This is a genomic window from Nocardiopsis sp. KDC1DS13DA1, assembly GCF_055632325.1.
Genome location: NZ_JBVMUY010000004.1, coordinates 115344 through 169329, shown reverse-complemented (window position 1 = coordinate 169329; position 53986 = coordinate 115344). Strand labels below are relative to the sequence as shown.

Here is a 53986-nt window from a genome sequence, read left to right as displayed (position 1 = left end):
GTGGGACACCGACACCGGCAGCGTGCGGGTCATCGACTTCATGCCGCCGCGCGGCGGAGCACCGCACATCGTGCGCATCGTCGAGGGGATCAGCGGATCGGTCCGGATGGAGACCACCATGCGGATCCGGTTCGACTACGGCCACGTGGTGCCGTGGATGCACCGCACCGGAACCGAACTGGTCGCCATCGCCGGACCCGACGCCATCTGGCTGAGCGCCCCCGTCACCCTCCAGGGGCACAACTTCACGCACGACGCCTCCTTCACCGTCACCGCGGGCCAGCGCGTGCCGTTCGTGATGACCTGGCACCCCTCGCAGGTGGAGGAGTCCGACCACCTGGACGCGGAGAAGGCGCTGTCGCGGACCGAGCGGTTCTGGGAGAAGTGGGTCGACCAGTGCACCTACGACGGCCCCTACCGCGAGGCGGTCGTGCGCTCCCTCATCGTGCTCAAGGCCCTCACCTACCGCCCCACGGGCGGGATCGTGGCCGCCCCCACCACCTCGCTGCCCGAGGAGATCGGCGGGGTGCGCAACTGGGACTACCGGTACTGCTGGCTGCGGGACGCGACCATCACCCTGGAGGCGCTGATCCGCTCCGGGTACAAGGAGGAGGCCTTCGCCTGGCGCGAGTGGCTGGTCCGGGCGGTGGCCGGTGAGCCCCAGCTCATGCAGATCATGTACGGCATCCGCGGGGAGCGGCGGCTGACCGAGTGGGAGGCCGACTGGCTGCCCGGGTACGAGGCCTCGCGTCCGGTGCGGATCGGCAACGCGGCGGTGGGGCAGTACCAGCTCGACGTGTACGGCGAGGTCATGGACGTGCTGCACCTGGCCCGCCGGTCCAACATCCGCGGCGGCGACTACCTGTGGGGGCTCCAGCGCTCCCTGGTGAACTACCTGGAGTGGTGCTGGGACGAGCCCGACGAGGGCCTGTGGGAGGTGCGGGGCCCGCGCCAGCACTTCGTCCACTCCAAGGTGATGGCGTGGGTGGCGGCCGACCGCGCGGTGCGCAGCATCGAGGAGTTCGGCAAGGAGGGCCCCATCGAGCGGTGGCGGGCCCTGCGCGACACCATCCACGCCGAGGTGTGCGAGTACGGCTACGACCCGCACCGCAACACCTTCACCCAGTTCTACGGCAGCAAGGAGCTGGACGCGGCGCTCCTGCTCATCCCCGAGGTGGGTTTCCTGCCCTACGACGACCCGCGCGTGGTCGGCACCATCGAGGCGATCCGCAAGGACCTCATGGTCGACGGTTTCGTGCTGCGCTACCGCACCGACCTGGAGACCTCGGCCGACAAGCTGCCCGGTGACGAGGGCGCCTTCCTGGCCTGCAGCTTCTGGATGGCCAACGCCCTGCTGTCCATCGGCCGCCAGGAGGAGGCCAAGGAGCTGTTCGAGCGGCTGCTGTCGCTGCGCAACGACCTGGGCCTGCTCGCCGAGGAGTGGGACCCCAACGCCGGGCGCCAGGTCGGCAACTTCCCGCAGGCGTTCAGCCACGTGCCGCTGGTGACCACCGCGCTCAACCTCGCCGACCGCCAGGGCGGCTGGCGCGCCGAGTAGGGCGGACCGACCGCCGCGCGCGGCCCCCGGGCGGGCGTCCGGGGGCCGCGCACCGGCGCCGGGCGAGAACCTTGGACAGGATCCGGCATTCTCCTGCGTTGGACCGATCCGACTACCTGGGCTCAGGCCCATGCGGCATCGCACGGTTCTCGACGGGACAGAGGACTACGTCTTCCTTATCGGACGTGAGGCCATCGCGGAAAACGGTGTCCTCTCTGTCCGCGATCCCGCACTGCGAGTCCTGCCCGTCGGGCATCTGCCCGTCGGTGTGGAGCTGGGCGCGGTCTTCGCGCACCTGGGGCCCGCAGGCGACAGCTCCTCCGGGCGGCAGGTGCACCTGGAGGTCGTCAGACCCTCCGGAACCCCGGTTCTCACCATGAGCGGAATCATCGGCGAGGGCACCCCCGACCAGTCACCCGTCTGGGCGCACACCCTGCATGTGGTGGTGGACGAACCCGGAAGCTGGATCATCTCCGTCGAGTCGGGGGGCAAACGAGCAGCACGTGTCCTCGACATCGTGTTGGAAGCGGAGAGGTAGATGCCGCCACGCTTCACCAGGCACCTGTCGGAGAGGATGCGGCGCCGACGCATAACGGAGGATGACGTCCTCGCGGCGTTGGCACGTCCCCTCAAGGAGGAACACGACCCCGAGAACTACTCCTACAAGCTGTACGGGCGGACGGGCGACGGACGGAAGATCTACGTGGCGGTCAAGGACACGAGCTGGGGCACCCCGGACCCTGTTCTGAAAACGGTGGTGGAAGTATCGTGATCTCCATGTCGGCACCCAGGAACGTGACGATCGACCAGGAAGCGGACGCGGGGTACCTCACGCTCTCAGACACCCCCGTGGCCAGGAGTTCCGACCACGGTTCGTTCGTCGTGGACTACTCGGCTGAGGGAGGACCCGTCGGTGTGGAGGTACTCACCCTGAACCGCCCTCTGGACACCGAGGCCGTCATGGAGGTCCTGGAGGAGAGCGGGCACGAAACCGAAAGCGACACCCGCGCATGGGTGGACGCCTTCGCGGCGCAGATACGTGACCTGGACGATCAGGTCCCTCCGCTGTCACCGACGCGCACGCTCCGCCCGCCGCGCGAGGAGGTGCGTTTCCTGACCGTCGCGGAAGTCGCCACGATCATGCGGGTGTCGAAGATGACGGTCTACCGGATGGTCCATTCCGGGATTCTTCCCGCGATGCGCGTGGGACGCTCCTACCGTGTCCCCGAACGAGCGGTCCACGACTACCTGGACAGGACCGCCGCCGAGCTGAGGTCCTTCGCTTAGGTTGTGTTTTCTGGGTCCTCCGCTTGGCTTCGGACCGTGTCCGGGCGCCCGAAGACAGGGATTCCTCCTCCTCGGCCGCGCCTGGCGCTCGTTCCCCGCTCCGGGGCCCGCCTCGTCGTGCAGAACCCTGCCGGCGCCCGAACGGCAACCCCCTCCGGTGACCGTTCCAAAAAACAGGCCGTTCCCCGCGCCCGGCGGTGACCGCCCGGCCCCGGGACCCCGCCGTCCGGCGGTCCGTCCACGACCGCGGGGGCGGGGGCCGCGCACCGGCGCCCGTTCCGGCGCCGGTGGCCTCAGCGCCGCCGCGTCACCACAGGACCGGCAGCCGTTCGGGCAGCCGTTTGATGAACCCGGGCCGCCACGCCAGCTGTTCGGCGGGCACCGCCAACCGCAGGTCCGGCAGTCGGGCGACCAGTGCCGCCAGTGCGGCCTCGGCGTGGGCGCGGCCCAGCGCGGACGCCGGGCAGTAGTGCCGTCCGCCGCCGAAGGCCAGGTGCGGGTTGATCTCCCGGTCGATGTCGATCACCTCCGGGCGGTCGAAGACGGCCGGGTCGTGGTTGGCTCCCTCCACCAGGACGAGCACGAGCTCGCCCGCGCGGACCAGGGTGTCGTCCAGCCACACGTCCTCGGTGGCGATCCGGGGCAGGGCGTCGCCGATGGACAGGTTGTAACGCATGAGTTCGTCCACGGCCCGCGGCACGTCCCCGGGGTTCTCGTGCAGGCGCCGGACCAGTCCGGGGCGCTCGGCGAGGGCGAGGATCGCGTGCAGGAGGAAGGCCGAGGTGCTCACCGCGCCCGCGCCGAACAGCGAGACGGCGACCGTGGCCAACAGCTCGTCGTCGGCGTCCCCGGCGGCACGCAGCTCGGCGAACCTGCCGAGCAGTCCGGACCGGGGGCCCGAGCGCAGCCGGTCGAGCATGTAGTCGTGGTCCTTGTCCCAGTTGGCCCCGGCGCCCTCGAACGGGGACGGGCTGGTCAGGAAGGCGACGTCGATGCCGGACATCAGCCGCCGCCAGTCGGCGACGGGCACGCCGACGATCTTGCAGTGCAGGGCCGCGGAGAAGGGTTCGGTGAAACCGTCGCGCAGGTCCGCGGGCGGCCCCTGGCCGACGAGGGCGTTGATGAGCGCGTGCGCCTCGGCGAGCATCCACCCGGCCAGCGTCGCCGTGGGGCGCAGGGACCGCATCACCGCGTTTCGGAGTCCGGCGCTGTCGATGTTGCCCATGTTGTTGACCACCTCGGGCGGGATGGTCAGCGCGTACTGCCGCGGCACCCCGGGCCGCGAGGTCTCGCTGAGACTGAACCGCTTGTCCTCCAGCACGGCGGTGGCCAGCGCGTGGGTGCTCACGAGCCACGCGGGGTCCCCGGTCATCGTCCGGACCCGGGCGACGGGCCGGTGCTCGCGCAGCCACGAGCACTCCACGGGCACGGTTCTGCCGTCCCGGGACAGGGGGAGGGTGAGGTCGATGGTCATCAGCGGACTTCCTTGTCGGGCAGCGGTCGGACGGTGGCGTGGGCCTGGGACGCGGCGGCGCGCAGGCCGCCCTCCCGGGTGAGGAGGAGCCCGGTCAGCGGCATCTCGGCGTGGTAGCAGGCCACGGAGGAACCGACGCCGAGGATGGCGGGGGTGTCGAGGAGGAACGGGAGTTCACGGGCCAGGTAGCGCACTCCCGCGCCCATCTGCGCGGTGGTGGGTTCCGCGCCCCCGCGCCGGGGAAGGACGAACCGGCGGACCGTGCGTTCGCAGGCCCCCCTGAACTCCGGATCGGTCCGCAGCGCCCGTTCCACGTCGGCGCGCAGGGACCGGTAGGCGGAATCGCCCTCGAACTCCGAGAGCGCCGTGCAGCGCGCCTCGGAACCGGAGAGCTCGATTCCCTGGAGGATGCGTCTGCGGAGGGCCCGGACGTCCTTGGCAGCGCGTCGGCGCGCCCGGACGGGGTCGTACCCGAGGGCGACGAGCATCGTGTCGACCTCCCGGTCGGCGTAGACGACGTCGACCGAGTCGAACCGGCGCCGGGCCCACGTGAGGAGCGCGGCGACGCGGTCGCGGGTGAAGTACCCGTTTCCCGGGCTCGCACCGACGAGGAGGTGTTCTCCCCCGTCGCAGATGACGGAGCAGTTGACGGTGGCGGGAATGGCCTCGAACTCGGCCATGGCGATCGTGGGGACGGAGGATCCCATGGTGGCGTCTCCTGCTTTCGCGCGCTTTGGGCCGGTGGTCGCAGTGGCGGGGGCACGACGCCGCGAACGCGGACGTGGGCGCGGGGCGACGTGCTCGGGCGCGACGGCCGGCCCGTGATGGCGGGCGGGCCGTGCTGGGACGCCGCGCACACGGACACGGGGTTCCCGTGACCGCGCGCCGTCGCACGGGGGTGGTGGCCGGAATGCCTCGACGGCGCGGGGAGGGGATGCGCGGCGGATTCGGAAGGAGGGGCACCGGAGACGGCGTCACGGACGGCGACGGGGGTCCGGTGTCGGACTCCTAGAGGGAGGGGGGCACTCCGCGCTGGGAGGGCGGGTGCGGCCGGAACGGCCGTGGATCCGCGGGTTCGGGGACGTGCAGCCCCAGGCGGCGGACGCGCACGTGTGATTCACCTCGTGGTGTCGCTAGTCCCTGTGGAGCCCCGTGCTCCCGGTGTGGCGACAGCGACCCCAAGTTATCGCCAGTGTCGCTGTGTGAGCACCCCGTGGCCGGATGTGGTCAACCGGACCGGGCCCCTTGACCGCCCGGCGGGAACCGGCCCCGGGGCGGGCTCCGATCGCCCGAAGCGGCCGTGGTTGTCGCTGTCTGCCGCTAGTGTTCTGGCCATGTCGAGTAGGGATCTGAACGAAATCATGGACAGCGGTTGGGCGAAGGCCCTGGAGCCGGTCGCTCCGCAGATCGCCGCGATGGGCGACTTCCTGCGCCAGGAGGTCGCGGAGGGCCGCACCTACCTCCCCGCCGGGGAGCACGTCCTGCGCGCCTTCCAGCAGCCGTTCGACGACGTGCGCGTGCTCATCGTCGGCCAGGACCCCTACCCCACACCGGGCAACCCGGTGGGGTTGAGCTTCTCCGTGGCCCCGGACGTGCGTCTGCCCGCGAGCCTGCGCAACATCTACAAGGAGATGCAGGAGGACGTCGGGACGCCCATGCCCTCCAACGGCGACCTCACGCCGTGGACCGAGCAGGGCGTGCTGCTGCTCAACAGGGTGCTCACGGTCGCGCCGGGCAAGGCCGGGTCGCACCGCGGCAAGGGCTGGGAGGCCGTGACCGAACAGGCCATCCGGGCGCTGGCCGAGCGCGGAAAGCCGCTGGTGGCCATCCTGTGGGGCCGGGACGCGCGCAACCTGCGGCCGATGATGCCGGGCGTGCCGTGCGTGGAGTCGGCGCACCCGAGCCCGCTGTCGGCCCGCAACGGCTTCTTCGGCTCCAAGCCCTTCAGCCGGACCAACGAGATGCTCCGGGAACAGGGCGCCGAGCCGGTGGACTGGCAGCTGCCCTAGGGCGTCACACGATCCCGGGCGCGAACACACCCCGACCCCCGACCTACACTGACCCGCGGACCCGGTGACCGGCACGGCACCGGGTCCGGTCGTGTGCTCACGCAGTGAGAGAGGCGGTACCCCCCTTGGCAAGACAGCTCACCTACTCCGACGCCCTGAAGGTGCTCGGTGAGAACGACTCCCAGGTCCTGGACCTGGCGGAGAAACTGGCCGACGGCGGACTGGGGCTGGTGGGGGTACCCGACCTGTTCGGTCTGCGGGGCGAACTGGTGAGCCGGGGCCGCCAGGCGATCGAGGGCATCGGCGACAAACTCCGGGGGCGGAGCCGGATGTCGCGTACCGAGCGGATCGAGGCGGCGCACCAGATCCTGGTGACCGTGGCGTTCTTCGAGGCCCTGGAGGAGTCCCTGGAGGAACTGGACGCCCCCTTCACGCTGGCCGACCTCAAACTCACCAGCGCCGAGCAGGCCGAACTGATGGACCGCGTCCTCGCGCACACCGGTTCCGCCCCGGCGCTGTCCCTGGGGTCGGGCTGGGCTCCCCGGTTCTTCCAGGACTTCCTGCTCAGGGACTTCACCGCCGCGCTGACCGCGCTCCCCGCCGCCGAGGAGCACGGCGTCACCTCCGAGGCCCACCCCCTGGTCGGACAGCTGCGCGAACGCGTTCCCGGGCGCGCCGCCCGGCGGTACGCGGAGTCCTACCGCCGCCTGGGCGCCGAGGTCCCCGAGTTCGGGATGTGGGCGCACCTGCACGAGCACGACCGCACCCGCGGCATCCTCGGGGCGGGGCTGGGCGATCTGCGACGGCGGCTGGAGGAGATCAGCTCCGACCGGGACGTGGACGTACGGCGCGCGGAGCTCGCCGCCGGGTACCGGGCGGTGCTGCGCCAGCCGGTGCTGCGCTCCGACGACGCCCCTGCCGGCCTCGTCCTGCCCTCCCTGGAGGAGGCCTACATCTCCCCGCGCGGACGCGCGGCCCAGGCGGTGCACAGCGGCACCCCCTCCAGTGAGGAGTGGTGGGAGCGGTTCCCCGTGCTCGACGACCTCCAACCGGTCATCGCCGCCCACCTCGTCCACCCGCTCGCCACCGAGGTCCCCACGGTCATCCTGGGGCACCCCGGCGCGGGCAAGTCCAAGTTCACCGAGATGCTCGCGGCCCGTCTGCCCGTCGCCGACTTCCTCCCCGTCCGGGTGGAGCTGCGCTCCGTCCAGCCCAACGCGCCCATCCACGTACAGATCGAGGAGGGCCTGGCCGCCGCGCTGCACACCCGGGTCTCCTGGCGGGAGCTGGCCGACTCCGCAGACGGCGCCCTGCCGGTCGTGATCCTGGACGGCTTCGACGAACTCCTCCAGGCGACCGGTGTGGACCGCTCCGACTACCTGGAGCGGGTCCAGGAGTTCCAGCAGCGGCAGGAGGCGATGGGCCGCCCCGTCGCGGTGATCGTCACCAGCCGCACCGTGGTGGCCGACCGCGCCCGCTTCCCCGACGGCACCATGGTGGTGCGCCTGGAGCCGTTCGACGACGCGCGGATCGCCCGGATGCTGGACGTGTGGAACCGGGCCAACGCCCGTTCCCTCGCCGGGTCGGGGCTGGACCCGCTCACGGTCGACGTGCTGGCCGGGTACCGCGAGCTGGCCGAACAGCCGCTGCTGCTGTTGATGCTGCTCATCTACGACGCCGAGGGCAACACGCTCCGGCACGCCTCGGAGTCGCTGTCCAACGCGGAGCTGTACGACCGCCTGCTGCGGATGTTCGCCCGGCGCGAGGTGGACAAGCACCGCCCCGGGCTGCGCCCGGACGCCTTCGAGGCGGCCGTGGACGACGAACTGCGGCGGCTGGAGGTCGCCGCCCTGGCGATGTTCACCCGCCGCAGGCAGAGCGTGGGCGCCGACGAGCTGGACCGGGACCTGGCCGTGCTCATGCCGGACGCGGCGGTGCGCCCGTCCGGCGCGGACCTGCACGGCGCGATCGACCCCGCCGCCCAGGTGCTGGGGCGGTTCTTCTTCGTCCACGAGTCACAGGCCCGGTCCGCGGACGGACCGGCGAGCGTGTTCGAGTTCCTGCACTCCACGTTCGGCGAGTACCTCGTCGCCCGGGCGGTGGCCACCGCGCTGGACGACCTGGAGGCGTCGCGCGCCCACGCGTCCCGGCGCCGGGGCAGGGTCCCCCGGCCGGACGACGGCGAACTGTACGCCCTGTCGTCCTTCGCCGGCTACGGGGGACGCGACCGGGTCGTGGGCTTCCTCGACGAGCTGCTCCGGCGTCGGATCGCCGAGGAGCCGGGGCTGCGCGAGGACTACGCGGAGCTCCTCGTCGAACTGTTCCGGGAGGCCCCGTTCCCGGCCCCCAACCGCTCCTACACCGAGTACGAGCCCGTGCGCCTCCCGCTGACCCGGCGCGAGGCCAACTACACCAGCAACCTGGTCATCCTGCTGTGCCTCGTGCGTGAGGACCCGGTGGACGCCGGTGAACTGTTCCCCCAGGCCGCCGAACCCGACCAGGCCCTCCAGCACAGCACCACCCTCTGGCGGACCCTGCCCGGCGCGGAGTGGTTCAGCATCCTGTCGACGCTGCGCGTGCGCCACCTCCGGGGGCGACACGACCAGGGCGAGACCACCGTGATCGGCCTCGAGGACGGGGCCCCCGTCGACGTGGGCGAGTGCGTCGGCTTCGAGCTCCGGGCACGGGCGAACCCCGATTTCACGCCTGACATGACCGACCCCTACGGCATCACCGTGCCCTACGCGTCGGTCACGTCACGCCTGTTGCGGTCGGCGGCGATGCGGGTCAACGGGACCGCCGCGCGGTTCACACTGGGGCTGCTGCCCTATCTGCGCCATGTCTCGACCGACATGGGCTACTGGTTCGACGACGGGGCCGAGGACGGCGGAAGGTCCTGGAGCCGGCTGCACGAGCTGCTGCGCCTGCGTCTGGAGCCGCCCGCGGCGGACCCCGAAGGACGTCTGCGCTCCTACCGGCGGCTGCTGGACCGGCAGGAGCTCGACCGCGCCCGGCTCCTGGTCCTGCGCCAGGCCGCGGAGGACCTGTCCCTCCTCCCCTCCGGCCCCGACCGGGACCTGGTCCGGATCGTCGGAGAGTACCTCGCGCGGGTGGGGGTGGCCGTCACCCGGAACGCACCCCTCCCCGGGGAGATCGAGCCCGTCCTGACCGCCCTGAGCCGGCACATCGACCGGGTGCCGGTTCGGCGCATCCTGGACCTGGCCGCGGAGGCCCGGTGCACGGTGCCGGACACCGACCCGGCGGGGGGAGGGCACCGCTCAGGGCCGGGAACGGCCGAGAACCGTTTCCCGCGCCCGCTTCTCGGCAGCGGCGGGAGCGCGGGCCCGGGGGAGGTCCGGCGGTGGCACCACGACGACTCGGGCGACCTCAGCTCCGTGCCGCCTCCGCCACCCGGCGCACGAGAGCGGGAATGACCGTGCCGATGGGGTCGCGCAGGACGGCGCCGGCGAAGTCGTCGTAGGGGGTCGGCTCGGCGTTGACGACGACCAGGCTCGCCCTGGCCATCATCGCCACGTCGCACAGCCCGGCCACCGGGTGCACGGTCAGGGAGGTGCCCACCGCCAGGAACACGTCGCACTCGCGGGCTGCCCGCGCGGCCGCCTCGATGACCTGCGGGTCCAACCGCTGACCGAAGGAGATCGTGTCCGACTTCTGGATGCCGCCGCACTCCGGGCACCGGGGGTCGGACTCCTCGTCCAGCCGCTCCAGGACCTCCGGGCTCGGGGTGCGCAGACCGCAGCTCATACACACGACCCACAGCATGGTCCCGTGCACCTCGATGACCCGGTCGGCGGGCATCCCGCCGCTCTGGTGCAGGCCGTCGATGTTCTGCGTGACGAGCGCCCGGAGCCTGCCGGTGGCCTCCAGGTCGGCGAAGGCCCGGTGCGCGGCGTTGGGCTCGGCCTCCCAGACCCGGTGCGCCCGGCGCCGCAGCCACACCTGTCGGCGCACGTCGATGTCGCCCATGTAGCTGTCGAGGTCGGCCATGGCCTCCGCGGCCGGGTCCTTGGTCCACAGGCCGTTGGGGCCCCGGTAGTCGGGGATGCCCGAGTCCGTGGAGACCCCCGCCCCCGTGAGCACGGTGATGCGCGGGGCGGCGGCCAGCAGGTCCGCGGCCCGCTCGAACCCCTCGGGGTCGGCCGGCGGCGTGGTGTCGGTGGTGGAGGCCATACTCCATTGTTGCAGCGACGTTGGGGCTTCTTGCCTCCGGCGTTGCCCTCCGGGCTCCACGATGGGCACCAGGATCCCGTAGCGTCGGGGAACGTGTGGGACGCGGAGGCAAAATACCCTGCCGATGCACATGATGCGGGCGAAGGGTGCCAAAATCGACACAGTCATGAAGCAGCCGTCCTACATCCTCGTGGTCAACCGGACCACGGTGCGGCGCCCCGTGTTCGTGCTGGGCGCGCCCCACTCCGGTGTCCCCGAGATCGCCCGTGCCCTCTCCCGCGCCCCGGGGTTCCACATCGGAGCCGGCTCCTCCGGGGTGCTCAACGCCGTCCACGCCGTCGCCCGCCGACCCTCCCTCGCCCAGGAGAAGGTGTCGGGAACGGCGAGCCTGCTGCGCGAGGCCTACGCCGAGGCGTGGCAGCTCACCCCCCTGACCTGCCCCCGGTGCCCGGGCCCGTACGCGCGCGTCCCCGCCAACGCCTCGGCCGAACCCTGTGAGCACAGCGGCGACGCCCAGCGGTACGGCGACGCCAGCCCCGACCTGCTGTTCTGCGCCAACGCCCTGCACACGGCCTTCCCCGACGCCCTGTTCGTCCAGGTGATCAGGGACGGCCGGGACGTCGTCGCGGGCATGCTCGACGACGAGCGCGCCCTCGCCTGGCTCAAGCCCGCCCTGATGTCGGCCGACCACGAGTTCCCCAACGACTTCTTCGGTCTGGAGGACGAGTCGGACCTGGAGGCGTTCCGGGACGGTTCCGACGCGGCCAAGTGCGCGATGCGGTGGCGCGGCTCCGTGCGGATGCACGCGCGGCTGCGCCAGGCGATCGGCGAGGAGCAGCTCATGACCGTGCGCTACGAGGACGTCCGGGGCGGGGAGATGGCGACCGCCCGGCGGCTGCGCGCGTTCACCGGCGCGCGCGTGTCGGCCACGGAGCTGATGGACGCGCGCGCCTGGAACGCGGGCCGGTGGCGCGACCGGCTCTCCCGAGACGAGTACGGGGACGTCAACGAGGTCGCCGCCGTCGAGCTGTCCCGCCTGGGCTACCTCTGAACGCTCTGCCCCGAAGCGTCTCCGGTGATCCCCTGCGCGCTCATGAGGGTCTGCGCCGCGGCGCGCGCCGTCAGGGCCGCGCGGGTCTCGCCGAGGACGCTGCGCGCCACGACCGCCCCCTCGTGCAGCATGGCCAGGGACTCGGCGAGCGCGACCGGGTCGGCCACCCCCGCCTCCGCGACGAACCCGGTGAGCAGATCGCGTAGCCAGCGCTTCTGGCCCTCGGCCACCGCCCTGCCGGGGTGCTCGGGGTCGGACAGCTCGGTGTAGGCGTTGACCATCGCGCAACCGCGCGGGTTCTCCCTGCCCATCCACTCGTGCAGGGCGTCGAACGTGGCGATGACGCGGGCGTGCGGCGTGTGGGCCCCGGACAGGTGGTCGGTGACGTAGGCGCGCCAGCGCTCGTCGCGGGCGCGCAGGTAGGCGACGACGAGCTCCCGTTTGGAGCCGAAGCGGTCGTAGATGGTCTTCTTGGTCACGCTGGCCCGTTCCGCGACCAGTTCCATGCCGACCGTGTTGATCCCGCGCGCGTAGAACAGCTCGCTGGCGACGGCGAGGATCCTGCGGGCGGCGGGGGTGAGCGGTCTGGTCGCGGTGGCGGTCATGGGGGCGCTCCTTGGGCTCCGTGGCTCGGGTCACTCTGCACCGTGAGTATACCTACCGGTGTGGTTACCTCGGCGCGGCACCCCGGCCACACCACTGGAGGAGACCGCCGTGCCGCGTTCACCGACACCGCTCCTGCTCGCCACCGGGGCCACCTGGCGGGCGTACGTGCCGCCGCTCGGCGCGATGCCGTCGCTGGTCGCCGCCACGCTGGTGGAAGGGCGTACCCGTCCGGGCGGGTTCGCGCGGGCTGACCCCCGGAGTACGCCCCGGTGAGCCCGCTAGGCGCGGTCGGGCACGACGAAGGGGTTGGCCGCCAGGCTGTCCTCGACCGCCTCGACCAGTTCCCGCGTCTCGGCCGCCTCCCACAGGTCGGGGTCCTCGTCCCGGGGGATCACCGCGGTGCACACCAACTCCACGAGTGCGTCGGCGTCCAGCAGTTCGGTCACCCCCACCACGGCCATCGGCGGGTAGTAGCGGCCCATGTGGCGGCGGTAGACCGATCCCAGGGTGGAGAGGTTGACCCGGTAGGAGGACACGGTCGTGGTGTAGACACACATGTTGACCACGTGGACGGGTTCGGCCCCGGCCGAGCGCAGTGCCTCGACCATGTTGGCCAGTGCCTGGTCGAACTGCTGCACCACCGTGTCACCGACCACTCCCCCGTCCGGTCGGCGCGCGGCCTGCCCGCCCACGTGGACGGTACGGCCGGGGGCGACCAGGAGGGCGTGGGAGAATCCCTTCGGTTCGGCCAGAGACAGCGGATTGACGATCTGGTGCGGTGTCCGGTCCATCGGCGTCCCCTCAACGTTCACGTCCCACCCACCGCGACCGCTCCGACACGGCCGCGGGCACCCCTCCCGGAAACGCCGTCGGACGTGCGGCTACGATGAGCCCATGTCGATCACTTTCCTGCTGTCCGCCGCCGCCCTCGTGGCCGTGCTGGCACTGTTCGCCGCGATCTTCGTCGGGGGTGCGGTCTACGTCGACCGGATCCGGCGCAGGGGCACCGACTCCGTCCTGGCCGGTGCGCGCAAGCATCGCGAGCTGCGCGGGGCGTAACGGGCCCGGACGGCCGGCCCGGGACCGGACGCCTACTCCCCGTCGAACTCGTCGGGGTCGGGCCCGAACCGGCTGCCCGCGTCGAGCCCGCTGATGCGGTCCATGTCCGCCTCGGAGAGCTCGAAGTCGAAGATCGCGAAGTTGGACCGGATCCGCTCGGGGGTCACCGACTTGGGGATGACGACGTTGCCCAGCTGGATGTGCCAGCGCAGCAGCACCTGAGCCGGGGAGCGGTCCCGCTCATCGGCGATCGCGGTCACCGTCGGGTGGTCGATCAGCTTGCCCTGGCCCAGGGGGCTCCACGCCTCGGTGACGATGTTGTGCTTGGCGTCGAACTCGCGCATCGACCGCTGCACGAGCAGCGGGTGCAGCTCGATCTGGTTGACCATGGGCGTGATGCCGCCCTCCTTCATGACCCGCTCCAGGTGTTCCACCTGGAAGTTGCACACGCCGATGGCGCGGACCCGCCCGTCGGCGTACAGCCGTTCCAGGGCCTTCCAGGTGGACACGTACAGGTCCCGTCTGGGCAGCGGCCAGTGGATGAGGTACAGGTCGAGGATCTCCAGGCGCATCCGTTCCAGGCTGGCGTCGAAGGCCCGCAGGGTCTGGTCGTAGCCCTGCTCCGGATTGGCCAGCTTGGAGGTGACGAACACGTCCTCGCGGTCGAGCTCCGACCGGCTCAGCGCCTCGCCGACCCCCCGCTCGTTGCCGTAGGCCGCGGCCGTGTCGATGCTGCGGTACCCCGCCTCCAGGGCGGTCGTCACGACGTCCACCACCGCGTCGTCTGGCACCTGCCACACACCGAAGCCCAGCTGCGGCATGCGCACACCGTTACTCAGAGTAACGTCAGGAACCGTCATCTCTCCCCTTCCCCCGTCAGGCCTGCCCTGACCGCATACTGCCACGTCGCCAGGGGTCTTTCGCGGGCGGCGCCCCGCTGGACCACGGGCTTTTTACCGTCGGACCGGTACCGGGCCGCTAGCCTGGTCGGTCCCCGAGCGGAGGTGGACCGATGGGCCGCGAGCAGCGCGCCGACGTCAGCGCCGAACTTGCCCGGGACCGGGCGTCACTGGTCGACCGGATCGTCGACGCGGTGTACTCGGAGGTGCCCGCCTACCGGGGACTGCACGGGTCCCAGCTCGCCGAGGTCCGCGCCATCGCCGCGTGGCTGGTGACCCGTTCACTGGAGCTGTGGGCGGACGGCGCCGTCCGGCTCCCGGACGAGGACCTGGAGCGGTTGCGGGCCGTCGGTCGGGCGAGGGCCGCCGACGGCCGCCCGATCGGGGCGGTGGTCCGGGCGCACCGGGTGGGTTCGGCCGCCGCGGTGCGCCTGCTCTCGGAACTGGCCGGGGACCGGGTCACCGCCGCCGACGTGTTCGCTCTGAGCGAACTGTGGCTGACCTCGATCGACCAGATCTCCGAGCACCTGGTGGCCGGCCACAGCGCGGCGGCCCGCCAACTGGACGCCGACGTCGAACGGGCCCGCCGGGTGTTCCTCGACGACCTCCTCATCGGCCGCCAGGCCTCCCTCGGCGCGATCCGCGACCGGGCCCGCACCCTGGGCATCGCACCTCCCGACCCGGGGGTCCTCGTGGTGGCCGAACCCGCCCCGGAGGAGGACCACCCGCCCCGGGGCGGCCCGGCCTCGGCGGGGATGGACCTGCTCGACGAGGTCGGGCGTGCCGACGCGCTGGCGACCACCAGGTCGGGACGGGTGGTGCTGCTGGTCTCCCCCGGAGCCGTCGACCGCGTGGCCCGGGTCCTGCGCAACCGCCCCTGGCGGGCCTGTGTCCTGGCGCCGCGCGCCCTCACCGACATGTCGGCCGCCTACCGCCTGGCCGACGACGCGGTGGAGACCGCTCCGCCGCACGCCTTCGGCGGGAACGGGCCGCTGGGCGAGGCCGACGCGTGCGTCCTGGCACTGCTCAACGGGGGACCGGTCACCCCGGAGGCCATCCGCCGCTCGGTCCTGGGGCCGCTGCTGTCGGACCGGCACGGCCACCTGCTCGACACGTTGCGCGCCTACTTCCGCGAGGGCGCGGCCACCACGGCCGCCGACGCCCTGCACGTCCACCCCCAGACCCTCCGCTACCGGCTGCGCCGGGTGCGTGAGCTGACCGGGCACGACCCCCACCGCCCCTGGCCACGCTTCGTCCTGGAGACCGCCTGCGCGATCGCTCGGTGAGCGGTACCGCTCCCCGGGCTCCCCGGTTCGGCACCGGCGGAGTCGGGGTAGGCATCGGGGATCCCGTCCTGACACGAAAGGTGCGGCATGTCCGTCTCCCCGCCCCCTCCCCTGCACGGCCCGGCCTTCGACGCCGACCCCCACCCCGCCTACCGCTGGCTGCGCGAGCACTCCCCCGTGCACCGGCTGGAGCTGCCCGGAGGGGCGTGGGCGTGGCTGGTCACCCGCCACGGGGACGCCCGCGCCGTCCTGGCCGACCCCGACATGCTCAAGGACCCCGCCCGGGGCAACGAGGTGTGGCGCAGGGCCGGGATGGGTCTGCCCTTCGACCACCGGCCCAGCCTCGTGCGCAGCATGGTCAACGTGGACGGCGACGACCACACGCGCCTGCGGAAGGTGGCCGGGGGCGCCTTCACCCCGCGCCGGGTCCGGACCCTGGTGGAGAGTGCCGAGCGGGTGACCGCCGGCCTCCTCGACCGGATCACGGCCGCACCCGACCCGGATCTGGTGCGTGACCTGGCCTACCCGCTGCCGATCGCGATCATCTGCGACATCCTCGGCGTCCCGCCCGGGGACCGGGCCGAGTTCCACCGCCGCGCCGCCGTGATCGACGCCTCCGCGCCCGAGGAGGTCGCGGCGGTCGGGGAGACCACGGACTGGTTCGACGACTACCTGGGCCGCCTGGTCGACGCCCGGCTGGCCGAACCCGCCGACGACCTGCTCGGCGATCTGGTGGAGGCGCACCGGGCGGGCGACCTCACCCGGGACGAGGTCACCTCCACGGCGTTCCTGCTGCTGGTGGCGGGACACGAGACGACCGTCGCGCTGATCGGCAACCTGTTCCTGTCCCTGCTGCGGAACCCGGAGCACCTGGACCGGCTGCGCCGGGACCGCGGCCTGGTGGGCCCGGCGATCGAGGAGACGCTGCGGTTGGAGAGCCCCCTCCAGAACGCCACCTGGCGCTTCCCCCGGACCGCCACCACCGTCGGCGGCGTCGCCCTGGAGGCGGGTGAACCCGTGCTGGTGTCGCTGCTGGCCGCGGGCCGGGACCCGGAACGCTACGCCCGCCCGGACGCCTTCGACCCCGGGCGCGGGGAGTCGCACCTGGGTTTCGGACACGGCGCGCACTACTGCGTGGGCGCCCAGCTCGCCCGGATGGAGGCGCGGGTGGCGGTCGACGCGGTCCTGGACCGACTGCCCGGGCTGCGGCTCGCCGTGCCCGAGGAGGACCTGCGGTGGTGGCCGAGCATGATCATGCACGGCCTGTTCGCCCTGCCGGTGCGCTTCGACACCCCCTGACCGGCCCGCGGGCGTTCTGGCGCCGTCCGCGGCGCGTACTGCGGCGGAGGGGCCGGTGAGGACCGCGGCGGCGGGGGCTCCGTCCCCCTCCGGCGAGCACCGGGGATGACGACAAAATCAACGAGCCTTGCCCGGGGATGGTGTGTGCTTTCTCCTCCGGCGACGATCGGTGACCGAGACTGGCACCCGGGGCGCGTCCGTACGCGCTCCGAACGATCCGACCCGGAGGGGGAACCAGCCGTGACCACCCAGGAGCGCACGAGCGCGACGCCCAAACCCCGGACCAGCCAGCCGTGGCTGCACCAGAAGGGGAACGAGATCCAGGAGTACGGCAGCGTCCGCCAGCTCCCGGTGGGCATGTCCTACAACACGCGCATGTACTCGTGCCAGCGGCTCAACCAGGTGCTCGCGGACACGCAGATCCTGCACGCGCTGTACAAGAAGCACCACTGGCTCATGCGGGGGCAGACCTTCTACCAGCTGCACCTGTTGATGGACAAGCACGCCGACGAGCAGGCCGAGCTGATCGACACCGTGGCCGAGCGCATCCAGACCCTGGGCGGCGTGGCCATCGGGGATCCGCGGCACGTCGCCGAGATCACCAACATCCCGCGGCCGCCCAACGGCGTCGAGGAGGTCCCGGCGATGCTGTCGCGCCTGTTGGAGGCGCACGAGACCATCCTGGAGGACGCCCACGACGCGGCGGCGCGGTGCCAGGAGAACGGGGACGACGGCACCAACGACGTGCTGGTCTCCGACGTCATCCGCACCAACGAGCTCGAAGCCTGGTTCCTCGCCGAACACCTGGTGGACACGCCGCTCGTGCACACCTGACCGCGGACGCGGCCCGACGGAGCGCCGCCGCCCCGCACGCCCGCCCCTGCGGCGGTCCGTGCGGGGCGTTCGTGTGTGCGCCCCTCCTCCCGACGTCAGGTCAGGGTGAGGACCACCTTGCCCGTGGTGCGTCCGGCCTGGCCCTGCTCGTGCGCCTTGGCGACGTCCTCCAGGGGGAAGGTCCCGCTCACGACGGGTCGCAGCTTCCCGGCCTCCACCAGAGCGGCGATCCCCTCCAGTCCCGTGTGGTCGGCCTCGACGATGAGTGTGGTGCCGCGCACGCCCGCGGCGGCAGCCGCCTCCCCGATCCGGTCCTGGTCGAAGGGGTTGGTCAGTCCGACGTAGATCCCGCCCGGCCGCAGTGTGCGCAGCGAGCGCTCCGTGTAGTCACCGCCGACGCCGTCGAGGACCACGTCGACGTCGCGGACGGTCTCGGCGAAGTCGGCGAAGGTGTGGTCCACGAGTTCGTCGGCGCCCATGTCCCGCAGCACCCCGTGCTTGGCCGCGCTGGCCGTGCCGATGACGTGGGCGCCGCGGGCCTTGGCGATCTGGACCGCCAGGTGCCCGACTCCGCCCGCGGCGGCGTGCACGAGGACACGCTGCCCCCGCTCCACCTTCGCGGTGTCGACGAGCGCCTGCCACGCGGTGAGCCCCGCGAGCGGCAGGGCGGCGGCCTGGACGTGGTCGAGGCCGACGGGCTTGCGGGCGAGGTGCCGGGGGAACGCGGTCACGTAGTCGGCGTGGGCTCCGGCCGGGTCCGGGAAGTTCGGCATTCCGTAGACCTCGTCGCCGACCGAGAACCGGTTCACGCCCGGGTAGACGGCGGTGACCACGCCGGAGACGTCCCATCCCTGGGCGAACGGGGGCGTCAGCCAGTACCCGTCCTGTCGGATCTTCCAGTCGGCGGGGTTGAGGCCCGCGGCGTGGACCCGCACCTGGATCCGGCCGGGGCCGGGTTCGGGGACGGGCACCCGCTCGATCTCCAGGACCTCCGGGCCGCCGAGTTCGCGCTGGCGAACGACGCGCATCTGCTCTGTCATGCCCCCAGGATTCCGATTAAGGTATCCAATGTATAGAAGGCACTTGAAAGTGGGCTAGGTTCCTCGTGTATACCATCCCTGACATGGGAGAATTTGGCGGCGCGGACGCCTACCTCCGCAACTGCGCCTCTCGCAACGTCCTTGACCTGCTGTCCAACAAGTGGGTGTGCCTCGTCGTGTGCGCGCTCTCCGGCGACCCGATGCGCTTCGGGGCGCTGCGCCGCCGCCTGGAGGGCATCACCCAGAAGATGCTCACCCGGACCCTGCGCGACCTGGAGCGCGCCGGGCTGGTGGACCGCCGGGTGTTCCCCACGACCCCGCCCCGGGTGGAGTACTCCCTGACACCGCTCGGCAGGAACCTGGGCACGCTCATGGGCGCCGTCCGGGAGTGGTCCGAAGAGCACATGGCCGAGATCGCCGAGGCGCGCGGGCGCTACGACGCCCGCGCCGCCGAGCCCGTACGGGCGATCCGACGTTGACGTCCTCCCCGGGGGCGAGCCCCGGGACGGTCGGGAGAGACTGAGCCCCGCTCGCCGAACCCGTGCGCGCCGACCGCACCGCGACCGTGGTGCCGGTGGGGCTGCCGTGGCTGCTGTTGCACTCCTGACCAGTCGTGATGGAGCTTTCCACGAAGAGGGACCGCCTCCCGACGGGGGAATCAGGCGTATCCCCACATTCACTACTGATTTAGCATGCATTAGCCTCGTGTGGTGACCGTCACAACCCCTCGCGGCGCGCGCCACGGGGGTCCACCCCCGGGTGGTGCGGAGGTCACCGACCTCCGTGGGCGGTTCGACGCCGACGTCTCCCCCTCGGGAGACCCGAACGAAGGGAACGCGCCTGGTGTCCATCACTCTGGAGCAGGCTCAGGGTCTGGTCGACGGAGCCGTGAAGTACGCGGCCGCCAACGACCTCCAGCCACTGACCGTCGCCGTCCTCGATCCGGGCGGCGTCCTCGTCGCCCTGGCCCGCCAGGACGGCTCGGGTCTGCTCCGCCCGGACCTCGCCGTGGCCAAGGCCTGGGGCGTGCTCGGGCTCGGGATGACCAACCGGGCGATCGCCGCCCGGGCGGAGTCCTCACCCGAGTTCTTCACCTCGGTCGCGGCCCTGGCCCAGGGTCGGGTGCTCAGTGTCCCCGGAGGTGTCTTCGTCCGTGACGGAGAGGGCACCCTGCTGGGCGCCTGCGGAGCCACCGGTGACACGTCCGTCAACGACGAGCTCGCCCTCCTGGCGGGCATCGAGTCCGTGGGGCTGAGGGCCGAGACCGGAGCCGAGGTCGAGGCCTGACGCAACCGCGACGGGAGCCATGCCGGAGGCCACGCCGCGCATGGGGAACCGACGACGGCCGCCCGCCGTGCGAGGTGTCGCGCGGCGGGCGGCCGTGTGTCGTGGACGGGCGGGACGGGGACGGCCGCCGGGCCGCTCAGGCCGTGGCCAGCCCCCACCGGCGCCGCAGGGAGCGGTCCGCCCAGGTGAAGAAGACGTCGATGAGGATCCCGACGACGAGCACGACGATGACGTAGCTCAGCAGGCGCTCGGCGTCGTTGAGCTGGCGGGCCTGGCTCAGCGCCCAGCCGATGGAGTTCTGCTGGTTGATGATGACCAGCAGCTCGCCCGCCATCAGCGACCGCCAGGCGAAGGCCCACCCCTGCTTGAGTCCGCCGACGAACATCGGCAGCGCGGCGGGCACGATCAGCAGCCGGTACCGCTGGACCCCCCGGAGCCCCATCACCTGCCCGGCGCGCAGCAGGGACGGCGCCACGTAGTCGATGCCGGAGACCAGCCCGCCGGCGATGGACGGGGCGGCGCCCAGGATGATCACGAACATGATCGCCGACTCGCTGATGCCGTAGAGCAGCATCGCGAACGGGAACCAGACGATGGACGGCATGGTCTGCAGACCCGTGATCAGCGAGCCGATCGCCACCCGGAGCGGGCGCACCTGCGCCACCGCCACGCCGACCAGGACACCGACCACCAGCGCCAGCGCGAAGCCCGTCAGGGCGCGCCGCATGGTGACGCCCACGGCCTCCCAGAACTCGGCGGAGGCGACCTCCTGGAACAGGACGGGCAGCACCCGGTCCGGGCCGGGGAAGACCCACTCCGACCGCCATCCGGACCACACGACCGCCTGCCAGGCGAGCAGGACCACGGCGACGGCCGCCAGTTTGGGCCAGGTCGCCGACCAGATCCGCCGCGCGACCTCGCCCGCGCCCCGTCGGCCGCGCTCGGGCTGGAGTTCGAGCGCGTCGAGGCCCTGGACCTGGCGGTCCCGGGTGTCGGTGTCAGGCATGGCGCGAGACCTCCTGGCGGAGTCGGTCGGTGATCACCGCGGCTTGGCCGGCGATCAGCGCCGAGTCGATCCGGCGGGGGCGCTCACCCTCCACCGGGAACTCGTCGATCACCCGGCCGGGGCGGCTGGAGAGCAGGACGACCCGGTCGCCCAGGCGCACCGCCTCCCGGACGTTGTGCGTGACGAACAGGACGGTGAGCCGCCGTTCCTGCCAGATCCGCTCCAGTTCGTCGTGGAGGATGTCGCGGGTCATGGCGTCCAGTGCGCCGAAGGGCTCGTCCATGAGCAGGACGTCGGCGTCCTGGGCCAGGGCGCGGGCCATGGCCACGCGCTGGCGCATGCCGCCCGAGAGCTCGTGGGGGCGCTTGCGCGCGAATCCGGTGAGCCGCACCAGCTCCAGGAGTTCGGCGACGCGTTCGCGGCGCTCGGCCCTGGGCACGCCGTTGACCCTCATGGGGACCTCGATGTTGGCGCCCACGGTCAGCCACGGGAAGAGCGCGGCCTCCTGGAACATCATCGCCACCCGGTGACCCGCCGTGTCCACACTGCCGGTGGTGGGCCGGTCCAACCCGGCCACCAGGGAGAGCAGGGTGCTCTTACCGCATCCGGAGGCGCCCACGATGGACAGGAACTCGTGCTCGCCGACGGAGACGGACATACCGTCGATGGCGGTCACGGCGCCCGCGCCCTCGCCGAAGACCTTGGAGATCGTGTCGACCTCCACGGCGCTGACGCGCGTCGGGGTGTGGGTGACGGTGGTCATGGGCCTCATCAGCCTTCCCACCCGGAGACCGGGTCGCGGCCGTCCTCGGCGAGGAGGCCGTCGAGCGGGTCCAGGGCGTAGATTCCGGTCAGGTCGACGGGGTCGAGCAGGCCGGCGGCCTCGGCCCGCTCGGCCCCGGTGAACAGCGACGGGGCGACGGGGTCGACGGTGAAGGTGATCCGGTCGAACGCCGCTCGGGCGACCTCGTCCGACAGCCGTGACCCGGTGAGCCGCTCCAGGTGGTCGCCCGTGACGCGGCGGGCCTGGTCCGGGTGGGCGTTGATCCAGTCGACGGTCTCCAGGTGGCCGCGCAGCAGGTCCTCGACCAGTTCGGGCTCACGGGCCAGGAACTCGGACCCGACCACCAGGTGCGCGGTGACGAAGGCACCGCCGGTTTCGGTCCAGGTGTCGGCCTCGTCGACGAGCAGGCGGGCGTCGCCCCGGGCGAGCAGGCGGCTCAGGTGGGGTTCGGGCAGCCAGGCTCCGTCGATCTCGCCGAGCTCGAAGGCGTCCACGATCTCGGCGGGCGGCTGCGGGAGGATGGACAGGTCGCCGCCTCCGGCCGTGTCCACCTCCCATCCCCGGGCCTCGGCGAACGCGCGCAGGGCGACGTCCTGGGTGTTGCCGAGCTGGGGGCTGGCGACGGTGGCGCCGCGCAGCTCGTCGACGCTCCCGACGTCGTCGCGCGTGACGAGGCCGGCTCCCCCGGAGGCCGCCCCCGCGATGACGCGCAGCGCCTGCCCCTCGGACTGGGCCCAGCCGTTCACGGCGGGGTTGGGGCCCACGAAGGCGGCGTCGACCTCCCCGGAGAAGACGGCGTTGATCGCGTCCGGGCCCGCGTTGAACACCCGGGTGTCGAAGTCGACGCCGTCGCCGAGGGCGTCGGCCAGGGTGCCCCGCTCCACGCCGACCATGGCCGGGGCGTGGGTGATGTTGGGGAAGTAGCCCAGGGTCAGGGAGGGTCCGTCGTCCTCCGTGAGCGCCCCGCAGCCGGTGACGGCCAAGGCCAGGGCCAGGCAGGCCGCGAGCACTCCCGTCGGGCGCGAGGGCGGTCGCATGAGAGGGCCCCTTTCCGGCCGCTGTCGAGGTCTGACGAAACTCTACTTAATAAGTAGGTTTTGTGGAAGCCGGGCGGGGAGCCCCCGCCAACCGCGACGACCAGCCCGAACAACGGCGCGCGGCCACCCGGAGTGACCCCGCCCTCGAAGAAAACCGCAGTTCAGGCGAACAGGCGAGGGCGACACCCCGACCATCGGTCACCGAGCGCACTCCTCCGCACCCCGAGCACCTCACGCCACGGAAAGAGTGATCCGCATCACCCGAACCGGGTGATGCGGCCGCCCTCCTGCACACGACGCGGGGGTGGCGGAACCCGCTGGCTCCACCACCCCCGACGGACGCCCGACGGCAGCCGAACGACGCACCCCCGGAGCGACCGCTCCGGGCGCAGGCGACTACTCGGTCTCCACGACGCCCTCGGTCTCCACGACCACGCCGTCCGCGTCGACGGGCAGGACGACTCCCTGCCAGGTGTTCTCGACGTACTCCAGGACCCGCTCGTCGTGCAGGAGCCCGACCAGCCGGACGATGCGCTCGTCCTCGGCGTTCTCCGCCAGGGTCACCAGACCGTTGGCGTAGGTCTGGACGTAGTCCTCACCCTCGGGCTCCCAGGCCAGGACGTTGGCGTCCTCGGTCAGCCCGGCCTCGATCGCGTAGTTGCCGTTGACGATCGCGGCGTCCACGTCGGCGATGGAGCGCGGCAGCTGGGCCGCCTCCAGCGGGGTGACCACGAGGCCCTCGGGGTTGTCGGTGATGTCCTTCTCGGTGGCGGACTCCCCGACCTCAGGGTCGATCGTCACGAGACCCTCGGACTCGAGGATGCGCAGGGCGCGGTTGAGGTTGGCGGGGTCGTTGGGGACCGCGATCTCGGCGCCCTCGGGCAGCTCCTCCAGGGACGCGGCGCTCTCGGAGTACAGGCCGAGGCGCTCGATGTGCACGTCCGTGACGTAGGAGAACTCGGCGTCGGGGCCGTTCTCCTGCCACTCGGCGAGGAAGGCGCGGTGCTGGAAGTAGTTGGCGTCCAGCTCCCCCTCGGCCAGGGCGGCGTTGGGGGTGTTGTAGTCGGAGATCTCCTCGATCTGCAGGTCCAGCCCGGCCTCCTCGGCGAGGTTCTCGTCGATGAAGGTGAGGATGTCACCGTGCGGCACGGGGCTCACACCGATCCGGAGCGCCCCGGCCTCGGCGGCTTCGCTCGCGGCCTGCTCGCTGGGAGCACCGCAGGCGGCGAGCGCCAGGGTGACTGCTGCGGCGCCGATGACGGTCGGGGTCGTGCGCATGGTGCGCTCCTTCGTGATCGTGGGGTGGCGGATCTGAGGAGGGGCCGGTACCGGTGGGACTCCGGGCGCCCGCGGGATGGGACACCCGTGGTGGGGTCATCCCATGTCGAGACTATCCCACCTTTTTGGTAGGAAATTACGTTCCGCCCAGCCCACCGGGTGGTGTCCCCCACACGAACGATCCGCCGAGGACACAGGAGAAGGACCTGGATCCCGTGGCCCCCGCTGCCCTAGCCTGACCGTGACCACCGACCTTCCACGAGAGAACGGTGAGCATGACCGACACCAGACTCCGCCCGCTCGGCCGCTCCGACCTGCAGGTCTCCCCGCTCTGCCTGGGTGGCAACGTCTTCGGCTGGACCGCCGACCAGGCCGCCTCGTTCCGGATCCTGGACGCCTACACGGCGGCCGGAGGAAACCTCGTCGACACCGCGGACTCCTACTCCGCCTGGGTCGAGGGCCACCGCGGCGGCGAGTCGGAGACCGTCATCGGCGCGTGGCTGGCCTCGCGCGGACGCCCCGACGACCTGGTCATCGCGACCAAGGTCAGCCAGCACCCCGAGTTCCGCGGGCTGTCCCGCGACAACGTCCGGGCCGCCGCCCACGCCTCCCTCGCACGGCTGGGCGTGGACGCGATCGACCTGTACTACGCGCATTTCGACGACCCCGACACCCCGCTGGCCGAGAGCGCGGAGGCCTTCTCCTCCCTGGTGGACGAGGGCGTCATCGGCCACATCGGCCTGTCCAACCACAGCCCGGACCGGATCAGGGAGTGGCTGGACATCTGCGCGGACCGCGGCCTGCACGCCCCGGTGTGCGTCCAGCCGCACTACAACCTGGTGGAACGCGGCATCGAGACCGACCTGGTCCCCCTCGCCGGGGAGGGCGGGCTGGCCCTGCTCCCCTACTTCGGACTGGCCCGGGGGTTCCTCACCGGCAAGTACCGCCCCGGCGGCCCCGACGTGGACAGCCCGCGCGCCGGGACGGCCCGGTCCTACCTCGACCGACCGCGCGGCGCACGCGTGCTGGAGGCCCTGGACGCGGTCGCGGCCGAGCACGGCGTCTCCCAGGCGGCCGTCGCCCTGGCGTGGCTGGCCGACCGTCCGGGGGTGGTGTCGGCGATCGCGAGCGCGCGCGACACGGCCCAGCTGGAGGACCTCCTTCCGGTCCTCACCCTGGAGCTGACCGAGGAGCAGGCGGACCGGCTGACGCGGGCCTCCGCCTGACCCGCGGGGGCGCGGAGCTCCCCCGGGCGGGCCCGAACGGCGCGCTCAGGCCGGTTCGGGCTCCGGTTCGGGACCGGGCCGATCCGGGACGGGCCCCGGCGGCTTCGGTTCCGGCTCCGGCTCCAACGGGGGAGGCGGGGTCGGCGGAGCGGGCGGGGTCGGCGGTACGGGCAACGGGGGGATCGGGTCCGGCGGCATCGGATCGGGGTAGCGCGCGGCCGTGTCGCGGGTACGGGTGTGCATGGTCCGTCCTCCTCCCGGGCCTCAGGCCGGGACGCGGGTGCGGGTGCGGCCACCGTTCCCCGGCTCGTCGGCCGTGGTCGGCCGCATCGCCCCACACCCAGCATCGCACACCCCGCTCCCCGCGGAACGGGTCACACCCGTGCCGGCCCCGACCGGCCTCCCCGGCCGGTGCCGCCGACGGGGCGAGGACGTCGGCGGCCCGAGTCCGCCGACGTCAGGGAGTCCTCTCGTGGTCCACGCCGCCGTTCCCGCCCGCTACGACGCGATGCCGCGGCGCCGGTACGGCCGCCCGGACCCCGGCACCCCGCCGGAGGAGACCATGGGGGCGCTGGACACCGCCGTGCGCCGAACCCGCCGAGATCGAGCCGCACGCCCGGACGGACTGATCCGGGGCTCGGGCCCGCGCCCGGTGCGACGCTTCGCCGGACCTCTGGAACGGTGCACCGGACGGGAGGAGCCCGGGTAACCGGGGGACTCCTGGCCCGGTGAGCCGGGCGGTGGACCCGGGGAACCGGCTACCGGCGGCGCGCGTGGTGCCGCGCGGCCTTGGCCCGGTTGCCGCACCCCGCCATGGAGCACCAGCGCCGGGTGCCGTTCCTGGACGTGTCGTAGAAACGCAGGACGCAGGCGGGGTTGGCGCACCCGCGAATGCGGTCCGGGGCGTCGAGCAGGTCGAGGTAGCCCGCGGCCGCGGTCCAGGCGGGCCCCCACCCCGGATCGTCGAACTCGACGGTGACCGCGGGGGCCCCGTCGCGCAGCAGTCTGCGCACGCAGCCGTGGCCGAGGACCTCGTTGAGCCGGGCGGCCGCCACGCCGTCCTCGGGCGCGTCCACGAGCGCGGCCAGGGCGTCGCGGGCGAGCAGCACCCGTTCCAGCGTCCGGCCGTCGGCGTCGAACCGCGTGTCCAGACCGGCCTCACCCAGCCACTGGCGCAGACCGTCGATCCCGTCGAGCAGGTCGCGCGTGTCCGTTCCCTCGACCCACCGGGTGTTGAGCAGATCGATGGCGACCGGCTCACCGACCAGCGGTCGCCGCCTCGTGACCGTCGAAGCCATGGCTCCTCGCCTCGTACGTCGTTCCAGGCCCGCGTCCGCGCGGAGCCGCCTGGATCGTACCAAGGACCCCACCTAACCACTCATGTTCGTTTTACTGGTTGCACCACACGAACTAACCCCCTAATATCCACTTTGGCGGTTAGTGAAAACCGGCGAACCCCTGAGAGAGGTGTGCTGTGGCACTGAACAACGTGAAGACCGGGCACGTGGGTCTCAACGTCACCGACATCGAGCGGTCCGTGGCCTTCTACACGCTGGCCCTGGAGTTCGAGGTGATGGGCCGGGGCACGGAGGAGGGGCGCGAGTTCGCCTTCCTCGGCCGGGACGGCGCACTCGTCCTGACCCTGTGGCGGCAGGCGTCGGCACCGTTCCGGAAGGACGTGTCCGGCCTGCACCACCTGTCCTTCCAGGTGGAGACGGTGGAGGAGGTACGCGCGGTGGAGGCGCGGCTGCGGGCCGCGGGCACCGGGTTCGCCTACGACGGCGTGGTCCCGCACGGTGAGGGCGCCTCCTCCGGGGGCGTGTTCTTCCACGACCCGGACGGCGTCCGGCTGGAGGTCTACGCGCCCACGGGCGCCGAGGGGATCAAGGCTCCCGTCGCCTCCGCCCCCACCTGCGGTTTCTTCTGACCCGAACCCCCGCACCGCGGTGCCCCGTCCCCGGGGCACCGCTCCCCCGCCACCAAGGAAGGACGACGGCATGGGCACCTACCATCCCGGAGAGCGGGCGGTACAGGCCCGCAGCGGCCTGACGGACCCGGCCGACCACGCGGGGCGGTCCGTCCGCGACACCATCCCCGACGTCGCCGCACGGTTCCTCGCCGCGCGACGCGTGTTCGTCCTGGGCGCGGCCGACCAGGACGGCCGGGTGTGGTCCTCACTGCTCACCGGGGACCCCGGGTTCCTCCGGGCGCGTGACGAACGCACCGTCGAGGTCGCGGCCCCGCTCCGCGACGGCGACCCCCTGGCCGGGGTCCTGCGCGACGGCCCCGTCCAGGTCGGCGCGATCGCCCTCGACCCGGTGGCCCGGCGCCGTATGCGCGTCAACGGCACCGCGCGTGCCCTCACGCCCGAGGGGCTGCGCATCACGGTCGACCAGGTGTACGCCAACTGCCCCAAGTACATCCAAAGACGGGAGCTGGTGCCCTCCGTCCCGGCGGGTGCCGCGCCGACCAGGGGGCGGCGGCTGACCGGGGCGCAGCAGGAGGTCCTGCGCCGGGCGGACACGTTCTTCGTCGCGACCGCCGGTGAGTCGGGCGCGGCCGACGCCAGCCACCGGGGCGGCAACCCCGGTTTCCTGACCGTGCACTCCCCCGAGCTGCTCAGCTGGCCGGACTACGTCGGCAACGCCATGTTCATGACCCTGGGCAACCTCTGGGTCAACCCCCGGGCCGGACTCCTGGTCCCCGACTGGGAGACCGGTGACCTGCTCCAGCTCACGGGAACGGCACGGGTGCGCTGGGAGGACGGTACCCCCGGCGCCCGGCGCTCGGTCGAGTTCGCGGTGCGGGAGGTGGTCGCCGCCCCCGGCGCCGGGCTGCTCTCCCCCGGTACGCCCGAGTACTCCCGGGCCAACCCGCCGGTCGCATCGGCCGCGGTCTGACCGCGGAACCGGTCGGCGGGGCGGGTACGGCCGGAGAGCGACCGCCCCGGTCTCGGATACGGTCGGGGCATGACTGTCTCGGACCGTGTGGCCGATGTCCCCCTGCGCGGAGTGCACCCGGCGGTCGACCTGGTCAACACCGTCTTCGTCCGGGGCGGTCGGCGCGGCCGGCGGGTCGACGCGCTCGCGGACCCGGAGCAGCTGGGCGCCTGGATCGACGAGCACCGCGAGGTGCTGGGGCTCGCCGCGTCCCGCACGGACCTGTCCGGAGCCGGGGGCGAACGGGCGCTCGCCTCGTTCGTCGGGCTGCGTGAGGCCCTGCGCCGGGTGTTCACCGCCGCCGCCTCGGGCGCCCCGGCCGCGCCCGAGGACGTCGCCGCCGTGAACCGGGCCGTGCGCGCCAACGCCGACTGGACCGAACTCCCGCCGGACGGGTACGGGACGGCCGTGCGCCGCACCGACGCCGCCGACCCGGCGCGGGTCGCCCTCGGCCGGGTCGCCAGGGCCGCCGTCGACCTGCTCACCGGCCCCGACCTCGGCCTGCTGCGCTCCTGCCGGGCCCCGGGCTGCGTCCTGTTCTACCTGCGCACCCATCCGCGCCGCGCGTGGTGCTCGACGGCGTGCGGGAACCGCGTGCGGGTGGCCCGCCACAGCGAGCGGCGCGGGGAGTCCGCCGGTCCGGGCTGAGCCGCCGCCCGGGCCCCGGTACGTGCGCGGTGCGGCGGCGGCTGCCAGGATGCGGGGAGCACGAGCAGGGATCGGGAGGATCACATGGACTTGGGGATCGCGGGCAGGGTCGCACTGGTCACCGCCGCCAGTTCCGGACTCGGCCGCGCCATGGCCGTCGCCCTGGCGGCGGAGGGGGTCGACGTGGCCGTGACGGGCCGCGACCGGGAGCGGCTGGACGCCACCGTCGCGGCCTGCGCAGCACTGGGCGTCCGCGCCACGGGGACGGTCTGGGACCTGTCCGACCACGGCCGGGCAGGTGAGGTCGCCGCGCACACGGCCGAGGAGCTGGGGCCGGTCGACATCCTGGTCAACAACACCGGCGGACCGCCGCCCACCCCGGCCCTCGGGCAGGCCCCCGGGCTGTGGCAGGAGCAGTACGCGGCGATGGTCCTGCCGGTCATCGCGCTCACCGACGCCGTCGTGGACGGCATGCGCGAACGCCGGTGGGGGCGGATCATCACGAGTACCTCGTCGGGAGCGGTCGCGCCGATCCCCAACCTCGGGATCTCCAACACCCTGCGCTCCTCGCTGCACGCCTGGTCCAAGACCGTGGCCCGCGAACTGGCGCCGTTCGGCGTGACGGCCAACGTCATCGTGCCCGGGAAGGTGGCCACGGCGCGCACCGACGCCCTGGACCGGGCGAGGGCCGAGCGCGAGGGCCGCCCCCTGGCCGAGGTCGAGGCCGACGCGCGCGCCGCCATCCCGGCGGGGCGGTACGGCGACCCGGAGGAGTACGGCGCGGTGGCCGCCTTCCTGGCCAGTGACCGGGCCGCCTACGTCACCGGGTCGACGGTCCGCGTCGACGGGGGGCTGATCCCGACGCTCTGACCTCCCCTGGTCAGGTGAAATCTCAGCAAACGTGCGCCAAGTTGCGCTTTCGTCCCCTTCATCCGCACATCTGAGTGTTTCTCTGGAACCGGCACTGGGCCACGGACACGGAGGGCGCGATGGCGGACACGGACGTGCGGGACCCCGGACCGAGACCACCGCGCCCGGGCCCGGGCGCCTGGGTGCCCCTGGCCGCGGCCACCGCGGTGACCGCGCTGCTGGTGACGGTCTGGCCGCTGCTGAACGCCGTCCTGCCCGACACCGAACCGGTGCCCTCCGGTCAGGTGCTGCGGGTCGGGTCCGAGGGCGGCTACGACGCGGCGCTGACCCTCGACCGCGGCGGGTGGGAGCTGCACCCCGGCACCAGTGCGGCCGACCGGTCCTACCTGTTCAGCCGTGGCCCGGTGGAACTCAGCGTGCGTTCCGTCGTCCCCGTGGAGGAGACACCTCCCGGCGCCGCGGAGCTGTGGCGGGGGTTGGGGAGGACCGTGCGCATCGAGGACCCGGACGCACGGCTGGGCGATCCGCGCCCCGTCGCCGCCGACGAGGGCGCACCCGGGTTGACCGGGCCCCTGAGCGGCGACGAGGACGGGGTCGCGGCCCTCTACCCCTCGCCCGACGGGAAGTTCGCGGTCCAGCTGGTCCTGTCCGGGCGGGAGGCCACCCCGGCGGACCTCGCGGCGGTCGAGGACGTCGTCCGGTCGGTCTCCTTCTCCGGGGGAGGCACGGCGTGAACGACGCACCCCGCGAACCCCGCGACACGGTCCCCGCCCCGAACGGAGCGGCGGAGGAGACCCGGATCCCCGCCCCGAGAACGAACGGCGCCCGGGAGCCCGGGCCGCCGAGCACCGAACACACGGCCCGGCACGGCGCGCCCGCGCACGCGCGACCCGGCTCACGCCCTCCCGGCACCCGGATCCCCGCCCTGGTCGGCGCCGTGGTGGTCGCCGCGGCCTGCCTGGCCGGGCTGGTCCTGCAGGTGTTCCAGTTCACCGGGTACGTCCGCGTCTTCCCCTGGGCGGCGGTCCTCGCCCTGGGGTTCGCGGTGGCGACGTTCGCGTTCGGGTTCTGGATCCTGCGCAGGATCCGCCCGGTGCGCGCGCCCGACCCGTTCCCCAGCGCGGTCGCCGCGGTGTGGGGGCTGACGGCCGCGACGGGCGCGGGCATCATCGCCAACGGCGGGCTCAGCTCGATCTGGTCGAAGCTCCTGGGACTGGAGGTCATGGGCGTCTGGGACGCGGCGCTGACCGCGCCCCTCAACGAGGAACTCCTCAAACTCGCGGGGGTCGTCCTGGTCGCGGTGGTCTTTCCCCGGGCGGTGCGCGGCCCGGTCGACGGTTTCGTGACGGGCGCGCTCGTCGGACTCGGGTTCGAGGTGACCGAGAACCTCATCTACGCGTTCCAGGCCGTGACCCAGACCGGGGCCACGGACCCGGCCACGGCGGTGGCGACGACCACCGTCGTGCGGGTCGGCCTCACCAGCCTGGGTTCGCACTGGGCGATGTCGGCCGTGGCCGGCACCGCCGTGGGGCTGCTCGCCGCCGACGACTGGCGGCCGGAGCGGCGGCACGCGCTCCTGGCGGCCCTGCTCGTCCTGCTCGCGGTGGCCCAGCACTGGCTGCTCGACTCGCCGCTGTTCGGTGAGGGGATCGTCGCCGTCCTGCTGAAGGTCACCGTGGTCTTCGCGTGCACGATGGCCGTCTACGTCCCGGTGCGGCACTCCTACCGGCGCCGGGTTCGGCGCGCGCTCGCCGCCGAGGGGGAGGCCGTGGGCATGCGGCGGTCGGCGGCCGTGGCCCTGGCCACCCGGCACGGTCGGCTCCGGGCGGTCCAGGACGTCGCTCTGCCCGAGCAGCCGGCGGTGCTGGACCGGCAGGAGCGGATGCTCGCGGCGGCCGAGGACCGGGCCGCCCGCCGCCAAGCATGAGACGAGTGCCACCCGGCGAAACGGTCACCCCAGGGGGTCGCGTTCGGGCGTCGGCAGGGTGGCGCACGACGCGTCGAGCCGCGGGCGGGGAACGAGCGGCAGGCGGGGACGGGGACGGGGCATCCCTGTCCTGAGGGCACCCGCACACGGGCCGAAGCGCAGGCCCGCGACGAACACGGCCTCAGGGACGCATCCAGCGGTGCAGCAGGGTACCGTCCTGTTCGACCACCAGCCGGGGGACCAGCGCCCGGTCCACCCCGGCCCCCGCCGTGACGCGCTGCTGCACCCCCGCGGCCAGGAGGGGCACCACGGTCAGGCACAGCTCGTCGAGCACGTCCGCGGCCGCCACGTCGCGCAGCAGTCGGGGTCCGCCCTCACACAGGATCCGTGACAGACCGCGGGCGTGCAGGGCGTCGACGGCGGCGGGCAGGTCCACGCACTCCTCCCCGACCACGAGCACCCGGTCGGGGCCGATCACGCGGCGTGCCCGGTCCAGCGCCTCCGTGCCCGCGCCGGCGCAGGTGACGAGCAGGACGTCGCCGTGGTCGGGGGCGTGGGCGGCCAGCAGCGGCGGCACCTGGGCCGCACCGCTGACCACCGCCGTCACCGGGCACGTCGGCCGCCCCTCGGCGGCGGCCCGGTCCCGGAAACGCGCGGACCGGGCAGGGGTGCGCCGGTACCCCTCGCTCCGGGCCGTCCCCGCGCCCACCAGGACCACGTCGGCCAGGTCCCGCAGGAGCGTGTAGACCACCAGGTCGGCGTCGGTGTTGATGGAGCCGGTGCGCCCGTCGTTGCCCGCGGCGGCGCCGTCCAGGGTGGCGACCATGTTCGCGCGCACCCAGGGGCGCGCGGTCACGTCCGGATAGGCGTAGAGCCGTTCCAGGTCCTTCGGCCCCAGCCGGTCACCGGGCGCGGCCGCGCCGGGCACGACGTCGTTCAGGAGGAGGCGCACGACCACACCGCCACGAAGTAGGTGACGCCGAAGGGGGCGTCGGCGTACAGGAGTTCCGCCCCGACGCTGGTGCCGCCCAGCGCCACGGCCGAGGCCATCACCTGGAGCGCCGCCCGCCCGGCGACCATCTGGTCGGCCGCCTGTCCCGGGTCCAGGGCCGTCAGCGCCCCGGTGTCCCCGTAGGCCAGGGCCCGGCGGACCACCTCGTCGACGTCGACGGGCACGGCGTCCAGGTGTCCGGGCTCGCGTACCCCCCAGCGGGCGCCGCCGTCCCCCATGACCAGCAGCCCGACCCGCTCGGCGCGGCCGGCCACGGCGCGCGCGAGCCGCGCGACCTCCTCGGCGGAGGCGTCCCAGGCGACGGTGACCGTCTCGACGGGGGTGTCGGGCGCGACGGAGTCGAGCAGGCGCCGGGCCACGCCCAGGCTCAGGGGCAGCAGTTCCGCGGTGGCGGGACCGGCGCCCTCCCCCGGACCCACGTCGTCGGGGCCGAACCGCGGGGCGTCCGCGTAGATCCGCGTCGGCACGCGGCCCGACACGCCCCGGCGGGAGGTGTCGGCGCCGCCCACGACGACGATCCGGTCCAGACCGGACGTGGCCAGCAGGACGGACACCGCAGACTCGCAGACACCGCGCAGGTCGGCGGCGACGTCCTGGGCGCCGGTGAGTTCACGCAGCAGCAGCGGCGGGTGCGGGCACACCGCGGTCGCGACGATCACGCGCTCCTCCTCACGCCAGCCCCCGAACCGTCCGGGCGGGGGGTGCCACACCACGGATGGCGGAGACCATGTCCAGGACCTGCCGGGTCGGGGTGACCTCGTGGACGCGGTAGACCTGGGCGCCCTGCCAGGCGCACACCGCGGTCGCGGCGAGCGTTCCCGTCAGCCGCTCACCCACCGGAAGGTCGAGGGTCTCGCCGACGAAGTCCTTGTTGGAGAGCGCGACCAGCACCGGCCAGCCGGTGTCGGTCATCTCGTCGAGCCTGCGGGTGAGCTCCAACGAGTGCCAGGTGTTCTTGTTGAAGTCATGCGCGGGGTCGATCAGGACCGAGTGCGGGTGCACACCCAGGGAAACCGCACGCTCGGCGAGCGCCACGGTCCCGTCGATCGCGGCGCGCACGACATCGTCGTAGGAGGGCCGCAGGGGGCCGGTCCGGGGGGTCAGGCCGCCGGTGTGGGTGCACACCAGTCCCACGCCGAACTCGGCGGCGACCTCGGCCAGTTCGGGATCGTGGCCGCCCCAGGCGTCGTTGAGCAGGTCGGCGCCGGCCTCGCAGACCGCGCGGCCCACCGACGCGCGCCAGGTGTCGACGCTGATCACCAGGTCCGGGAACTCGGCCCGGACGGCGGCGACGAAGTCCACCGTGCGGCGCCTCTCCTCCTCGGCGCCGACCTCCTCGCCGGGTCCGGCCTTGACACCCCCGATGTCGACGATGTCGGCGCCCTCGGCCACCACCGCGCGCACCCGTTCGAAGGCGGGGGCGTCGTCCCAGGTGGCGCCGTTGTCGTAGAAGGAGTCCCGGGTCCGGTTCACGATCGCCATGATCAGTGTCGTGTCCGGCCCGTACTCCCGACCGCGCAGTCTCAGCACGTGCCGTCCGCCCCTCCCGGATCACACACGCCCCGGCGGACGCGGCGCTTTCGCATCTCGTGGTTCAACGCCCCTCCCAGCGGCCCACCCTAGGGCACGGTGGGACCCGCGGCGGCACCGGCCAGACGCCGGAGGGTGGGCCGGTCGACGAACTCCGTGTGCGTGCCGTGACCGCCGCAGGCGAACGCGCCCGCGACCGACCCCGCGAGCACGCACTCCGCCACGTCGCCGCCCGCCAGCCGCGTGTACAGGAAGGCGGACACGAAGGAGTCGCCGGCGCCGTTGGTGTCGACCACCGGGCGTTCGGGACGGACGGCCGGGAAGTGGCGGGGCCCGGACTCCCCGCGCGCCAGGACGCGGCAGCCCTCCTCCCCCTCGGTGGCCACGACCAGCTGGGCCCGACCCTCGTCGAGGATGCGGCGCATCACCCGCTCCTCGTGTCCCCGGATCGCGGCGGCGCTGAGGAAGACCAGGTCGGAGCGCAGGGCGTAGTCGAGATGGTGGGACTCCGCGCCGTCCCAGTCGTGGAGGTCGGTGGAGGTGCCCACCCCCAGCCGCTCCAGATCGTCGTACATGTCGCGGTTGTGGTTCATGATCGACATGTGCACGTGGCGGGCGCGTTCGACGAAGGGGAGGTAGAACTCGCGGGGCATCCGCAGTTCCTGCGGGTGGCGTCCGTCGAAGAAGGAGAACCTCCGCCCCCGCTCGTCCACCAGGTTGACCCCGCGCGGTGTGCCGTGCGGCGAGACGACGTGGCTGAAGTCGAGCCCCCGCTCGGCGTAGGACTCCAGCACCATCCGGCCCTGGAGGTCGTCGCCGAGGAAGTCGATGAACTTCGTGGCCATGCCCAGCGCGTGGCAGCCCAGCGCCACCCCGTTGCCGGTGTGCGCCACGTAGTCGTGCACGGGTGGCACGAACACCGCGTCGCCCCCGGGCAGGGCCAGCTCCCGCACCCGGACGATCGTGTCCACCCCCGCCCCGCCGACCACCAGGACGTCGTAGTCGTGGTCCCGTCCGTTGTCGGCCATCACGTCTCCTTCGGCTGGGGGCCGCCGCCACCGCGGGGCCCGGATCCGGCGGGCCCGGATCCGTGGGAACCCTCCCACACTCCTCCTCCGGGGACCAGGCAGGTCCGGGGGCGGACGGGCCGTGACCGCGGGCCGCCCGCCCGGGTGGTCGGGGCGTCGTTCGTACACTGGCACGAGGAGCCCTCGCCGACGCGACGCTTCGGCGGGGAGCACGGGACCCGCCGAAGGCGCTACCCGCGTGGACCCCGCGGGCGCGCCACCGGCGGCCGGGGGAGGTGCGCGGCCGATGGGCAGGAGGAGGACGCCCTGGGAGCGCGGCGCCGCGGGCCGCCCGGGACCTAACTCCGGGGGCCGGCCGCGCCGTCGGGAGCACAGGCGGGTCTGGGGTCACGCACGGGCCCGGCGGCGCCGACGGAGGCTGGTGCGGACCTCGGCCCGCGGCCGCTGAGCGACGTCAGGGCGACCCCGCCCACGAGCAGGACGGCGGCGACCAGGCTCAGCGGGGTGGTCTCCTCGCCCAGCAGCAGCGCCGCCGAGGCCATGCCGAACACCGGCACCAGGAGCGAGAACGGCGCCACCGCCGAGGCGTCGTAGCGGCGGAGCAGGAATCCCCAGGCGCCGAAGCCGAAGAGCGTGGCCCCCCACGCCACGAACAGGATCGCGCCCACCCCCGCCGCGTCCAGTTCCCGGAGCGCCGTGAGCCCGGCCTCGGGCCCCTCCAGAACCAGGGAGAGCGCGAACAGCGGCAGCGGCGGCACGAGGCTGACCCAGACCATCCAGCTCAGGGCGTCGGGCGGCGCGGCCCGACGGGTGATGACGTTGGCCAGCCCCCAGCACGCGGCGGCCGCCACGATCATGAGGAACGCGGTCATCGGCCCGGAGGCGCCCTGGTCGTAGGCGGCGACCCCGATCCCGCCCAGCGCCACCGCCATCCCCGCGTACCGCTGGGGCCCCAGGCGTTCGCGCAGGAAGAGCACGGCCAGAAGCGCGGTGAAGACCGCCTGGACCTGGAGGACCAGCGAGGTGAGCCCGGCGGGCATGCCCAGGTTCATCCCGGTGAAGACGAGGCCGAACTTGGCCACGCCGAGCACCAGCCCCACCAGCACGATCCACCCGAGCGCGACCCCGGGTCGGCGCACCAGGAACACCGCCGGGACCGCCGCCACGAGGAAGCGCAGGGCGGAGAACAGGAGCGGCGGGACGTGGTCGAGACCGACCTCGATGACGACGAAGTTGATACCCCACACCGCGGCGACGAGCACGGCGAGGGCGATGTGAACCGGACGCATGGATCCGATGATGCCGACGGTGTGGATTCAGCACCAGCGAAGAGTTCTGTACGGTCGGATTCAGCGTTGCTACATTGTCCGGGTGCACCCGCCGGAAGGAGCGCCCGTGCTCGACCTCGCCAGACTCCGCGCCCTGCACGCCGTACACGTCCACGGGTCCGTCGGCGCCGCCGCCGAGGCGCTCGGCTACACGCCGTCGGCGGTCTCCCAACAGGTGGCCAAGCTCGAACGCGAGACCAACGCCACCCTCCTGGAACGGCGGGGGCGCGGGGTCGTACTCACCGACTCCGCCGTCCTGCTCGTGGACACGGCCGCCCGGGTGCTGTCCCTGGTGGAGGAGGCCGAGGTCGCCCTGGAGGAGCGGCGCGGCAGGCCCAGCGGCCGACTGACCGTCGCCGCGTTCTCCACCGCCGCCCGCGGCCTGCTGCCCGGGGTCATGGCCGAACTGTGCGCCGCCCACCCCGCGCTCGACCCGCGGCTGGTGGAGGAGGACCCGCACGCCACGCCGCGCATGGTCGCGCAGGGGGTCGTCGACCTGGCCGTGGTGCACGACTGGGACATCGCGCCGATGTCCGTCCCTGAGGGGGTCGCGCGCGCGAGGATCGGGCGCGACGTGTGCGACGTCCTGCTGCCGCCGGACCACCCGCTCTCCGGCCGCCCGGTCCTGCGCCGCGAGGACGTGGCCTCCGCCCGCTGGATCTGCCAGCCTCCGGGAACGGTGTGCCACGACTGGCTGATGCGCACACTGCGCGCGGTGGGGGCCGAACCGGACGTCGCCCACCTGGTCGGCGAGTACCAGACCCAGGTGGCGCTGGTCGCGGCCGGTCTGGGTGTGGCGATGGTCCCGCGTCTGGGCCGGGGAGCCGTCCCCGGCTCCGTCGTGGTGCGGCCGATGGAGCCCGCCCCGGTCCGCGGCGTGTCCGTCCTCTGGCGCGAGGGGACCTCCCGCCGCCCCGCCGTCGCCGAGGCGGTCCGCGTCCTGCGGGAGCACGCGCGGGCGCTGTGAGCCGGGCGGGGCGGACACCCGCCCCGCCCTGCGCGCCCTAGCTGTACTGACCACGGAGGTTGGTAACACCCACCCCGCTTGACACAAGCGAAGAGGGCTTCCGGTATCGGTGTGGATTGCGACGTCTACACCGAACACCAGGAAGCCCTCGATGCCCCACACTACCCACGCCAACGCCCGCCTGACCCCCGCCGGACGCCTGGCCCTGGCCCAGTGCGTCGTCGAGGACGACTGGCCGCTACGGCGGGCCGCCGAACGCTTCCAGGTCAGTACACCTAGCCCATGGCCTCGGCCACGATCGCCGCCGCGTCGGCGACGAGCGCGTCGTCGTGTTCGGCGTCCTCGGTGTCGCGGCCGCTCATCACGGCCAGGACGATCGGGTCGCCCTCCGGCGGCCACAGGACCGCGATGTCGTTGCGGCCGCCGTAACCGGCGGCGCCGGTCTTGTCCCCCACCGTCCAGTCGTCCGGGACGCCGGCCCGGATCAGGGTGTCGCCCGTGACGTTGCGCCGCAGCATGTCGACCAGGATCTCCCGGCGGTCCTCCGGCAGGACGTCGCCGAGCGCGTACGCGCGCAGGGTGGCGGCCATGGCGCGCGGCGTACTGGTGTCGCGGATGTCGCCGGGCACCGCCTCGTTCAGGCCGGGCTCGATCCGGTCGACGTGCGTGACGTCGTCACCGACCGCCAGGAGCTCCTCCTGGAGCCCGCCCGGCCCGCCCAGCTCGGCGAAGAGCAGGTTGGCGGCGGTGTTGTCGCTGTACCGGACGGCGGCGTCGCAGACCTCCAGGAGGGTCATCCCGGTGTCGAGGTTCTCCTGCGTGATCGGGGCGTACTCCTGGAGGTCCTCCTCCGTGTAGGTGATGACCCGCTCCAGGTCCTCGTCCGAGCTCCGCCGCAGCACGGCGGCGGCCGAGAACGCCTTGTGGGTGGAGGCGTAGGCGAACCGGTCGTCGGCGTTGTGGGCGAGGGTCCCCCCGGTACCGGTGTCGACCGCGAAGACGCCGAGCCGGGCGTCGTAGCGCTCCTCCAGCGCGGCGAACCGCTCCGCGTACTCCTGCGGGGACACGGACGCGGCGGAGGGTGCGGCGGTGGTCCCGGAACCGGCCTCGCCGGTCGTCGCGCAGCCGACCAGCGGGACGAGGGCCAGCGCGGCGGTCGCCGCGGTCCTGGCCAGACGTGAGAGGTGATGCGACATGGCGTGTACGCCTTCCTTCCCCTGGGGTGGGGTGTGCAGGTGGACCGGGCCCCGCCGCCGGGCGGCGGCACTGCCGAACGGGCGTGCGTGCCGCGCGCACACGCACGTCCCCGCCGGAGGGCCCGTGCCCGGAAGTCTCCCCCGGGCCGGGCCATGCTGTCCAAGACACGGGCGACGGTTTCCATGCGCTTTTGGCATACTGTGCGGCCATGGACCTCGTCGGCGCCTGCCGCGCGTTCGTCAGCGTGAGCGACCGCGGCAGTTTCACCCTGGGCGCGGCGGCGGCGCGCATCCCCCAGCCCGTCGCCAGCCGCCGCGTCGCCGCCCTGGAACGGCACCTGGGGGCACGGCTGTTCGACCGCTCCGCCCGCGGTGCCGCCCTGACCCAGTTCGGCCGGGACATGCTGCCCTCGGCCCGGCGCCTGGTCGAACTGGCCGAGGCCATGGAGCACGACGCGGAACGCGCGCGGCTGGCACCGGTCCGGCTGGCCGTCCCGGACCTGTGCCCCACGCGTGCCCTCGCCCGGCTGGACGCGGCCGCGCGGCGCCGGGGTCTGCACCTGGACTTCCACCCGGCGCCGCCGGAGCGAAGGGCCGAACTGCTGCGCACCCAGCAGGTGCGGGCGGCGGTCGTCGAGGTGCCCGAGGACGAGGCGCGGTGGTCGGTCCCGTTGGGGGTGGCCGGGGCCGAGGAGCCGAGCGTGCGGACGGTCCACCTGGAAACGCTGCGGGCGGGCCGGACGGAGCGGTCGGCGCCCCGGAGGGTGTGGCTCCAACCGGAGGACGACGTGCCGCACGTGCGCGACCGGGTCCTGCGGGTGCGCGACACCGTCGGTCTGCGTCCGGCGCAGGTCACGGTCGCCTCCGCGCTGACCACCGCGGTGGCGGAGGTGTTCGGGTCGCGCGACCTCCTCCTGTGCTCACGCGCCCAGGCGGCCGAACTGGGCCTGCACTGGCGGCCGCTCGGGGAGCCGCGACTCGTGCGCGGCTACGAGGTCAGGGCGGTGACCGGGGACGAGGCGGAGCGTATCCGCGCAGACCTGGGCGAGGACGTCGCGCGCTGTCTGGGCGCGCGGGTGAGGGAGGGGGACGGGCGATGGGCGACACTGCACTGCTGAGGGAGCTGCGCCACGAACTGGACGAGGGCGGTCTGCGGGGATCGTTCCTGGTGCGGGAGCTGGCCTCCGGGAGGGAGCTGGGGATCGAGCCCGACCTGGAGTACCCCACGTCCTCCGTGGTCAAGGTCCCCCTGGCGATCGCCGTACTGGAGCTGGTCCGGCGGGGCCGGCTCGACGGCGCCGAACCGGTGGAGGTCCGCCCCGGGGACGGGGGCGTCCCGGGACCGTTCGGGCTCAGCCGCTTCCGGCACCCGGCGCGGATCGCCGTCGAGGACCTCGTCTACCTCAGCCTCTGCCTGAGCGACAACCAGGCGGCCAACCTGCTGTTCGGGAAGGTCCCCCCGGAGGAGGTCGCCCGCGTGCTCCGGGAGTTCGGGATCGGCGGCGTCACCGTCCGGCACGCGATCCGCGAACTCCGGGAGACGCCCGAGGACCACCTGGCCCCGGGGGACGCCCACCTCGCCCACGCGCTGGCGATCCGCGCGGGCACCGCCGGGCGCGGCCACCCGGTCCCCCAGCTCGACGTCACCCGGACCAACACCGCGTCGGCGCGGGCGTGCGTCGACCTGCTGGCGGCGCTGTGGACCCCGTCGAGGGTCCCGCCCGAGGTGGCCGCGCGCGTGCGTGAGCTGATGGGCGCCAACATGCTGCGGCACCGGTTGGCACCCGACTTCACCTCCGACTCCACGCGGTGGTCCTCCAAGACCGGGACGCTGCTCCACCTGCGCCACGAGATCGGCGTGGTGGAGCACGGGGACGGCCAGGCGTTCGCCGTGGCCGCCCTCACCGAGTCCCGTGTGTCGGCGGTCGTGCAGCCGGAGGCCGACGCGCTCATGGCACGGGTGGCGCGGGCGCTGCGCGACCACCTGCGCGGCGGGTAGCGGCCGGCCGGACCTACAGCACGGTGGACCAGTAGGTCCGGAACGCCTGGCCGACCGCGCCCACGATCACCAGCGCCCACACCGTGAGCACCACCGTGTGGTTGCGCGCCAGGACCTCCGCGGCGGGCCGGAGCCCGCCGGGTACCGGAAGGTGGCCGGAACGCGCGTTGTGCAGGGTGACGTACCAGAACAGCGGGACGGTCACCGCCCACACCACCACGCAGTAGGGGCACAGGGCTCCGATGCGGTACAGGCTCTGGAAGATCAGCCAGTGCACGAAGGCGGCCCCGAACACCACCCCCGCCTGGAGTCCGAGCCAGAACCAGCGGCGGAGCCCGGCTCCCGCCAGGAGGGCGGCGCCGACGGTGGTGACCACGGCGAAGCAGGCGACGCCGACGACCGGGTTCGGGACACCGAACGCCTCCGCCTGCGGGGTGGCCATGACGGTGCCGCAGGAGAGCACCGGGTCGATGCTGCACGCGGGGACGTGGCCGGGGTCGGCCAGCACCCGCAGCTTCTCCAGGAGCAGGGCGGCCGACGCGGCGAGTCCGACGGCTCCGCCCAGTGTGAGCAGCCACGGCAGGGCCCGGCTGATGACGGTGACCCCGGCGCCGGGCGGCAGGTGAGCGGCCCGGCGGGCGGCGGAGGGGGCGCTCATCCCTCCAGCTCCGCGTCGATCATCGCCGCGAGGGTGTCGTAACCGGGCATGCTCGGCGTCGGACGTCCGTTGACGAAGATGGTCGGGGTGCCCTGGACGCCGAGCGCGACGCCGTCCTCGAAGTCGGAGCGCACCCGCTCCAGGGTCTCGGGGGACTCCATGGTCCGGCGGAACTCCGCCACGTCCAGGCCCAGGTCCTCGGCGAAGCCGACGAACACCTCACTCCGGTCCTCGCGGGACTCGCCCCACTCCGCCTGGGTCTGGTACATCCGGGCGTACATCTCCTCCAGGGCGCCCTGCCGGGCGGCGGCCTCCACCGCGGCGGCGGCGGGTTCGGAGTTGGTGTGCCCGGGCATCGGGAAGTAGCGGATCACCGTGTTGATCCTGCCGTCGTAGTCCTGCCGGATCCGCTCCATGACGGGGAACTGGGCACGGCACGCCTCGCACTCGAAGTCGAGGAACTCCACGACCGTGACCGGGGCCCGCGCCACCCGGTCCAGGTGGCGGCTGTCCTCGCGGACCAGCAGTTCGGCCGGTGCCGTGGGCGCGGGGGCGGTGGGGTCGCCCTGCGCCCCCTGCGCGGGGGCGGCGGGGCCGTCGTCGTCGAGGACGGCCAGGAGACCGATCCCGAGGGCGGCGACCAGGATCAGGCCGAGGGTGATGACGAGGTTCTTGCTCATGGGGAAGGTCCTGGGGTCGGGGGCGTGCGCGGGCACGCCCGGAACACGGTCACGTCGGGGCCGCGCCCGTGTTCCGGGCACGGCGGGACACCTCCCGGTGGGGAGGCCGGTGGGTGTTCGCCGTGTTCTAGACCCGCTGGACGCAGAGCAGCGTCAGGAGCCCGTGGCCGTGCGGGGGCGACGGGCGGTGGCGGGTGGCGCGGCGCGCCGGTCCGGGCCGTGGGGCCAGCAGCAGCGTGAGGGTGAGGACAGTGCCGAGCGCGAGGAGGAACAGGGGCGCGGCGGTGGCCATCCCGTGGGCCTGGGTGGCCTCGCACGAGTGCGGGACGGCCGGGGAGGGGTCGCCGGGCCGGGACTCGGCGCTCTCCTGGACCAGGTCCGGACAGTCCGCCGCCACGGGTGGCGGCGGCTCGGGGACGGCAGTGTGGCACAGGGCGCACAGGAAGCACATGACCACCAACGCGACCAGCGGCACCGCGAGGGTGCGCTGTCGCCGAGTGTGGGTGCGCCCGTCCATGCCTGAGACTGTAGACGTGCCGCCGAGGGGCTCCGCACCGGGTCGGTGGCCGGCGGCGTCCTCCGGGGGCACGCCCTCGACCGCCCCGGCCGAGGGGTCGGCTCCGCGGCCCCGGACCGGGCGCGTGGTCACGGCGGCGGGGTCCGTATCATCTCGCCATGGTGAACCCGCAACCCCGCCGACGACTCATCCGCGCGCTTGTGGACGCGGACTCCTGCGCGAACGCCGAGGAGCTCACCCGCGTGCTGGTGCGTGAGCTGCTGGCACTGGGATCCGAAACCCCCGACAACCTCGCCTGCGCCGCACACGTCGAGTACGGTTCGCGCTTCACTCCACCCGGCCCCGACCGCCGTCCGGTGTCGGGGCTGAGAATCCGGGGCACCGACGTGCCGCTGGGCGACGTCGCGTGGGAGATCGAGTCCACCCCGCTGCCGCGCGAGCGGTTCCCCGGCCTAACAGTCGAACAGTGGGAGGCCGCCACCCGCATGATCACCCTGCTCGTGCTCGCGCTGGAAAGCGAGGGGGAACCGACCGCCTGAGCGCGTCGGCCCGGCCCCCGCAGTGGTCGGCACACGCGGGAGGAGCGGTCACGGGACATGCGAAAGGGGCGCTCACCTCAGTGAACGCCCCTCATCCGTCGGGACGGCGGGATTTGAACCCACGACCCCTTGACCCCCAGTCAAGTGCGCTGCCAAACTGCGCTACGTCCCGTACCGCTGGCCCGGCCCCGTCTCCGGTGCCGCCAACAGGTGAAACCCTATCGCACTCCCGGGGGCGCTCGGACCGCCCGGCCGCGGGGGACGACGCGTGGCGCGGGCCTCAGGCCGCTCCCCTCCCGGCCCGCAGGGTCCGGGCGAACCAGTCGGCGGCCGCGTCGGCCACCCGGTCGAGGGCCCCGGGCTCCTCGAACAGGTGCGTGGCGCCGGGAACGACGTGGACCTCGTGCGGCCCGCCGAGCCGCCGGGCGGCCTCCTCGTTGAGCGCCAGCACCTGATGGTCCGCTCCCCCGACGATGAGCAGGACCGGTGCGCGCACACGGGCGAGCGCCGCGCCCGCGAGGTCGGGGCGGCCTCCCCGGGACACCACCGATCCGACCAGGTCGGACTGGTCCGCGGCGCTGCGCAGCGCGGCGGCCGCCCCCGTACTCGCCCCGAACAGACCCACCGGCAACGGCCGGGTGTCCGCACGGCCGCCGAGCCAGGACACCGCGCCGGACAGCCGTCCCGTCAGCAGGTCGATGTCGAAGCGCTGCTCGGCGGTGACGCGGTCGATCCGCTCCTCGTCCTCGGTCAGCAGGTCGAACAGCAGGGTGGCGAACCCGGCCTCCTGGAGGACGGACGCCACCATCCGGTTCCGGGGGCTGTGCCGCGAACTCCCGCTGCCGTGGGCGAAGACGACCACGCCGACGGGGTCGGCGGGGACGACCAGGCTCCCGTTGAGTGACACACCGGCCGTCTGCACGGCCACCTCGTGCTCGGCCATGGCGGGTTCCCCCCTCCGCGGGGCCGCGCGTGTGGTGCGGCGCGGGCGTGGGCGCGTCCGCGCGAACGGCCCTCGTAGACAGCGCTACCCCGCTCCCGCCGGACCGACACCCGGCCGCGCCGGGCGGTGTCAGTACGACGAGATGTGCACGTGGTCGTAGTGGTTCTCCGTGACGCTGCCGCGGTCGTTCATCCCGACCCACTGGCGGTTCTGCGAGTGCCAGATCCGCTGTTCCCAGATGACGTACTTCACGCCGAGGCGGTCGACGTTGTCGATCGCGTACTGGGCGATCGCGTTGCCCGTGCTGCGGTTCCCGCCGGAGGGGTAGGTGCCGATGCCGGCGACCATGAAGTCGCAGGCCTGCCCCGACCCGTGGTCGTCGTTGCTGTTGCGGGCGCACCCCACCTCGTAGGGGACGCCGACGTTGAGGATGACCTCGTCGCGGATGGCCGCCATGCGCGGGGTCGCACCGTCGAAGCCCCAGCCGCGCACGCTGGCGGGGATGCTGCCGGTGGCGGGCGTCGCCGGTTCCTCGGGGACCTGGGCGGCCTCGTACTCCTGGATGAGGGCCTCGACCTCGTCGCGCTGCTCCTCCAGGCCCTCGATCAGCTCCTGGGCCTCGGCGAGCTCCTCCTCGGCCTCCTTGGCCGTCTCCTCCCGGTCCTCCCTGAGTTCGACCAGGTCGGAGATCTGCTCGGACTGGCTGCGGCCGACCTGCTCGACCATGGCCGCGTCGGTGTAGAACTCCTCGGGCTCGCTGCTGAAGACGATGTCCAGGGCGGGGTCGAACCCGTTGCTCATGTACTGGCTGGCGGCGATCTGGGCCACTCCGGAGCGGGACCGGTCGAGCTGCTCCTCGATCTCCTCCAGGTCCTGCTGCGCCTGTTCGGCACGCTCCTCGATCTCGTTGAACTGGAGGAGTTCGCCGTCGTAGGTCTCCTCCAGGTCGTCGGCCCGGGCGTTGAGTTCGTCGATGTCCAGGTCCTCGGGGTCCGCGTGGGCGGCCTGGGGGACGGTGACGACGGCGGCCGCGCACACGGCGGCGACGCCGAGGCGGACGCGGGCTCCACTGCGGCCCGAGGGCGTCGGGGAGGGCGATCCGGGTTTGCGAGTCATGTCAGCTCCATGGGTGGTACCGCTGGCGAGCCCGTGCGCCGGTGAGGAGGTCGGGGGCCCGGAACCGTCGCCTTCCGCACACGGAGGCTCGCGGAATGGTGCCTGTGGGGCGAGGGGTACTTGGCAGACGATACGAGAAATTTACCCCATATGCCTAATGGCAGGAATATCTGTGCAGGTCACCGGGCACGAGCCGCGTCCTGGAGGGTGGATCGCGGCGCCCGGCGTTCCCGCAGCATACGGAGACGGACCACGCGGAGCGACCCGGCCACCGAACCCGGCCACCGGGTCCGCCCTGCGGAGGGAGGCGGACCTCACCCGGGGCCGCTGCCGACGGAGGCCCTCGTCCCGCCCGGGCGCCACCGACACCCAAGACTTCTTGGCCAACACCCCTTGGCCAAGAAGTCTTGGGCATCTACCCTCACGCCATGACCACCCCCCACGAGGTCCCCGACCCCTTCGAGAACGCCGCCGTCCCCGACGCCCGCTCCCTGCGCGGACTCGCCCACCCGCTGCGCCTGCGCATCCTCGCCCTGCTCCAGACGCACGGCCCCGCCACCGGCAAGACCGTCTCCGAGCACTTCGGCATCGCCTCCGCCTCGGCCAGCTACCACCTGCGCCAGCTGCACACCCACGGCTTCGTCGAGGAGGCGCCCGAGCTCGGCACGTCCAGGGAGCGCTGGTGGCGCGCCCCGCACACCGGTTTCCGCCTGCCCGAACACCTGGACTCCGAGGCCCCCGAACTGAGTACGGCCGTCCGGCTCGCCCTCGCCGCCCGCTGGTCCGAGCAGCTCGGCTCCGCCGTCGACGTGTGGTCCTCCCAGCCCGGGGGCTGGCGCGAGGCGCAGGTCATGGGCGAGCGCCGTACCCAGCTCACCGTCGACGAACTCGCCGCGATGCGCGAGGAGATCCGCGCGGTCCTCGACCGGTACGCGCGTGCACCCGGAGAGCGCGCCGACGCCGAGGCGCCCGGCAGCCGGGTGGTACGCGTCCAGTTCGCCGCCTTCCCCAGCCCCGACCCCGACGACGCCCGCCCCGCCGCACGGGACGAACCCGACGGCGGACGGCAACAACCGTGAGCCGCCGTGCCCTCGTCGGACTGGTCACCGCCGAGGCACTCGCCTACACCGGCACCCGGCTCGCCCTCGTCGCCGTCCCCTGGTTCGTTCTGGAGAGCACCGACAGCCCCGCCCGCATGGGGTTGGTCACCCTCGTCGAGATGGGTTCCTACACCCTGGCCAGGCTGCTGGGCGGCCCGCTCCTGGACCGTGTCGGCCAGCGCGCGGTCAGCGTCCGCCTCGACCTGGTGGCCGCCGCCGCGCTCGCGAGCGTTCCCGCACTGCACGCCGCCGACCTGCTGTCGCTTCCCCTCCTGCTCGCCCTCGTGTCCGTGGTCGGCCTGGCCACCGGCCCCTCCGAAACGGCCAAGGTCTCGCTCTCACCGTCCGTGGCGACCGCCACCGGCATCCGCCTGGAGCGCGTCACCGCCCTGACCGGAACCGTGGACCGCCTCTCCCAGACCGTCGGCCCCGTGGCCGCCGGGGCCCTCGTCGCCCTGGTGGGTGCCCTCCCCGCCCTGGCCCTCAACGCCGCGCTCATGGTGCTGGCGTCAGCGACCCTGGCGGCCCTGGTTCCGCGCGCCCGCCCGGACGCGGACACGGCACCGGAGGAGGGAGCCGGTTACCTGGCCCGGCTGTACGCCGGGTGGCGGACGGTGTGGGGCGACCTGCCGCTGCGCGCGCTCGTCACGATGATCATGGTCACCAACCTGGTCGACACGGCCGTCATGACGGTCGCACTGCCCCTGTGGGTCCACGGGCACGGACTCGGCCCCGAGGCGGTGGGGCTGACCGCGGGCGTGCTCGGCGGCGGGGCGGCGCTCGGCTCGTTCACGGCGGTCTGGGTGGGCCACCGGCTCCCGCGCCGTTGGACGTTCTTCGCCGCGTTCGTCCTCTCCGGCCCGCCGCGGGTCCTCGTCCTGGCACTGGACGTACCCCTGTGGGCGGTTCTGCTCGTGTGGGGCGTGGGAGGGGTCGGCGGCGGACTGATCAACCCGATCCTGTCCGCGGTGGTCTTCGAGCGGCTGCCCGGACCCATGGTCGGGCGCGGAACGGCGACGGTGGGAGCCCTGGCGCGCCTGGCCGCGCCGTTGGGCGCACCCCTGGTCGGCGTGGGGATCGGCCTGGTGGGGATCTCCCCCGTCCTGGGTGTGTGCGCCGCCCTCTACACGGCCGCGGTCACGGTACCGGCGTTCGGCCGCGCCGCCGCCGGGCTCGCACGGGCCGCTCCCGGTCCCGACTCCCCCGCCCCCGCCGAACCACCGCCCCCGCACGATCGGTGAACGCGCACACGAACCGGGGCGGCCTCCACCGGCCTTCGCCGGCGGCGACCGGCTGATCGTCGCGCGCCCCGGACCGACGGCGCGAACACGCGGTCCGGGGAACGGCCCTAGCCGCCGTTCGCGGTCGCGGAGTGCCCGGCCGCCTCGGCCTCCAGCGCGGCGAAGTCGCGGGCCAGGCCGCGGAGCAGGACCGTCACCGCCCGTGCCGTCTCGCGCCCGTCCACGGGGGCGTGCCCGAAGAGCAGACGGTAGTGGACCAGTGAGGCCAGGGTGTCGACGGCCAGGGTGAGGTCGACGTCGTCACGCAGGTCGCCGCGCTCGCGCGCCCGTTCCAGGGTGTCGCGCACGGCGGACCGCGGCGGGGTGAAGAGCGTGTCCATGAACCGGCGGTGCAGCTCCTCGTCCCCTGAGCAGTCGGCGAGCAGCGGGCTGAGGAACTCCGGCCCCATGCACCGGAAGGTACGCGCGAAGAGGGCCAGCGCCTCGTCCAGGTCGCACAGCGTGCACCCGGTGCTCGGCGGTTCGACCCCGCCCATGCGCCGTTCCAGTTCGGCGAGGACGAGCAGCTGACGGTTGGGCCAGCGGCGGTAGACGGCCGCCTTGCTCACCTGCGCCCTGCGCGCCACCTTCTCGATCGCCAGGCTCCGGTAGCCGTCCTCCTCCAGGAGGGCGGAGACCGCGTCCAGCACCGCCGTGTCGATGTGCGCGTCGCGGGGCCGTCCACCCGCGACGGAGCGCTGACCCATTGACGCCCCCGTTCTTTCCGACTCATGATCCGATCCGGCTCGTATCGGATCTGAACGGGAAACGGAGAACAAGCATGGTCACCGGGATACCGGCACGCGCGGGCCGACGGCAGTGGCTGGGGCTGGGTCTGCTCGCGCTGCCGCTGTTCGTACTGGCCGTCGACGCGAGCGTCCTGTTCCTGGCCGCGCCGCGCATCGCCGCCGACCTCGGACCGACACCGACCCAGTGGCTCTGGGCGATGGACGTCTACGGCTTCGTGATCGCCGGACTGCTCGTCACCGTGGGCTCGGTCGGCGACCGTGTCGGGCGCAGACGCCTGCTCCTGATCGGCTCGGCCGCCTTCGCCGCGGCCTCGCTGTGGGCGGCGCTGGCGAGCGGTCCGCTGTCACTCATCGCGGCCCGTGCCGCCCTCGGCGCGGCCGGGGCCACCCTGATGCCGTCCACCCTCGCGCTCATCCGCACGATGTTCCGGGACGAACGCCAGCGCACGACCGCGGTGGCGGTGTGGATGACCACGTTCTCCGTCGGTGTGACGCTGGGACCGCTCGTCGGCGGCGCCCTGCTGGAGGCGTTCTGGTGGAGTTCGGTGTTCGTCGTGGCCGTACCCGTCATGGCGGCGGTGGTCCTGCTCGGCCCCCTCCTGCTGCCGGAGAGCCGCGACCCGTCCCCGTCCCGGATCGACGCGGTGAGCGTGGCACTGTCGATCGCGGCCGTGCTCAGCCTGGTGTACGGCCTCAAGGAACTGGTCGACTCGGGCCCGGACGCCGCAGGCCTGGCGGTTCTCGTCCTCGGCGCCGTCCTGGGCACCGCCCTCGTCCGTCGGCAGCGCACCCTGGCGACACCGCTGATCGACCCCGCGCTCTTCGGGTCCCGGGCCTTCCGCACCGCGCTGTCCCTGCTCGTCGTCGGGATCTTCACCGTGACGTCGGTGAACTTCCTCATCCCGCAGTTCCTCCAGTCCGCCGTCGGACTGTCCCCGTTGCGGGCCGGACTGCTGACGGCGCCCATCGCCCTGTCCGCGATCGCCGGATCGCTCACCGCGCCCGCCCTGGCCGCCCGCTGGGGCGGGCCGACGGTGATCACCGCGGGCGCGGCGCTCTCCCTGACCGGGTACCTCGTCCTGGCCCGGGTCGACGTGACGGATCCGCTGTGGATCCTGGTGACGGGCGGCGCGCTCGCCGTACTCGGCCTCAGCCCGACGACGGTACTGACCACCGACCTGGTGGTGGCGTCGGCACCCGAGGAACGCGCCGGATCGGCGGCGGCCCTGTCGGAGACCGGCGGGGAGCTGGGCGTGGCACTGGGCATCGCGGTCCTGGGCAGCCTGACGACCGCGGTCTACCGGCTACGCGTGGGGGACCTGCTGCCGGAAGACCTGTCCGCCGACACCGCGGCCTCGGCGCGGGAGGGGATCGACTCCGCCCGTCAGGCGGTCGGTGCGCTCCCGGCGGAGGTCGCCGAGCAGGTGACCGCGGCGGCCGGCTCCGCCTTCGGTTCGGCCTTCTCCACCGTGGGGTACGTGTGCGCCGCCATCACCGTCGGACTGGCCGTGATCGCCCTGGTCGGCCTGCGGCCCAAGCGCGCGGACCGCGCGGCTGCGCGCCCCTGAACCGCCGGGGCTGCCGGACGCGCACCCAGGGGCATCCGCCCCCGGTTGGTGGGACGAGGTGGTCGGTGTCGGAGGTGACGGGACCGCGGAGCGCCCGGCCCGGACGGCGTGGGGGCGCGGTTTCCGGATCCGCGCGCGGCGCGCCCGCGCACATGCCCGCCCCGGACACGCGAAAGGGGCGCTCACCCTGGTGAACACCCCTCATCCGTCGGGACGGCGGGATTTGAACCCACGACCCCTTGACCCCCAGTCAAGTGCGCTACCAAACTGCGCCACGTCCCGTACCGTCGGCCAAGCCCCGTCTCCGGCGCCGCCAACGGGTGAAACCCTACCGTACATTCCGGCGGCCCCGCACCACGGCAGGGACACCGCCCCCGGCGGGCCGACCGGCCCGGTACGGCCGGGTCAGACCCCGTCGAGCGCGTCCAGGAACGCGCGCGCCCGCGCGAGCTCGTCCTCGCCGAACACCTCCACGCCGTGGTCGCGCAGGAGTCTCGCGGTGACGCCCTCCCCCGGAACGCGCCGTCCGGTGAAGGTCCCGTCGTAGACGACCCTGCCCCCGCACGAGGGGCTGGCCTCCTTGAGCACGGCCACGGCGACGTCGCGCGCGCGGGCGGTGGCCAGGGTCGAACGCGCGCCGGCGACGAAGGCCCCGGTCACGTCCTCCCCGTCGGGGGTGAGGATACGCGCCCCGCCCTCCAGGACGTCGACTGCGGTCGCCCCGGGCTCGATCTCGGCCGGCGGACGCGGGACCGGCAGCCCTCCCGCGACCTCCGGGCAGTACGGGACCAGCCGCCCCTCCGCCCGCCACCGGGAGAGCACCTCGTCCTCGACCGTCTTGGCGCCGCCGTCGTACCGCACCCTGCGTCCCACCAGGCACGAACTGATCATCACCCTGCGCATGACTCCCTCTCCTCGCCCTCACGCCACGCTATCGCCCTCCGGAACGAACCACACCAGAAAACGACACCAAGTGATATTCACTATGCGGAGGGTGATAATCGGACGGACGACACGAGGGGGGAACGTGCCCGACGAGCAGCCCGAGACCCGGACAGCCCTGTCCACCGACCACCGTACGACCCGCAAGGCGGTCGCCGCGGCGGCGATCGGCAACGCGACCGAATGGTACGACTTCGGCGTCTACAGCTATCTCGCCGTCACCATCGGCCTGGTCTTCTACCCGGCACAGACCCAGGGCGCGCAGCTCATCGCCACGTTCACCACGTTCGCCGCCGCCTTCCTCGTGCGCCCGCTCGGCGGCCTGTTCTTCGGCCCGCTCGGCGACCGGATCGGACGCAAACGCGTCCTCGCCACCACCATGCTGCTCATGGCCGGCAGCACCTTCTCGATCGGGCTCATCCCCTCCGCCTCCGCCGTCGGCGTCGCCGCGCCCGTCCTGCTGCTCACGGCGCGCATGCTCCAGGGCTTCTCCACGGGCGGCGAGTACGGCGGCGCGACGACCTTCATCGCCGAGTACGCGCCCGACCGGCGCCGGGGCTTCCTGGCTTCCTGGCTGGAGTTCGGGACGGTGAGCGGCTACGTCGGCGGTGCCGCCGTCGTCACCGTGATGACTCTGGCCTTGGGGAACGACGCCATGCTCGCCTGGGGGTGGCGGGTCCCCTTCCTGCTCGCTCTCCCCCTCGGCGTCGTCGGCCTCTACCTGCGCGTGCGCCTGAACGAGACACCCGTCTTCGCCGACGCCTCCGACAGCTTCGCGCGCGGCGGGAGGGGCGGGCGACGCAGGGGCCAGTTCCGCGCGACGGTCCTCGACCAGTGGCGCGCCATGACGCTGTGTGTGGGGCTGGTGATGGTGTTCAACGTCAACAACTACATGGTCACGGCCTACCTGCCCACCTACCTGAACGCCGAACTGGGCCTGAGCTCCCCCCTCGGCCTCGTCCTGACCGTGGCGGCGATGGTACTCATGCTCTGCTCCGTCACCGCGTTCGGGCGCCTCAGCGACCGGGTCGGACGCAGACCCGTCCTGCTGTCGGGCTGCGTGTGCTCACTGGTCCTGGCCCTGCCGGCGTTCTGGCTCATGCAGCGCGGCGAGCCGGTGCCCATCGCGCTGGGGGTGGTGCTGCTGGCCCTCACCCTGGTCCACTTCTCCGGCGCCGCCCCGGCCGCCCTGCCCGCGTTCTTCCCGACCAAAGTCCGCTACGGCGCGCTGGCGATCAGCTTCAACGTGTCCGTGGCCCTGTTCGGCGGCACGACCCCGCTGGTGTCGGAGGCGCTCATCGACGCCACCGGCAACCTGTACGCCCCCGCGTGGCTGGTGATGCTCGCGGGGGCGGTGGGTCTACTGGTGGTGTGGCGGATGAAGGAGAGCGCGGGTCGGCCCCTGCCGGGGGCACCGGCCATCCCCGTACCGCCGCGCCGACCCGCCCCGCACCGTCCGAGGCGGGCGGACGACGGCCGCCCCTCCACCCGTCGGAGCAACGTCCGCCGCCTCCCCTGACGCCGGTTCGGTGCGTCTAGCGCCGGCCGCGCGGCTTGCGGTCGGCACGGACGCTGCCCTTGGAGGCACGGCCCACCGCGCCGTTCTTCTTCTCCCGGATGCGCATGCTGATGTGCACCGGCGACCCGTCGAACCCGAAGTCCTCCCGCAGGCGACGCTCGATGAAGCGCCGGTAGTTGTCCTCAAGGAACCCGGTCGTGAACAGGATGAAGTGCGGCGGGCGCGCCCCCGCCTGCGTCCCGAACAGGATCTTGGGCTGCTTGCCGCCGCGCACCGGCGGCGGGGTCGCCGCGACCAGCTCCTTGAGCCAGTTGTTCAGCTGCCCGGTCGGGATCCGCTGCTCCCAGCCGCGCAGACTCGTCTCGATCGCCGGAACCAGCTTCTCCATGTGGCGGCCGGTCTTGGCCGAGACGTTCACCCGAGGCGCCCAGGAGACCCGCGCCAGCTGGCGGTCGATCTCCTTCTCCAGGTACGTACGGCGCTCCTCGTCGAGGATGTCCCACTTGTTGAACGCCAGCACCAGGCCGCGCCCCGCCTCCACGACCTGCTCGACCACCCGGATGTCCTGCTCGGCCAGCGGCTCGCTGACGTCCATCAGCACCACCGCGATCTCGGCCCGCTCCAGGGCGTTGCCGGTGCGCATCGTCGCGTAGTAGTCGGCGCCCTGGAGGGCGCGGAAACGGCGGCGGATACCGGCGGTGTCGATGAACTTCCAGGTCTGGCCGCCGAGCTCGATGAGCTCGTCGACGGCGTCACGCGTGGTGCCGGCCACCGAGTCCACGACCACGCGGTCCTCGTCGGCCAACCGGTTGAGCAGGCTGGACTTGCCCACGTTCGGGCGGCCCAGCAGCGCGATCCGACGCGGCCCGCCCTCGGTGTCCTCCTCGACCTCGCCCTGGGGCTGCTCGGGGAAGGCGTCCACGACCGCGTCCAGCAGGTCCCCGGTACCGCGGCCGTGCAGCGCACTGATCGGGTACGGCTGGCCCACGCCCAGGTTCCACAGGGCGAGCGCGTCAGGCTCCTGCATCTCGCCGTCGACCTTGTTGGCGGCCAGCACCACGGGGCGCTTCGTGCTGCGCAGGACACGCGTGACGGCGGCGTCGGCGTCGGTGATGCCCACGGTCGCGTCGACCACGAACAGGATCACGTCGGCGGTCTGCGCGGCGTACTCGGCCTGCCGGGCGACCATGGCGGCCAGCCCGCTCACGCTGGTCTCCCAACCGCCGGTGTCGACCAGGGTGAACCTGGTGCTCTGCCACTCGGCGTCGTAGGCGACGCGGTCGCGGGTCACACCCGGCACGTCCTCCACGACCGCCTCCCGGCGGCCGAGGATGCGGTTGACGAGGCTGGACTTGCCCACGTTGGGGCGGCCGACCACGGCGACCACGGGCAGCGGGGTCGTCTCCGCGCCCTCCTCGCCCTCGTAGCCGACATCGGCGACGTCGAAGTCACTACTCATGTACTGCTCCCGGTTCCAGGTCCCCGCGCGCCCAGGACGCGTGCCGCGAGGATCGAATGAACGCCCGGACCGGCCCCGAGGGAACGGTGGCGGACGTGATGGCACGGGTGCCCGCGGCACCCGTGTACTGGCCACGGAGGACACGCCTCCGCGCGCGGGTGCCCGGCACGGGAACCCGCGGATGGTCTCGGCCCGGCCTACTGCTCCCGGGCCTGGTCGACGAGCTTGACGACCAGGGCCACGACCTCGTCCAGGGTCAGA

Annotated in this window: 56 protein-coding genes, 2 tRNA genes and 2 pseudogenes (2 of these 60 only partly in view); 31 read left to right on the top strand and 29 right to left on the bottom strand. The window is 73.3% G+C overall.

What is annotated here, in order from left to right; all coding sequences use genetic code 11:
- The 5 genes and pseudogenes from ACTVAJ_RS02635 to ACTVAJ_RS02615 all read left to right on the top strand — a co-directional run.
- Window positions 1-1558 carry the 3' portion of a glycoside hydrolase family 15 protein gene (locus tag ACTVAJ_RS02635; RefSeq protein WP_470386590.1) on the top strand. The gene continues 248 nt to the left of window position 1, outside the view, so 1558 of the gene's 1806 nt are visible here — the last part of the coding sequence; its start codon lies off the left edge, out of view; the stop codon is at window positions 1556-1558.
- Between the two features lie 130 nt (window positions 1559-1688).
- Window positions 1689-2096, top strand: a complete 408-nt coding sequence (locus tag ACTVAJ_RS02630; RefSeq protein WP_470386392.1) for a hypothetical protein — start codon at window positions 1689-1691, stop codon at window positions 2094-2096.
- The gene (locus ACTVAJ_RS02625; RefSeq protein WP_470386391.1) at window positions 2097-2330 is read left to right on the top strand and encodes a DUF4258 domain-containing protein; all 234 of its coding nucleotides are present in this window, start codon (window positions 2097-2099) and stop codon (window positions 2328-2330) included.
- A 5-nt stretch (window positions 2331-2335) separates the two neighbouring features.
- Window positions 2336-2473: pseudogene (locus ACTVAJ_RS02620) on the top strand (DUF2283 domain-containing protein); the annotation flags it as partial.
- 150 nt (window positions 2474-2623) lie between these two features.
- Window positions 2624-2845: a helix-turn-helix domain-containing protein gene (locus ACTVAJ_RS02615; RefSeq protein ID WP_470386589.1), complete on the top strand. Its 222-nt coding sequence runs from the start codon at window positions 2624-2626 to the stop codon at window positions 2843-2845.
- A gap of 307 nt (window positions 2846-3152) precedes the next feature.
- On the opposite strand, the gene ACTVAJ_RS02610 is transcribed toward ACTVAJ_RS02615, so the two are convergent.
- Entirely contained in the window at window positions 3153-4319 is a 1167-nt protein-coding gene (locus ACTVAJ_RS02610; protein ID WP_470386390.1) for a cytochrome P450, read from the bottom strand.
- A complete protein-coding gene (locus tag ACTVAJ_RS02605) occupies window positions 4319-5026 on the bottom strand; it encodes a tRNA-dependent cyclodipeptide synthase (protein ID WP_470386389.1) in 708 nt (235 codons plus the stop codon). Before ACTVAJ_RS02605 ends, ACTVAJ_RS02610 begins: the two co-directional genes overlap by 1 nt.
- A gap of 627 nt (window positions 5027-5653) precedes the next feature.
- Between ACTVAJ_RS02605 and ACTVAJ_RS02600 the strand changes: the two genes are divergently transcribed.
- Window positions 5654-6328 (top strand): uracil-DNA glycosylase, encoded by a 675-nt coding sequence (locus ACTVAJ_RS02600; RefSeq protein ID WP_470386388.1) that lies wholly within the window; start codon window positions 5654-5656, stop codon window positions 6326-6328.
- A 125-nt stretch (window positions 6329-6453) separates the two neighbouring features.
- Window positions 6454-9762 (top strand): NACHT domain-containing protein, encoded by a 3309-nt coding sequence (locus tag ACTVAJ_RS02595; protein WP_470386387.1) that lies wholly within the window; start codon window positions 6454-6456, stop codon window positions 9760-9762.
- Here ACTVAJ_RS02595 and ACTVAJ_RS02590 read toward each other — a convergent pair.
- The gene (locus tag ACTVAJ_RS02590; protein ID WP_470386386.1) at window positions 9716-10519 is read right to left on the bottom strand and encodes an SIR2 family NAD-dependent protein deacylase; all 804 of its coding nucleotides are present in this window, start codon (window positions 10517-10519) and stop codon (window positions 9716-9718) included. The genes ACTVAJ_RS02595 and ACTVAJ_RS02590 overlap by 47 nt on opposite strands.
- Before the next feature lie 166 nt (window positions 10520-10685).
- Between ACTVAJ_RS02590 and ACTVAJ_RS02585 the strand changes: the two genes are divergently transcribed.
- Window positions 10686-11570: a sulfotransferase family protein gene (locus tag ACTVAJ_RS02585; RefSeq protein ID WP_470386385.1), complete on the top strand. Its 885-nt coding sequence runs from the start codon at window positions 10686-10688 to the stop codon at window positions 11568-11570.
- Here ACTVAJ_RS02585 and ACTVAJ_RS02580 read toward each other — a convergent pair.
- Window positions 11561-12175, bottom strand: coding sequence for a TetR/AcrR family transcriptional regulator (locus ACTVAJ_RS02580; protein ID WP_470386384.1), 615 nt, complete (start codon window positions 12173-12175; stop codon window positions 11561-11563). The genes ACTVAJ_RS02585 and ACTVAJ_RS02580 overlap by 10 nt on opposite strands.
- A 109-nt stretch (window positions 12176-12284) precedes the next feature.
- Here ACTVAJ_RS02580 and ACTVAJ_RS02575 point away from each other — a divergent pair, with 109 nt between their 5' ends.
- On the top strand, window positions 12285-12449 hold the full coding sequence (locus ACTVAJ_RS02575) for a hypothetical protein (RefSeq protein WP_470386383.1): 165 nt from the start codon (window positions 12285-12287) through the stop codon (window positions 12447-12449).
- 5 nt (window positions 12450-12454) lie between these two features.
- On the opposite strand, the gene ACTVAJ_RS02570 is transcribed toward ACTVAJ_RS02575, so the two are convergent.
- Entirely contained in the window at window positions 12455-12967 is a 513-nt protein-coding gene (locus tag ACTVAJ_RS02570; protein ID WP_470386382.1) for a RidA family protein, read from the bottom strand.
- A 103-nt stretch (window positions 12968-13070) separates the two neighbouring features.
- On the opposite strand from ACTVAJ_RS02570, the gene ACTVAJ_RS02565 reads away from it, so the two are divergent.
- A complete protein-coding gene (locus tag ACTVAJ_RS02565; protein ID WP_470386381.1) occupies window positions 13071-13235 on the top strand; it encodes a hypothetical protein in 165 nt (54 codons plus the stop codon).
- Window positions 13236-13267: 32 nt separating this feature from the next.
- Here ACTVAJ_RS02565 and ACTVAJ_RS02560 read toward each other — a convergent pair whose 3' ends face one another.
- Window positions 13268-14095, bottom strand: coding sequence for an aldo/keto reductase (locus tag ACTVAJ_RS02560; RefSeq protein ID WP_470386380.1), 828 nt, complete (start codon window positions 14093-14095; stop codon window positions 13268-13270).
- Between the two features lie 152 nt (window positions 14096-14247).
- Here ACTVAJ_RS02560 and ACTVAJ_RS02555 point away from each other — a divergent pair, with 152 nt between their 5' ends.
- The 3 genes from ACTVAJ_RS02555 (at window position 14248) to ACTVAJ_RS02545 (ending at window position 17553) form a co-directional block, all read left to right on the top strand.
- Window positions 14248-15420: a PucR family transcriptional regulator gene (locus ACTVAJ_RS02555; RefSeq protein WP_470386379.1), complete on the top strand. Its 1173-nt coding sequence runs from the start codon at window positions 14248-14250 to the stop codon at window positions 15418-15420.
- Between the two features lie 87 nt (window positions 15421-15507).
- Window positions 15508-16719 (top strand): cytochrome P450 family protein, encoded by a 1212-nt coding sequence (locus tag ACTVAJ_RS02550; RefSeq protein ID WP_470386378.1) that lies wholly within the window; start codon window positions 15508-15510, stop codon window positions 16717-16719.
- 240 nt (window positions 16720-16959) lie between these two features.
- Window positions 16960-17553: a Dps family protein gene (locus tag ACTVAJ_RS02545; protein ID WP_470386377.1), complete on the top strand. Its 594-nt coding sequence runs from the start codon at window positions 16960-16962 to the stop codon at window positions 17551-17553.
- 95 nt (window positions 17554-17648) lie between these two features.
- Here the strand turns inward: ACTVAJ_RS02545 and ACTVAJ_RS02540 are convergent, their stop codons facing one another.
- A complete protein-coding gene (locus ACTVAJ_RS02540) occupies window positions 17649-18593 on the bottom strand; it encodes an NADP-dependent oxidoreductase (protein WP_470386376.1) in 945 nt (314 codons plus the stop codon).
- 83 nt (window positions 18594-18676) lie between these two features.
- On the opposite strand from ACTVAJ_RS02540, the gene ACTVAJ_RS02535 reads away from it, so the two are divergent.
- Together ACTVAJ_RS02535 and ACTVAJ_RS02530 are read left to right on the top strand one after the other, a co-directional pair.
- Window positions 18677-19072, top strand: a complete 396-nt coding sequence (locus ACTVAJ_RS02535) for a winged helix-turn-helix transcriptional regulator (protein ID WP_470386375.1) — start codon at window positions 18677-18679, stop codon at window positions 19070-19072.
- A 364-nt stretch (window positions 19073-19436) separates the two neighbouring features.
- Complete coding sequence (locus ACTVAJ_RS02530; RefSeq protein WP_470386374.1) at window positions 19437-19880, top strand: GlcG/HbpS family heme-binding protein; 444 nt, start codon at window positions 19437-19439, stop codon at window positions 19878-19880.
- Window positions 19881-20016: 136 nt separating this feature from the next.
- Here ACTVAJ_RS02530 and ACTVAJ_RS02525 read toward each other — a convergent pair whose 3' ends face one another.
- The 4 genes from ACTVAJ_RS02525 to ACTVAJ_RS02510 all read right to left on the bottom strand — a co-directional run bounded on the left by ACTVAJ_RS02525 (window position 20017) and on the right by ACTVAJ_RS02510 (window position 23985).
- Entirely contained in the window at window positions 20017-20886 is an 870-nt protein-coding gene (locus ACTVAJ_RS02525; RefSeq protein WP_470386373.1) for an ABC transporter permease, read from the bottom strand.
- Window positions 20879-21649 carry an ABC transporter ATP-binding protein gene (locus tag ACTVAJ_RS02520; protein WP_470386372.1) on the bottom strand — a complete coding sequence of 257 codons (771 nt, stop codon included), beginning with the start codon at window positions 21647-21649 and terminating at the stop codon, window positions 20879-20881. Before ACTVAJ_RS02520 ends, ACTVAJ_RS02525 begins: the two co-directional genes overlap by 8 nt.
- 8 nt (window positions 21650-21657) lie before the next feature.
- A complete protein-coding gene (locus ACTVAJ_RS02515; protein WP_470386371.1) occupies window positions 21658-22707 on the bottom strand; it encodes an ABC transporter substrate-binding protein in 1050 nt (349 codons plus the stop codon).
- A gap of 396 nt (window positions 22708-23103) precedes the next feature.
- Window positions 23104-23985 (bottom strand): MetQ/NlpA family ABC transporter substrate-binding protein, encoded by an 882-nt coding sequence (locus ACTVAJ_RS02510; protein WP_470386370.1) that lies wholly within the window; start codon window positions 23983-23985, stop codon window positions 23104-23106.
- 275 nt (window positions 23986-24260) lie between these two features.
- Between ACTVAJ_RS02510 and ACTVAJ_RS02505 the strand changes: the two genes are divergently transcribed.
- Entirely contained in the window at window positions 24261-25211 is a 951-nt protein-coding gene (locus ACTVAJ_RS02505) for an aldo/keto reductase (RefSeq protein ID WP_470386369.1), read from the top strand.
- A gap of 758 nt (window positions 25212-25969) precedes the next feature.
- On the opposite strand, the gene ACTVAJ_RS02500 is transcribed toward ACTVAJ_RS02505, so the two are convergent.
- Window positions 25970-26509, bottom strand: a complete 540-nt coding sequence (locus ACTVAJ_RS02500; RefSeq protein WP_470386368.1) for a CGNR zinc finger domain-containing protein — start codon at window positions 26507-26509, stop codon at window positions 25970-25972.
- Window positions 26510-26685: 176 nt separating this feature from the next.
- Here ACTVAJ_RS02500 and ACTVAJ_RS02495 point away from each other — a divergent pair, with 176 nt between their 5' ends.
- The 6 genes from ACTVAJ_RS02495 to ACTVAJ_RS02470 all read left to right on the top strand — a co-directional run bounded on the left by ACTVAJ_RS02495 (window position 26686) and on the right by ACTVAJ_RS02470 (window position 31595).
- A complete protein-coding gene (locus tag ACTVAJ_RS02495; protein ID WP_470386367.1) occupies window positions 26686-27138 on the top strand; it encodes a VOC family protein in 453 nt (150 codons plus the stop codon).
- A 70-nt stretch (window positions 27139-27208) separates the two neighbouring features.
- Window positions 27209-28111, top strand: a complete 903-nt coding sequence (locus ACTVAJ_RS02490) for a pyridoxamine 5'-phosphate oxidase family protein (protein WP_470386366.1) — start codon at window positions 27209-27211, stop codon at window positions 28109-28111.
- A 69-nt stretch (window positions 28112-28180) separates the two neighbouring features.
- Entirely contained in the window at window positions 28181-28798 is a 618-nt protein-coding gene (locus ACTVAJ_RS02485; RefSeq protein WP_470386365.1) for a CGNR zinc finger domain-containing protein, read from the top strand.
- A gap of 84 nt (window positions 28799-28882) precedes the next feature.
- Window positions 28883-29668, top strand: a complete 786-nt coding sequence (locus ACTVAJ_RS02480; RefSeq protein WP_470386364.1) for an SDR family oxidoreductase — start codon at window positions 28883-28885, stop codon at window positions 29666-29668.
- Between the two features lie 119 nt (window positions 29669-29787).
- Window positions 29788-30402 carry a hypothetical protein gene (locus ACTVAJ_RS02475; RefSeq protein ID WP_470386363.1) on the top strand — a complete coding sequence of 205 codons (615 nt, stop codon included), beginning with the start codon at window positions 29788-29790 and terminating at the stop codon, window positions 30400-30402.
- Window positions 30399-31595, top strand: coding sequence for a PrsW family glutamic-type intramembrane protease (locus ACTVAJ_RS02470; RefSeq protein WP_470386362.1), 1197 nt, complete (start codon window positions 30399-30401; stop codon window positions 31593-31595). Before ACTVAJ_RS02475 ends, ACTVAJ_RS02470 begins: the two co-directional genes overlap by 4 nt.
- A gap of 181 nt (window positions 31596-31776) precedes the next feature.
- Here the strand turns inward: ACTVAJ_RS02470 and ACTVAJ_RS02465 are convergent, their stop codons facing one another.
- The 5 genes from ACTVAJ_RS02465 to ACTVAJ_RS02445 form a co-directional block, all read right to left on the bottom strand.
- Complete coding sequence (locus tag ACTVAJ_RS02465) at window positions 31777-32553, bottom strand: pyrimidine reductase family protein (RefSeq protein WP_470386361.1); 777 nt, start codon at window positions 32551-32553, stop codon at window positions 31777-31779.
- Window positions 32532-33266 carry a class III extradiol ring-cleavage dioxygenase family protein gene (locus ACTVAJ_RS02460; RefSeq protein ID WP_470386360.1) on the bottom strand — a complete coding sequence of 245 codons (735 nt, stop codon included), beginning with the start codon at window positions 33264-33266 and terminating at the stop codon, window positions 32532-32534. Before ACTVAJ_RS02460 ends, ACTVAJ_RS02465 begins: the two co-directional genes overlap by 22 nt.
- A gap of 10 nt (window positions 33267-33276) precedes the next feature.
- The gene (gene folP / locus ACTVAJ_RS02455) at window positions 33277-34137 is read right to left on the bottom strand and encodes a dihydropteroate synthase (RefSeq protein WP_470386359.1); all 861 of its coding nucleotides are present in this window, start codon (window positions 34135-34137) and stop codon (window positions 33277-33279) included.
- 89 nt (window positions 34138-34226) lie between these two features.
- On the bottom strand, window positions 34227-35165 hold the full coding sequence (locus ACTVAJ_RS02450; RefSeq protein WP_470386358.1) for a carbohydrate kinase family protein: 939 nt from the start codon (window positions 35163-35165) through the stop codon (window positions 34227-34229).
- 338 nt (window positions 35166-35503) lie between these two features.
- The gene (locus ACTVAJ_RS02445) at window positions 35504-36454 is read right to left on the bottom strand and encodes an EamA family transporter (RefSeq protein WP_470386357.1); all 951 of its coding nucleotides are present in this window, start codon (window positions 36452-36454) and stop codon (window positions 35504-35506) included.
- Window positions 36455-36560: 106 nt separating this feature from the next.
- Between ACTVAJ_RS02445 and ACTVAJ_RS02440 the strand changes: the two genes are divergently transcribed.
- Both ACTVAJ_RS02440 and ACTVAJ_RS02435 read left to right on the top strand, forming a co-directional pair.
- Window positions 36561-37460 (top strand): LysR family transcriptional regulator, encoded by a 900-nt coding sequence (locus ACTVAJ_RS02440; protein WP_470386356.1) that lies wholly within the window; start codon window positions 36561-36563, stop codon window positions 37458-37460.
- 151 nt (window positions 37461-37611) lie between these two features.
- Window positions 37612-37734 (top strand): annotated as a pseudogene (locus ACTVAJ_RS02435) (IS481 family transposase); the annotation flags it as partial.
- A gap of 1 nt (window position 37735) precedes the next feature.
- Here the strand turns inward: ACTVAJ_RS02435 and bla are convergent.
- Window positions 37736-38656, bottom strand: coding sequence for a class A beta-lactamase (bla, locus tag ACTVAJ_RS02430; protein WP_470386355.1), 921 nt, complete (start codon window positions 38654-38656; stop codon window positions 37736-37738).
- Window positions 38657-38865: 209 nt separating this feature from the next.
- Between bla and ACTVAJ_RS02425 the strand changes: the two genes are divergently transcribed.
- Window positions 38866-39774 (top strand): LysR family transcriptional regulator, encoded by a 909-nt coding sequence (locus ACTVAJ_RS02425; protein ID WP_470386354.1) that lies wholly within the window; start codon window positions 38866-38868, stop codon window positions 39772-39774.
- Window positions 39753-40655 (top strand): serine hydrolase, encoded by a 903-nt coding sequence (locus ACTVAJ_RS02420; RefSeq protein ID WP_470386353.1) that lies wholly within the window; start codon window positions 39753-39755, stop codon window positions 40653-40655. The genes ACTVAJ_RS02425 and ACTVAJ_RS02420 overlap by 22 nt, the downstream gene beginning before the upstream one ends.
- 13 nt (window positions 40656-40668) lie before the next feature.
- On the opposite strand, the gene ACTVAJ_RS02415 is transcribed toward ACTVAJ_RS02420, so the two are convergent.
- The 3 genes from ACTVAJ_RS02415 to ACTVAJ_RS02405 all read right to left on the bottom strand — a co-directional run bounded on the left by ACTVAJ_RS02415 (window position 40669) and on the right by ACTVAJ_RS02405 (window position 42510).
- Complete coding sequence (locus ACTVAJ_RS02415) at window positions 40669-41313, bottom strand: vitamin K epoxide reductase family protein (protein ID WP_470386352.1); 645 nt, start codon at window positions 41311-41313, stop codon at window positions 40669-40671.
- Window positions 41310-41993 (bottom strand): DsbA family protein, encoded by a 684-nt coding sequence (locus ACTVAJ_RS02410; protein WP_470386351.1) that lies wholly within the window; start codon window positions 41991-41993, stop codon window positions 41310-41312. The genes ACTVAJ_RS02415 and ACTVAJ_RS02410 overlap by 4 nt, the downstream gene beginning before the upstream one ends.
- Window positions 41994-42120: 127 nt before the next feature.
- Window positions 42121-42510, bottom strand: a complete 390-nt coding sequence (locus ACTVAJ_RS02405; RefSeq protein WP_470386350.1) for a hypothetical protein — start codon at window positions 42508-42510, stop codon at window positions 42121-42123.
- 158 nt (window positions 42511-42668) lie between these two features.
- Here ACTVAJ_RS02405 and ACTVAJ_RS02400 point away from each other — a divergent pair, with 158 nt between their 5' ends.
- The gene (locus tag ACTVAJ_RS02400; protein ID WP_470386349.1) at window positions 42669-43049 is read left to right on the top strand and encodes a hypothetical protein; all 381 of its coding nucleotides are present in this window, start codon (window positions 42669-42671) and stop codon (window positions 43047-43049) included.
- Window positions 43050-43147: 98 nt separating this feature from the next.
- Here the strand turns inward: ACTVAJ_RS02400 and ACTVAJ_RS02395 are convergent.
- From ACTVAJ_RS02395 to ACTVAJ_RS02385, 3 genes are all read right to left on the bottom strand, one after another.
- Window positions 43148-43221: transfer RNA gene (locus tag ACTVAJ_RS02395), tRNA-Pro, on the bottom strand.
- 108 nt (window positions 43222-43329) lie between these two features.
- Window positions 43330-43992, bottom strand: coding sequence for a dienelactone hydrolase family protein (locus tag ACTVAJ_RS02390; RefSeq protein ID WP_470386348.1), 663 nt, complete (start codon window positions 43990-43992; stop codon window positions 43330-43332).
- Window positions 43993-44121: 129 nt separating this feature from the next.
- A complete protein-coding gene (locus ACTVAJ_RS02385; RefSeq protein ID WP_470386347.1) occupies window positions 44122-45108 on the bottom strand; it encodes a coiled-coil domain-containing protein in 987 nt (328 codons plus the stop codon).
- Window positions 45109-45536: 428 nt separating this feature from the next.
- Here ACTVAJ_RS02385 and ACTVAJ_RS02380 point away from each other — a divergent pair, with 428 nt between their 5' ends.
- Window positions 45537-46187, top strand: coding sequence for a helix-turn-helix domain-containing protein (locus ACTVAJ_RS02380; protein ID WP_470386346.1), 651 nt, complete (start codon window positions 45537-45539; stop codon window positions 46185-46187).
- A complete protein-coding gene (locus ACTVAJ_RS02375; protein ID WP_470386345.1) occupies window positions 46184-47449 on the top strand; it encodes an MFS transporter in 1266 nt (421 codons plus the stop codon). Before ACTVAJ_RS02380 ends, ACTVAJ_RS02375 begins: the two co-directional genes overlap by 4 nt.
- A gap of 107 nt (window positions 47450-47556) precedes the next feature.
- Here the strand turns inward: ACTVAJ_RS02375 and ACTVAJ_RS02370 are convergent, their stop codons facing one another.
- On the bottom strand, window positions 47557-48195 hold the full coding sequence (locus tag ACTVAJ_RS02370; RefSeq protein ID WP_470386344.1) for a TetR/AcrR family transcriptional regulator: 639 nt from the start codon (window positions 48193-48195) through the stop codon (window positions 47557-47559).
- A 74-nt stretch (window positions 48196-48269) separates the two neighbouring features.
- On the opposite strand from ACTVAJ_RS02370, the gene ACTVAJ_RS02365 reads away from it, so the two are divergent.
- The gene (locus tag ACTVAJ_RS02365) at window positions 48270-49805 is read left to right on the top strand and encodes an MFS transporter (RefSeq protein ID WP_470386343.1); all 1536 of its coding nucleotides are present in this window, start codon (window positions 48270-48272) and stop codon (window positions 49803-49805) included.
- Window positions 49806-50013: 208 nt separating this feature from the next.
- Here ACTVAJ_RS02365 and ACTVAJ_RS02360 read toward each other — a convergent pair.
- Window positions 50014-50087, bottom strand: a tRNA-Pro gene (locus ACTVAJ_RS02360).
- Window positions 50088-50210: 123 nt separating this feature from the next.
- On the bottom strand, window positions 50211-50708 hold the full coding sequence (locus ACTVAJ_RS02355; RefSeq protein WP_470386342.1) for a 2-thiouracil desulfurase family protein: 498 nt from the start codon (window positions 50706-50708) through the stop codon (window positions 50211-50213).
- Between the two features lie 124 nt (window positions 50709-50832).
- Between ACTVAJ_RS02355 and ACTVAJ_RS02350 the strand changes: the two genes are divergently transcribed.
- A complete protein-coding gene (locus tag ACTVAJ_RS02350) occupies window positions 50833-52266 on the top strand; it encodes an MFS transporter (protein WP_470386341.1) in 1434 nt (477 codons plus the stop codon).
- A 16-nt stretch (window positions 52267-52282) separates the two neighbouring features.
- On the opposite strand, the gene der is transcribed toward ACTVAJ_RS02350, so the two are convergent.
- Together der and cmk are read right to left on the bottom strand one after the other, a co-directional pair.
- Window positions 52283-53725, bottom strand: coding sequence for a ribosome biogenesis GTPase Der (gene der / locus ACTVAJ_RS02345; RefSeq protein WP_470386340.1), 1443 nt, complete (start codon window positions 53723-53725; stop codon window positions 52283-52285).
- Between the two features lie 197 nt (window positions 53726-53922).
- A protein-coding gene (gene cmk / locus ACTVAJ_RS02340) for a (d)CMP kinase (protein ID WP_470386339.1) crosses the window boundary here: on the bottom strand, window positions 53923-53986 show its 3' end. 632 nt of this gene lie beyond the right edge of the window; only the last 64 of its 696 coding nucleotides appear in the window; its start codon lies beyond the right edge, outside the window — the gene reads right to left on this strand; its stop codon occupies window positions 53923-53925.

Excerpts from the sequence above, each read along its gene's own strand:
- ACTVAJ_RS02630 (WP_470386392.1), top strand. The coding sequence starts at position 1,689 with ATGCGGCATCGCACGGTTCTCGACGGGACAGAGGACTACGTCTTCCTT.
- ACTVAJ_RS02625 (WP_470386391.1), top strand. The coding sequence starts at position 2,097 with ATGCCGCCACGCTTCACCAGGCACCTGTCGGAGAGGATGCGGCGCCGA.
- ACTVAJ_RS02610 (WP_470386390.1), bottom strand. The coding sequence starts at position 4,319 with ATGACCATCGACCTCACCCTCCCCCTGTCCCGGGACGGCAGAACCGTG.
- ACTVAJ_RS02605 (WP_470386389.1), bottom strand. The coding sequence starts at position 5,026 with ATGGGATCCTCCGTCCCCACGATCGCCATGGCCGAGTTCGAGGCCATT.
- ACTVAJ_RS02600 (WP_470386388.1), top strand. The coding sequence starts at position 5,654 with ATGTCGAGTAGGGATCTGAACGAAATCATGGACAGCGGTTGGGCGAAG.
- ACTVAJ_RS02590 (WP_470386386.1), bottom strand. The coding sequence starts at position 10,519 with ATGGCCTCCACCACCGACACCACGCCGCCGGCCGACCCCGAGGGGTTC.
- ACTVAJ_RS02585 (WP_470386385.1), top strand. The coding sequence starts at position 10,686 with ATGAAGCAGCCGTCCTACATCCTCGTGGTCAACCGGACCACGGTGCGG.
- ACTVAJ_RS02580 (WP_470386384.1), bottom strand. The coding sequence starts at position 12,175 with ATGACCGCCACCGCGACCAGACCGCTCACCCCCGCCGCCCGCAGGATC.
- ACTVAJ_RS02570 (WP_470386382.1), bottom strand. The coding sequence starts at position 12,967 with ATGGACCGGACACCGCACCAGATCGTCAATCCGCTGTCTCTGGCCGAA.
- ACTVAJ_RS02565 (WP_470386381.1), top strand. The coding sequence starts at position 13,071 with ATGTCGATCACTTTCCTGCTGTCCGCCGCCGCCCTCGTGGCCGTGCTG.
- ACTVAJ_RS02560 (WP_470386380.1), bottom strand. The coding sequence starts at position 14,095 with ATGACGGTTCCTGACGTTACTCTGAGTAACGGTGTGCGCATGCCGCAG.
- ACTVAJ_RS02555 (WP_470386379.1), top strand. The coding sequence starts at position 14,248 with ATGGGCCGCGAGCAGCGCGCCGACGTCAGCGCCGAACTTGCCCGGGAC.
- ACTVAJ_RS02550 (WP_470386378.1), top strand. The coding sequence starts at position 15,508 with ATGTCCGTCTCCCCGCCCCCTCCCCTGCACGGCCCGGCCTTCGACGCC.
- ACTVAJ_RS02540 (WP_470386376.1), bottom strand. The coding sequence starts at position 18,593 with ATGACAGAGCAGATGCGCGTCGTTCGCCAGCGCGAACTCGGCGGCCCG.
- ACTVAJ_RS02535 (WP_470386375.1), top strand. The coding sequence starts at position 18,677 with ATGGGAGAATTTGGCGGCGCGGACGCCTACCTCCGCAACTGCGCCTCT.
- ACTVAJ_RS02525 (WP_470386373.1), bottom strand. The coding sequence starts at position 20,886 with ATGCCTGACACCGACACCCGGGACCGCCAGGTCCAGGGCCTCGACGCG.
- ACTVAJ_RS02520 (WP_470386372.1), bottom strand. The coding sequence starts at position 21,649 with ATGACCACCGTCACCCACACCCCGACGCGCGTCAGCGCCGTGGAGGTC.
- ACTVAJ_RS02515 (WP_470386371.1), bottom strand. The coding sequence starts at position 22,707 with ATGCGACCGCCCTCGCGCCCGACGGGAGTGCTCGCGGCCTGCCTGGCC.
- ACTVAJ_RS02510 (WP_470386370.1), bottom strand. The coding sequence starts at position 23,985 with ATGCGCACGACCCCGACCGTCATCGGCGCCGCAGCAGTCACCCTGGCG.
- ACTVAJ_RS02505 (WP_470386369.1), top strand. The coding sequence starts at position 24,261 with ATGACCGACACCAGACTCCGCCCGCTCGGCCGCTCCGACCTGCAGGTC.
- ACTVAJ_RS02500 (WP_470386368.1), bottom strand. The coding sequence starts at position 26,509 with ATGGCTTCGACGGTCACGAGGCGGCGACCGCTGGTCGGTGAGCCGGTC.
- ACTVAJ_RS02490 (WP_470386366.1), top strand. The coding sequence starts at position 27,209 with ATGGGCACCTACCATCCCGGAGAGCGGGCGGTACAGGCCCGCAGCGGC.
- ACTVAJ_RS02485 (WP_470386365.1), top strand. The coding sequence starts at position 28,181 with ATGACTGTCTCGGACCGTGTGGCCGATGTCCCCCTGCGCGGAGTGCAC.
- ACTVAJ_RS02480 (WP_470386364.1), top strand. The coding sequence starts at position 28,883 with ATGGACTTGGGGATCGCGGGCAGGGTCGCACTGGTCACCGCCGCCAGT.
- ACTVAJ_RS02475 (WP_470386363.1), top strand. The coding sequence starts at position 29,788 with ATGGCGGACACGGACGTGCGGGACCCCGGACCGAGACCACCGCGCCCG.
- ACTVAJ_RS02450 (WP_470386358.1), bottom strand. The coding sequence starts at position 35,165 with ATGGCCGACAACGGACGGGACCACGACTACGACGTCCTGGTGGTCGGC.
- ACTVAJ_RS02445 (WP_470386357.1), bottom strand. The coding sequence starts at position 36,454 with ATGCGTCCGGTTCACATCGCCCTCGCCGTGCTCGTCGCCGCGGTGTGG.
- bla (WP_470386355.1), bottom strand. The coding sequence starts at position 38,656 with ATGTCGCATCACCTCTCACGTCTGGCCAGGACCGCGGCGACCGCCGCG.
- ACTVAJ_RS02425 (WP_470386354.1), top strand. The coding sequence starts at position 38,866 with ATGGACCTCGTCGGCGCCTGCCGCGCGTTCGTCAGCGTGAGCGACCGC.
- ACTVAJ_RS02420 (WP_470386353.1), top strand. The coding sequence starts at position 39,753 with ATGGGCGACACTGCACTGCTGAGGGAGCTGCGCCACGAACTGGACGAG.
- ACTVAJ_RS02415 (WP_470386352.1), bottom strand. The coding sequence starts at position 41,313 with ATGAGCGCCCCCTCCGCCGCCCGCCGGGCCGCTCACCTGCCGCCCGGC.
- ACTVAJ_RS02410 (WP_470386351.1), bottom strand. The coding sequence starts at position 41,993 with ATGAGCAAGAACCTCGTCATCACCCTCGGCCTGATCCTGGTCGCCGCC.
- ACTVAJ_RS02405 (WP_470386350.1), bottom strand. The coding sequence starts at position 42,510 with ATGGACGGGCGCACCCACACTCGGCGACAGCGCACCCTCGCGGTGCCG.
- ACTVAJ_RS02400 (WP_470386349.1), top strand. The coding sequence starts at position 42,669 with ATGGTGAACCCGCAACCCCGCCGACGACTCATCCGCGCGCTTGTGGAC.
- ACTVAJ_RS02390 (WP_470386348.1), bottom strand. The coding sequence starts at position 43,992 with ATGGCCGAGCACGAGGTGGCCGTGCAGACGGCCGGTGTGTCACTCAAC.
- ACTVAJ_RS02385 (WP_470386347.1), bottom strand. The coding sequence starts at position 45,108 with ATGACTCGCAAACCCGGATCGCCCTCCCCGACGCCCTCGGGCCGCAGT.
- ACTVAJ_RS02380 (WP_470386346.1), top strand. The coding sequence starts at position 45,537 with ATGACCACCCCCCACGAGGTCCCCGACCCCTTCGAGAACGCCGCCGTC.
- ACTVAJ_RS02370 (WP_470386344.1), bottom strand. The coding sequence starts at position 48,195 with ATGGGTCAGCGCTCCGTCGCGGGTGGACGGCCCCGCGACGCGCACATC.
- ACTVAJ_RS02365 (WP_470386343.1), top strand. The coding sequence starts at position 48,270 with ATGGTCACCGGGATACCGGCACGCGCGGGCCGACGGCAGTGGCTGGGG.
- ACTVAJ_RS02355 (WP_470386342.1), bottom strand. The coding sequence starts at position 50,708 with ATGCGCAGGGTGATGATCAGTTCGTGCCTGGTGGGACGCAGGGTGCGG.
- der (WP_470386340.1), bottom strand. The coding sequence starts at position 53,725 with ATGAGTAGTGACTTCGACGTCGCCGATGTCGGCTACGAGGGCGAGGAG.